This is a genomic window from Bifidobacterium leontopitheci (assembly GCF_009193355.1).
GTDB classification, from domain to species: domain Bacteria; phylum Actinomycetota; class Actinomycetes; order Actinomycetales; family Bifidobacteriaceae; genus Bifidobacterium; species Bifidobacterium leontopitheci.
The window spans coordinates 1-57,671 of sequence record NZ_WBVT01000013.1; the positions used below are offsets into that span (position 1 = coordinate 1).

General features: G+C 64.3%; 40 protein-coding genes and 2 tRNA genes (1 of these 42 running past the window's edge). 11 read left to right on the forward strand and 31 right to left on the reverse strand.

What is annotated here, in order from left to right; genetic code table 11:
• Positions 1-292 precede the first annotated feature (292 nt).
• The 3 genes from F7D09_RS05505 to F7D09_RS05510 all read right to left on the reverse strand — a co-directional run bounded on the left by F7D09_RS05505 (position 293) and on the right by F7D09_RS05510 (position 3,181).
• Entirely contained in the window at positions 293-799 is a 507-nt protein-coding gene (locus F7D09_RS05505) for a hypothetical protein (RefSeq protein ID WP_152234414.1), read from the reverse strand.
• A gap of 197 nt (positions 800-996) precedes the next feature.
• Positions 997-1,173, reverse strand: coding sequence for a hypothetical protein (locus F7D09_RS11120; protein ID WP_193312346.1), 177 nt, complete (start codon positions 1,171-1,173; stop codon positions 997-999).
• Positions 1,174-1,201: 28 nt separating this feature from the next.
• Entirely contained in the window at positions 1,202-3,181 is a 1,980-nt protein-coding gene (locus F7D09_RS05510; protein ID WP_152234415.1) for a hypothetical protein, read from the reverse strand.
• Between the two features lie 1,059 nt (positions 3,182-4,240).
• Here F7D09_RS05510 and F7D09_RS11125 point away from each other — a divergent pair.
• A complete protein-coding gene (locus tag F7D09_RS11125; RefSeq protein WP_193312347.1) occupies positions 4,241-4,396 on the forward strand; it encodes a hypothetical protein in 156 nt (51 codons plus the stop codon).
• A gap of 68 nt (positions 4,397-4,464) precedes the next feature.
• Here the strand turns inward: F7D09_RS11125 and F7D09_RS05515 are convergent, their stop codons facing one another.
• From F7D09_RS05515 to F7D09_RS05550, 9 genes are all read right to left on the reverse strand, one after another.
• Positions 4,465-5,346: a hypothetical protein gene (locus F7D09_RS05515; RefSeq protein WP_152234416.1), complete on the reverse strand. Its 882-nt coding sequence runs from the start codon at positions 5,344-5,346 to the stop codon at positions 4,465-4,467.
• Between the two features lie 723 nt (positions 5,347-6,069).
• A complete protein-coding gene (locus tag F7D09_RS05520) occupies positions 6,070-7,068 on the reverse strand; it encodes a hypothetical protein (RefSeq protein WP_152234417.1) in 999 nt (332 codons plus the stop codon).
• Between the two features lie 441 nt (positions 7,069-7,509).
• Positions 7,510-9,204: an MDR family MFS transporter gene (locus F7D09_RS05525; RefSeq protein WP_152234418.1), complete on the reverse strand. Its 1,695-nt coding sequence runs from the start codon at positions 9,202-9,204 to the stop codon at positions 7,510-7,512.
• Between the two features lie 567 nt (positions 9,205-9,771).
• On the reverse strand, positions 9,772-11,097 hold the full coding sequence (locus tag F7D09_RS05530; protein ID WP_152234419.1) for an Nramp family divalent metal transporter: 1,326 nt from the start codon (positions 11,095-11,097) through the stop codon (positions 9,772-9,774).
• 1,005 nt (positions 11,098-12,102) lie between these two features.
• On the reverse strand, positions 12,103-12,894 hold the full coding sequence (locus tag F7D09_RS05535; protein WP_152234420.1) for an HNH endonuclease family protein: 792 nt from the start codon (positions 12,892-12,894) through the stop codon (positions 12,103-12,105).
• Positions 12,894-13,760: an aldo/keto reductase gene (locus F7D09_RS05540; RefSeq protein WP_376862944.1), complete on the reverse strand. Its 867-nt coding sequence runs from the start codon at positions 13,758-13,760 to the stop codon at positions 12,894-12,896. The genes F7D09_RS05535 and F7D09_RS05540 overlap by 1 nt, the downstream gene beginning before the upstream one ends.
• Positions 13,761-14,190: 430 nt before the next feature.
• Positions 14,191-15,051 carry a hypothetical protein gene (locus tag F7D09_RS05545; RefSeq protein WP_152234422.1) on the reverse strand — a complete coding sequence of 287 codons (861 nt, stop codon included), beginning with the start codon at positions 15,049-15,051 and terminating at the stop codon, positions 14,191-14,193.
• A gap of 23 nt (positions 15,052-15,074) precedes the next feature.
• Positions 15,075-15,248 (reverse strand): hypothetical protein, encoded by a 174-nt coding sequence (locus tag F7D09_RS11130; RefSeq protein ID WP_193312348.1) that lies wholly within the window; start codon positions 15,246-15,248, stop codon positions 15,075-15,077.
• A gap of 130 nt (positions 15,249-15,378) precedes the next feature.
• Complete coding sequence (locus F7D09_RS05550) at positions 15,379-17,031, reverse strand: hypothetical protein (RefSeq protein WP_152234423.1); 1,653 nt, start codon at positions 17,029-17,031, stop codon at positions 15,379-15,381.
• Positions 17,032-17,491: 460 nt separating this feature from the next.
• Here F7D09_RS05550 and F7D09_RS05555 point away from each other — a divergent pair, with 460 nt between their 5' ends.
• On the forward strand, positions 17,492-17,731 hold the full coding sequence (locus F7D09_RS05555; RefSeq protein WP_152234424.1) for a hypothetical protein: 240 nt from the start codon (positions 17,492-17,494) through the stop codon (positions 17,729-17,731).
• 308 nt (positions 17,732-18,039) lie between these two features.
• Positions 18,040-20,616, forward strand: coding sequence for a sugar porter family MFS transporter (locus F7D09_RS05560; RefSeq protein ID WP_152234425.1), 2,577 nt, complete (start codon positions 18,040-18,042; stop codon positions 20,614-20,616).
• A gap of 271 nt (positions 20,617-20,887) precedes the next feature.
• On the opposite strand, the gene pdxT is transcribed toward F7D09_RS05560, so the two are convergent.
• Positions 20,888-21,508 (reverse strand): pyridoxal 5'-phosphate synthase glutaminase subunit PdxT, encoded by a 621-nt coding sequence (gene pdxT / locus F7D09_RS05565; protein WP_152234426.1) that lies wholly within the window; start codon positions 21,506-21,508, stop codon positions 20,888-20,890.
• A 143-nt stretch (positions 21,509-21,651) separates the two neighbouring features.
• Positions 21,652-22,527, reverse strand: coding sequence for a pyridoxal 5'-phosphate synthase lyase subunit PdxS (pdxS, locus tag F7D09_RS05570; RefSeq protein WP_152234427.1), 876 nt, complete (start codon positions 22,525-22,527; stop codon positions 21,652-21,654).
• A 600-nt stretch (positions 22,528-23,127) separates the two neighbouring features.
• Here pdxS and F7D09_RS05575 point away from each other — a divergent pair.
• Positions 23,128-25,065: an AMP-dependent synthetase/ligase gene (locus tag F7D09_RS05575; RefSeq protein ID WP_152234428.1), complete on the forward strand. Its 1,938-nt coding sequence runs from the start codon at positions 23,128-23,130 to the stop codon at positions 25,063-25,065.
• 674 nt (positions 25,066-25,739) lie between these two features.
• On the forward strand, positions 25,740-26,837 hold the full coding sequence (locus F7D09_RS05580; RefSeq protein ID WP_152234429.1) for a CTP synthase: 1,098 nt from the start codon (positions 25,740-25,742) through the stop codon (positions 26,835-26,837).
• Between the two features lie 362 nt (positions 26,838-27,199).
• Here the strand turns inward: F7D09_RS05580 and F7D09_RS05585 are convergent, their stop codons facing one another.
• Positions 27,200-27,928: a hypothetical protein gene (locus F7D09_RS05585; RefSeq protein WP_152234430.1), complete on the reverse strand. Its 729-nt coding sequence runs from the start codon at positions 27,926-27,928 to the stop codon at positions 27,200-27,202.
• Positions 27,929-28,206: 278 nt separating this feature from the next.
• On the opposite strand from F7D09_RS05585, the gene F7D09_RS05590 reads away from it, so the two are divergent.
• Together F7D09_RS05590 and F7D09_RS05595 are read left to right on the forward strand one after the other, a co-directional pair.
• Positions 28,207-29,046, forward strand: coding sequence for a response regulator transcription factor (locus F7D09_RS05590; RefSeq protein ID WP_226835988.1), 840 nt, complete (start codon positions 28,207-28,209; stop codon positions 29,044-29,046).
• A gap of 211 nt (positions 29,047-29,257) precedes the next feature.
• The gene (locus F7D09_RS05595; protein WP_152234432.1) at positions 29,258-30,928 is read left to right on the forward strand and encodes a hypothetical protein; all 1,671 of its coding nucleotides are present in this window, start codon (positions 29,258-29,260) and stop codon (positions 30,926-30,928) included.
• 475 nt (positions 30,929-31,403) lie between these two features.
• Here the strand turns inward: F7D09_RS05595 and F7D09_RS05600 are convergent, their stop codons facing one another.
• The 12 genes from F7D09_RS05600 to F7D09_RS05655 form a co-directional block, all read right to left on the reverse strand.
• Positions 31,404-32,846: an MFS transporter gene (locus F7D09_RS05600; protein ID WP_226835984.1), complete on the reverse strand. Its 1,443-nt coding sequence runs from the start codon at positions 32,844-32,846 to the stop codon at positions 31,404-31,406.
• Between the two features lie 693 nt (positions 32,847-33,539).
• Positions 33,540-34,490, reverse strand: a complete 951-nt coding sequence (locus F7D09_RS05605; RefSeq protein WP_152234434.1) for an aldose 1-epimerase family protein — start codon at positions 34,488-34,490, stop codon at positions 33,540-33,542.
• A gap of 641 nt (positions 34,491-35,131) precedes the next feature.
• Positions 35,132-36,649: an L-arabinose isomerase gene (araA, locus tag F7D09_RS05610; protein WP_152234435.1), complete on the reverse strand. Its 1,518-nt coding sequence runs from the start codon at positions 36,647-36,649 to the stop codon at positions 35,132-35,134.
• A 388-nt stretch (positions 36,650-37,037) separates the two neighbouring features.
• Entirely contained in the window at positions 37,038-37,730 is a 693-nt protein-coding gene (locus F7D09_RS05615) for an L-ribulose-5-phosphate 4-epimerase (protein ID WP_152234436.1), read from the reverse strand.
• Positions 37,731-37,772: 42 nt separating this feature from the next.
• Complete coding sequence (locus F7D09_RS05620) at positions 37,773-39,404, reverse strand: xylulokinase (RefSeq protein WP_152234437.1); 1,632 nt, start codon at positions 39,402-39,404, stop codon at positions 37,773-37,775.
• A 596-nt stretch (positions 39,405-40,000) separates the two neighbouring features.
• On the reverse strand, positions 40,001-41,116 hold the full coding sequence (locus F7D09_RS05625; RefSeq protein WP_152234438.1) for a LacI family DNA-binding transcriptional regulator: 1,116 nt from the start codon (positions 41,114-41,116) through the stop codon (positions 40,001-40,003).
• A 141-nt stretch (positions 41,117-41,257) separates the two neighbouring features.
• Positions 41,258-41,944 carry a ribonuclease HII gene (locus F7D09_RS05630; protein ID WP_152234439.1) on the reverse strand — a complete coding sequence of 229 codons (687 nt, stop codon included), beginning with the start codon at positions 41,942-41,944 and terminating at the stop codon, positions 41,258-41,260.
• Between the two features lie 217 nt (positions 41,945-42,161).
• Positions 42,162-43,034: a signal peptidase I gene (lepB, locus tag F7D09_RS05635; RefSeq protein WP_152234440.1), complete on the reverse strand. Its 873-nt coding sequence runs from the start codon at positions 43,032-43,034 to the stop codon at positions 42,162-42,164.
• 215 nt (positions 43,035-43,249) lie between these two features.
• Positions 43,250-43,633, reverse strand: a complete 384-nt coding sequence (gene rplS / locus F7D09_RS05640; RefSeq protein ID WP_152234441.1) for a 50S ribosomal protein L19 — start codon at positions 43,631-43,633, stop codon at positions 43,250-43,252.
• A gap of 319 nt (positions 43,634-43,952) precedes the next feature.
• Entirely contained in the window at positions 43,953-46,349 is a 2,397-nt protein-coding gene (locus F7D09_RS05645) for a S8 family serine peptidase (RefSeq protein WP_152234442.1), read from the reverse strand.
• Between the two features lie 441 nt (positions 46,350-46,790).
• Complete coding sequence (locus F7D09_RS05650; RefSeq protein WP_152234443.1) at positions 46,791-47,993, reverse strand: class C sortase; 1,203 nt, start codon at positions 47,991-47,993, stop codon at positions 46,791-46,793.
• Between the two features lie 372 nt (positions 47,994-48,365).
• The gene (locus F7D09_RS05655) at positions 48,366-50,087 is read right to left on the reverse strand and encodes an isopeptide-forming domain-containing fimbrial protein (protein WP_152234444.1); all 1,722 of its coding nucleotides are present in this window, start codon (positions 50,085-50,087) and stop codon (positions 48,366-48,368) included.
• 199 nt (positions 50,088-50,286) lie between these two features.
• Here F7D09_RS05655 and F7D09_RS05660 point away from each other — a divergent pair, with 199 nt between their 5' ends.
• A complete protein-coding gene (locus F7D09_RS05660) occupies positions 50,287-50,802 on the forward strand; it encodes a hypothetical protein (protein WP_152234445.1) in 516 nt (171 codons plus the stop codon).
• Positions 50,803-51,785: 983 nt separating this feature from the next.
• On the opposite strand, the gene F7D09_RS05665 is transcribed toward F7D09_RS05660, so the two are convergent.
• From F7D09_RS05665 to pgi, 4 genes are all read right to left on the reverse strand, one after another.
• The gene (locus F7D09_RS05665; protein ID WP_152234446.1) at positions 51,786-52,235 is read right to left on the reverse strand and encodes a DUF1893 domain-containing protein; all 450 of its coding nucleotides are present in this window, start codon (positions 52,233-52,235) and stop codon (positions 51,786-51,788) included.
• Between the two features lie 242 nt (positions 52,236-52,477).
• Positions 52,478-53,065, reverse strand: a complete 588-nt coding sequence (locus F7D09_RS05670; RefSeq protein ID WP_152234447.1) for an ECF transporter S component — start codon at positions 53,063-53,065, stop codon at positions 52,478-52,480.
• 87 nt (positions 53,066-53,152) lie between these two features.
• Positions 53,153-54,055 carry a DUF362 domain-containing protein gene (locus F7D09_RS05675; RefSeq protein ID WP_152234448.1) on the reverse strand — a complete coding sequence of 301 codons (903 nt, stop codon included), beginning with the start codon at positions 54,053-54,055 and terminating at the stop codon, positions 53,153-53,155.
• 692 nt (positions 54,056-54,747) lie between these two features.
• A complete protein-coding gene (gene pgi / locus F7D09_RS05680) occupies positions 54,748-56,448 on the reverse strand; it encodes a glucose-6-phosphate isomerase (RefSeq protein ID WP_152234449.1) in 1,701 nt (566 codons plus the stop codon).
• 347 nt (positions 56,449-56,795) lie between these two features.
• Between pgi and F7D09_RS05685 the strand changes: the two genes are divergently transcribed.
• From F7D09_RS05685 to F7D09_RS05695, 3 genes are all read left to right on the forward strand, one after another.
• A tRNA-Thr gene (locus F7D09_RS05685) sits at positions 56,796-56,868 on the forward strand.
• A 121-nt stretch (positions 56,869-56,989) separates the two neighbouring features.
• Positions 56,990-57,070 (forward strand) — tRNA-Leu (locus F7D09_RS05690).
• A 103-nt stretch (positions 57,071-57,173) separates the two neighbouring features.
• A protein-coding gene (locus tag F7D09_RS05695; RefSeq protein ID WP_152234450.1) for an AEC family transporter crosses the window boundary here: on the forward strand, positions 57,174-57,671 show its start. The gene runs 498 nt beyond the window's last position; 498 of the gene's 996 nt are visible here — the first part of the coding sequence; the start codon lies at positions 57,174-57,176; its stop codon lies beyond the right edge, outside the window.

Here is a 57,671-nt window from a genome sequence, read left to right on the forward strand (position 1 = left end):
ACTGGAACACCAAACGACGCCAGGAACGGCTGGGGGGACTGACCCCGGAGGAATTCCGGGACACGTTCCCCACAGCCCGGTCTGGTACCCTTTAATAAACCACGTCCAACTTTTGGGGCGCAGTTCAGTGGAGGGGGGCTGGCACGGCCGCAGGCCGTGACTGGGGGAGCGCCACCCGCCGCCGAAGGCCGTCCATAATCGCAGAATGCCGCCCGCTTCCCTTGGCCCCCTCGGGGTGGAGGGGGCTGTCAGCCGTAGGCTGACTGGGGGAGCGCCACCCGCTTCAGCGGGCTCAGTGCAGCGGCACCGCCGGGCTCAGCGTGCTACCGCTGTCGGTCGAACTGGACTGGCCATCGGACTCACTGCCCGACTTATCCCCCGACTTATCAGACGTGACCGGCTTGCCCGTCGAGAAGTCCACGGTCGACCCGTCCGTCGTCGGCGCACTCGGCGCCTCGTCACCGACCTTGCTGAACGGATCGTCGGCCTTGCTATCGGACGTGTTGCCGGACTTCGCCGATTCTCCCGTGCCCTTGGTGGACGAGCCGCTCTTGCTGTCGCTCGAGGAGTTGCCGTTCGCCATCTCGCTCGGCACCGGACGGACCGCCGGCGACTGCGACTGCTTGTTGAACGCTCCGGACACACCGGCGATGGTCAGCGCCGCGGCGAGCACGACGGCCACCGCTGCGGCGATCAGTTCTACGCGCTTGCGCTTGTCGGCCAGCAGCGCGGCGAATCCATGCGCCTGTTTCGTGGCGGTCTCCTTGGTCTCCGTCTGGTCGTCTTCTGTGTTTCGCATGATGCGAACTCCATCCATTACGTATTTATAAAGGTATTGATTGCGCTTGGCGGCAGTGTTGCGGCAATACCGCCAAGCATGGGTGTGGGGCGGTTCCTGTGTTTGCACGGGAACCGCCCCTCCCTCAGCACCGGCGCGGGCCACCCGACGGCACCAGCCGCCGAACCACCACGCCAGCCTTCAGCCGCGACGCCGGATCACCTGGTCGCCGGCAGCGTCGCGTCACCCGGCACGACGGACACACCGTCGACCGGGGACGGCCCCTCCGGCATCGACTTCGGCAGCTTCGAATCACCGCCGTCACCCATATCGGTGACGATATCATCGTTGAACAGGCGCACGACCCTCAACTCAGGCCCAACATAACGCTCCATAATGTTCCTCCTTACGAAAACCGGACTCTCACAGCTGCTTCGCGGCATCCGGAACGGCCAGAACGCCGCTCAACGCGCCACGAGACACATCGGTGCCGTCGTTCGTCTTCCAGGACGGCGTGACCTTCACCGTGTCGGACGCGAACGAATCCGGGATGTTGGACACGAAGGCCACGGCCCAGTACTGGCCGTCACCCATGTCGAAACCGGAATCCTTCACCCCGAACAGCCCGTTGTCGCGCCCCTTGACATCGGCCCGGCTGTACGCGGACGCGTTCAGCGTCAGAGTACGGCCATCCTGGGTGCCGTCCTGCCTGAAGAACGACACCTCAAACGACGCGCCGCCAAAATGCAGGTTCGGCAACGAGGACAGCACACGAATGTAGAACTTCCCCTTCATGCTCGCCGAACGCTGCACCAACACATTCTGCGTCTTCTCACCCACAAAATAACCAAACGGATACTTCGGAGAAGACGGGAACTTGCTGATCGAGGTCTTCAGCGTATTGTCCGAATACCAGCCGGCGAACAGGCCTGCGTTGGTAGCCTTCGGGAAGCTGCTGTCTTCGGTCGGGTTCTGCTTGGTGCCGTCGTAGTACGTGTAGGACGCCACATACAGCGGATCACCGTACAGGTAGACGGTGTTGCTGTCACCGGCGATGTAGCTCTGCGCGGAAGCCGCCCAGCGAGCGTACACATACTGAGCCGCGTGAATCGGGCTGTACGCACCGTAGGCAACGTCACCGTTGAAATCGTTCTCCGCCAATTCCTCGGCCCCACTGCGCGTGGCCAGGCTCTCTGCGTCAAACGAGGTGCTCGTGTCCTCCCCAGTCTGAGCAGGCACAGCGTACAGCTTGACATTCGTGTATGGGTTCGCCGTAGGATTGAAATCAATCGGCGATCCTTCTGCGAAATACTTGGAGCTGAAACCAGCGCCATGCTCGTCCTGCACCGGGGTAGCGAAACCGCCGTCAGCGGTGAACGTCTTGCTGCCAAGGACGATGCCGTTCTTGCCGGGAAGCACATTGACGGTCGACTGGCCAACGGTCTTGATGGGGGCATTTCCATTTGCCGCAGGGTTGTTGACCAGTGTGCCGCCGGAAATGTACGCTTGAGCGTTCTCCAAGGTCAGCGGGTACTTTGTTGTATCGATATCTGAGTTGTCTACGCCATAGCTGAGGATGCCGCCGTTCTGAACGTAAGAGGCTCCCCTGACATAGGCCTCGGGCATAGTGCCGCCCTTGACCTTCACATCGGCACCCCATGAGTTCACCGCGTACGAGTTATCCAGCGAATCGGAGTTCTCGGCTTCGACATTACCGTTGTTGATGGTTATGGTCGAGCCGGTAACCTGCTCTGCCTGAGGCACGTTGCACTGCGATTGGCCATTGCCGATGTGCTTGTCGCTGTTGTTCTTGGTGACGATGGCGGCATCGGATCCGTAGATGGTCTTACCCTTGTCAGCACCGGTGCCATTGCTGTCGATGGTCACGTTCGCATAGTTGCCCACGACGATGCCGAAAGCACAGTCTGTTCCCTGATTCGAGTTCAGTGAAGCGCCGCCGGTGAGAGTGAACGAGCTCTTGTGATCCGCATCGTCGCCACCGACGAACACCGGAATCTGGGCTTTGCCCCAATCTTCGCCGTTCGCGTTGTCATTGATGGTGACATTGGACAATGTAAGCGACGCACCCTTGGTGACCACAAAATGGATGTGGCTGATTGTGTGGCCATTTCCGTTAATGGTCAGAGGCCCGTTAGCAATGCTGTAGGAATCATAAGTGAATCCGCCAAAATCGACATCCGCAACAAGATCAATGGCATTGGTCTTTCCAGCAGCATAGTCCGACAGGCATTTCTTCAGGTTGGTGTCGGCGTTGCTACCAATCCACTGGGTGTTGTTCACTTGGCATACAGGCAAATCGGCCGCGTTCGCCACGGAGGTGACGCCGGCGCCGATCGTGCCCATCATGGCCAGGCCGAGGAGCGCGGCCAGACCCTTCTTCATGTTCTTAGTCCCCTGCATGTTTCTTCTTTCCTTGAAACGCACGATGCCCGCCGGACGGAGACGTCGCTTGTGGCGCGACCCGCACGGTGGGCATCGATGCTCTTTTTCGGATACGCAGTACACCGTACTCTCAATTGACTAGTTATGGTCCGTAAAGGTAAACGACAGGTGACTACTGTGATAAATCGTTTTATTCAACAGTCGAGGAAGCGCTGTATTACGGCAAATAATCATCAAACGGGCGCAATCTGCTGTACCACTATACGAACGTCTTTGTTTTCGAATGTGAACACCACTGGTTTGTGGCATGACCACGCTGCACGTGCCGCAGCCTCCCCTTCGTCACGCGGGACAGGCGGCCCAGGTGACGGGAGGTCGAGGGTGCGCAACGGAAGGATGAGTGCAGAGCAACAGACAGACAGATAGCTGTGTAACGGAAATCCTGAATACAAAGCGTAAATGTGGGGTGCCGGCCGAAACCGACACCCCACATGCTCGTACGGGAAGAAACCCACCGGGCCTCCACATGCCGACATGGAACCCAACGGGGCAAAAGCTTTCAAGCGGCCGCCAAAAAAGACCCCGAAGTTGGAACCGATTCCACACCAGCACCATCAAGAGTACAGCATCACGGCGATTCATAGCACAAACTGTCAACCCACCGAAATCCCGCGGCATGCAAACCCGAGGCGAACAGACGACGAGGACGCGCAGCATACCTTACAAAATACAATGTGGGGTGTCGGTCGAGACCGACACCCCACACCCATTTCATATAGGACGAAGTGACACGCCCTTAACACCGACATGGAACCCAACGAGGCAAAAGCTTTCAAGCGGCCGCCCAAAAAGACCCCGAAGTGAACCGATTCCACACCAGCACCATCAAGGGTACAGCATCATGAAGATTTCCGCCCACGGCGCACAAGCCGCCGCTCCTGTAGCATGGCTTGCACCGCACACGCGACGAAGTCGAGTCCTCTGAACCGGGACCGTCATCCGAGCAAGCGGTCGGCCGGGTCAACCGGCCCGGACGCCATTTCAATAAAAGGAGCCATAATGGCATCCAAAGTGGACCCCGGTCAACCCGGGCATAATCCCACGATCATCGCGATGATCGTGTTCGCACCATACGCCGACCGGCTGTGGGTGAGCACGCTCCTCGCCGCAACCGTGATCTACGGCATCGCCGTCGACTGGAAGACCCGGAAGTAACCGGGACGGCCACGCCCGCGCGCGACGGCACACAGGCGTGGCCGCTCACCTGCGCAGTCGCCGGCCTGTCAGTAGTAACCGGTCCAGCGTGAGCCGTCGGACTCGGTGATGATGCCGGAGCCGCTGTTCGGCTTGTCGGAATCGTTATCCGCGGAACCGTTGCCGCCGTTACCCTGCGAACCGTTACCGGAACCGCTGCCCGGCTTGTTCGCCCCGGAACCGCCGGATCCGCTGTTGCCGTGCGAAGTACCGTGCGAGGTCGAGCCGCTGTGGCTGCCGGTGCCGGCGTTGCCCGACGTTGAGCCGGACACGCTGGAGCTGTTCGAGGCCGTGCCGGATGCCGAACCCGAATCTGCATCGCCGAACAGCTCGCCGGCGTCGACGCTGTTGTCGCCCGTGGAGGAACCGTCACTGTCGCCGGTCGAACCGGACGAGTTGCCGTTCGAAGAGTCGGACGTGTTGGACTTGTTGGAATCGCTTGTGCCGGACTTGTCAGTGGAATCGCCGGATTGGCTGGAATCCGAACTGTTCCCGGAATCACCGGACGTGTTCTGCTGCGACGTGCCGGAGCCGTTGTCACCCGAGCCGTCGCCCGCCGAACCGCGGCCTGCAGAGCCGAACGCGACCACCAGCGCGATGATCAGCGCAAGAATCGCGACCGCGGCGGCCGCGACGATGATGATGGCGCGGTGGCCGTCGCGGGTTTCGCCGGACTCGTCCGCATGGGCGGCGGGGGCGGCGGCACGGGTGGTTCCGACTCCCGAGGTCGCGTTCTGCGCATCTTCATGCCTGGCCAGAGGATTGTCGCGGCCCGTCGCGTTGCCACGGTCATCGGCCGCAGACAAGTCAGTACTGAAATCGGTAGTGAACAGATCGGCATCGATATGGTCATTGCCGTTATCGTTGGCGCCGAACGCTCCGTCGCGCTCACCGTCGTGCAGTCCTTGCATGGCGTTCCTTCCGCTCTTCATCACAACTAACCCAGTATATAAGGAGCCGCGGAGGAGCTGGGGAGGAGCTGGCGGCAGGGTCGCGAGGTGGGACGCGAGCGCAACAACGCAGATTTCGACGCCGCGTCCCATTGGGATTTGGGACGGGAGGTCTTGCAACCGGTCACACAGTCCCGTATCCCACAAAACCATGGGACACAAGCACGCGTAACCGCTCACACGCACTCCCGTCCCAGATACAAATGGGACGCGAGCCCAACAACGCAGATTTCAGGCTCACATCCCACGTGCGATCCGCAAGCACAACGATTCCGGCATCCGAGTTCCCATGTCCGGATGCCCCGAGTACGGTCGGTTGTCACTATCCAACCGAACGTACTCGCAAAGGCGGGTTTGAGTACGGTCGGTTCAGAAAACCTAGCCGAACGTACCCACAAACCCAACTCCAAGCGCAACTCATTCAATATCCCCAACCGGCCATGCTCCGGATACCCGCATACCGCACGGTCAGCACACCAGTCATTACGACAGAAATCCCCACCCCATCCTGCGACCGCCATGTCACAGCGGGCGAACGCACGCTGTGACGGCGGCGGCAATCGCCAACGTTGCGCCGCCGCCGAATCCGCCGCACCACCCGAACCACCGGCGACGCGGCTCACGCCATCCGAACCGCCGGCAAATCCGTCACGCCGCTCGAGTCACGACCGGCGACGCGGCAGGTCACTCCAGCTCTTCACCGACCATCGCGGTAAAACTCGCGCGAACCGCGGCATCGCTGATCGTGCAGGCGAGCCGATACACCGGAACCGCAGCGAACAGCGCATCAAGCAGGCCGAGCATGTCGGCGACGGCGAGCGGCGACGACGGCTGATACGTCTGCCGCAGGATGAACGGCAACGCCTCGGCGGGGTCGAGCCGCACGCACGTGTTCGCGATGCCGGCGTCATCGTAGAACACAACGGTGCCCGGCCGCGCGACGTCGGATTGCTCACGCACGGCGGCCGACGCCGCGGTCGGACCGGACGACGCCGTACCGTCCGCAGTCGCATTACCCGCAACCGCACCGTCCACAGCTGTGCCTTCCACAGCCGCGTCGGGCGCAGACGAGGCCGCCCTGGCCGCGACTTCCGCGGACTCGTCCTCCACAGTCGTGCCGCCCGCCGCGCGGGTGACCACGCAGATGCCGGCGATCGGCGCACTCGTGTTGCGCTGCCAGCCCTCCTTGCCGCACCACGGCGTACCGTAAGCGATCACACGTCCGGCCAGCCCCTCGGCCAGCGGCTCGCCGTCGCGGTCGACGCGAAACAGCGGCTTGTCGCCGTTGATGATGTCGACGCGCTCCCCCAGAACGCGACGCCACTGTCGGATGTGCGTGGTTTTGCCGGTGCCGCTCGGCGCGGTGAACACGTACGCACGGCCGCCGTACTCGATGGTCGCACCGTGGAACAGCAGCCGGTTGAGCGCGGGGGCGGCGTCGGCGATCTGTCGGTAGACCGCGAGCGTTTCGAGATAGTCGTCACGCCACGTGCGCGTGTCTTCCGAGTCGCGTTCGCGGTCGATGTCCGGCTGCGTGGTCTCGACGACGATGTCGGCGGTCAGACGGTCGCTCTCGAAGCCGGACGACGGCAGCAGATAGTCGGCGCACTGCCGGGCGACGCGGTCGTACATCGAGCGGACGGCGACGGTCAGGTCGGCCACGCGCATGCGGAAGTCAGTCATTCTGCCATCATAATCCCGGCCACCGGCGAGCGCGGCTGGTCGCGGCGGCTACGCGACGGAACGTACCCGAAACCGCACACTCGAGTACGGTCGGTCAGAAATACTGAACCGAACGTACCCGAAACCGCCTGTTCGGGTACGGTGCGTTAGGATTTCATGACGGACCGTACTCGGCTCGCCGCACGAGTACGGTCGGTTGCGAGGACGGATTGCCGTCGCGGGGACGCTCCCCCAGTCTTCGCTACGCTCAGACAGCCCCCTCCACCGAGGGGGCCGAGGACACCACCCGAGCTCATGTTCGGCCGATCCACGAGTACGGTCGGTCAGAGAATATCGACGGAACGTACTCGAAACCGCACACTCGAGTACGGTCGGTTAGAAATCCTGAACCGAACGTACCCGGACAACCATGTACGAGTACGGTCGGTTGGGAACAATGACCTAGCGCGGGCGGCGTGCGGGATGCCCGGCGTGGACGCGCTCACGTTCGGCGCGCATGCGGGCGATGGCGCGTTGCGCCACGTCGTGCGACGAGCCGGCGCCCTCCCCCTTGACGCCGAACAGCACGATGAGCACCTGAATGAACACGATGAACGCGCTCACACGCAGCGTCCACTGCGTGCCGAAGATCGACGCGGCGATCCGGTCGCCGCCATGCAGCTGCGTCAGCGTTTCCATAAGAATCACCAGCACCGGGGCACCAATCGCGCCGGCGATCTGCCGCACGGTGTTCGTCACCGCCGAACCTGCCGACACTTCGCTCGGCTCGAGACAGTTGAGCGACCACGTGGTGATCGGCATGATGATGAATCCCATGCCGATCTGCCGCACGAACTGCCAGATCGACACCCACCAGATCCACGTATGCAGGTCGATCAGACTCATCATGACCGTGCCGAACAGCAGCACCAGCGTGCCGGTGAGCGCCACAGGCCGCGCGCCCAGCCGGTCCAGCAGCTTGCCGCCGAAAAACTGCGAGATGCACATGCCGAACGCGCCCGGCATCATCACCAGGCCGCTAATCGTCGCCGAAAAACCGCGGTCGTTCTGGATGTACAACGGCATGATCACCATGATCGAGCTGAACGCGAAGAAGCTGAGCGCCGCGCAGATCGTGCCGATGGTGAAGCTGCGGTTGCGCAGCACGCCAAGGTTGAGCAGCGGCGGTTCGGCCGGCTTGCCGCTGCCGGACGTCGCGCCGGATGTCGCTGTGCCGCCGGCAGCCTCCGCGTACGCACGCGCACGACGCACCTGACGCACCACAAACCAGACGATGCCGCACACGCCGACCAATACCGCGCCCCACACCATCGGATGCGAGAACGGATACGACTCGATGTTCGTGAAACCGAACATCAGTCCGCCGAAACCGATCACCGACAGCACGACCGAGAAAAAGTCCGCCTTCGCCAGACGGTCGATCTCACCGAAGTTGTGCAGGCCGAACACGGCGAGCGCAAGGCAGAACACGCCGATCATCGTGAGCGTGAAGAAAATCGAACGCCAGCCGAACGCGTCGGTCTGCATGCCGCCGAACGTGGGGCCGAGCGCGGGGGCGACGCTCATCGCCATGCCGACCGTGCCCATCGCCATGCCGCGGCGCGACAGCGGATAAATCGAGAACACGGTGATCTGCAGCACCGGCCACATCACGCCGGTGCCGATCGCCTCGAGCAGACGGCCGGCGAGCACCACGAGGAACGTGGGGCCCATCCACGCGAGCAGCGAGCCGACAGTGAACACGGACATCGAGACGATGACGATCTGCCGCGTGGTGAAGCGGCGCGTCAGAAACGCCGTGAGCGGTACCATCACGCCCATGACCAGCTGAAAGATCGACGTGAGCCACTGGCCGGTGGTCACAGAGATGCCGAATTCCGAGACGATGGTCGGCAGCGCGGCGCTCAGCTGCAGCTGGGTGAAGTTGCCGACGAACGTGATGAACGTGAGGATGGCGAGCGAGGCGAGCGCCGTGCGCGTGAGTTTGCCGTTCACGTAGCTTTCGCTGCCGGTAAGGGCCTGGGCGAGGGCTTTGGTGCGGACGGCGGCGCGCGGGCGGCGGGCGGCGGATGCAGACGTGTCGTTATCGTTCACGTCGCCGGTGTTCGTCGTGATGGGGCTCCCCTTCTTCGTCATGCCTGTTCCTTTGACATCGTTCGCTGATCGCGGCACAGACGCGGCCGATACCGCGGGAAGCCGTTTTTGACCCCAACAGTCTACGCCGGGGCATGGGCAAGTTTGGGTGAGGGTGAGGTGGTGCGGGGGTGAGGGTGGGGCGCGCATTGACCGACCGTACTCGAAAGAAGGTCCCTGAGTACGGTCGGTTGAGAATTGACAACGAACCGTACTCCAAGGGACCCTACGAGTACGGTACGTTCGGATTTATCAACCGAACGTACTCCAATGCGCCCTACGAGCACGGTTGGTTGAGAATCACAGACCGGGAACGCTCCCCCAGTCGGCTCCGCCGACAGCCCCCTCCACCGAGGGGGCCAAGAGCAGCGACAGTCCGAGGCGGCAGCAGGACGAGTACGGTCGGTTGAGAATTATCAACGAACCGTACTCCAAGGCGCCCTACGAGTACGGTTCGTTGAGAATCACAGACCGGGAACGCTCCCCCAGTCGGCTCCGCCGACAGCCCCCTCCACCGAAGGGGCCAAGAGCAGCGACAGTCCAGGTGCGGCGGTCGACCGGCCGACCGCACTACTTGCCGAGAATCGTGAGCGCGATGAGCAGCACGTTGAGCGCGACGATCAGTGCGGCGACGGCGATGAAGATCACATGCTTGACCGTGCCATCTGCATACCGGCCCATGAGCGTGCGGTCGTGCGTGTAACGCAGCAGCGGGATAATCGCAAACGGGATGCCGATCGACAGGATCACCTGGCCGATGACCAGCGCCATGGTCGGGTTCGGCGCGAACCACAGCACGATGAGCGCCGGCACCAGCGTCACGATACGGCACGCCCACATCGGCGCCTTGATGCGCAGCAGACCGTGCATGATCTCCGAGCCGGCGTACGTGCCGACCGACGTCGAACTCAGCGACGAGGCGAGCAGGCCGATCGAGAAAATCGTGCCGACCACCGGTCCAAGCACCGAGACGATCGCACGTTGCGCGCCTTCGATCGTGTCGGTGCCGGTCATGCCGTACAGCGAGTTCGCGGCGATGATCAGCAGGCACACGTTGACCGAACCGGCCAGCAGCAGAGCCCACGCCACGTCGATCTTGGAGCCGTGCAGCAGCTGCGGCACCGTCGGCTTCTTCTCGCCGGGGCCGTAATGGTCATTGACAAGCGTGGAATGCAGGTAGATCGCGTGCGGCATGACGGTCGCGCCCAGCATGGACGTGGCCATGAGCACCGAGTCGGAGCCACCGAAACGCGGCACGAGACCGCCGAGCACGGCGAGCGGGTTCGGCGGCGCAATGAACAGGCCGAAAATGAAACCGAACGTGATGACCAGCAGCAACGCGATGACGATCTTCTCGAACAGCCGGTGCGTGCGTCCACCCTGGAACCACAGCAGTACGGTGGAGATCGCGCCGATCACCAAGCCGCCGACGAACAGCGGCAAGCCGAACAGCAGGTTGAGCGCGATGGCGCCGCCGATCACCTCAGCCAGATCCGTGGCGATGGCGATGACCTCCGCCTGCATGAAGAACATGAACCGTCCGGCATCGCTCATGCGCTCGCCGAGCAACTCCGGCAGACTCTTGCCGGTCACGATGCCGAGTTTCGCGGACTGGTACTGGATCAGCACGCTCATCGCGTTCGCCAGCACCAGCACCCACACGAGCAGGTAGCCGTAGCGCGCGCCCGACGTGATGTTCGCGGCCACGTTGCCGGGGTCGACGTAAGCGACCGCGGCGACGAACGCGGGGCCGAGGATGCCGGCGAGGGCGTGACCATGGTGTTCGTGGTGGTGCGGCTGCTGTTGGGCTGCGGCGACGTGCGCGGCCGGGTTGGCTGCGGCTGCTCCTGTCTGACTTGCGGCTGGCTCGTTGTGTGTCTGCTGATCGTTACTCATGATGCTGTGTTGCGGCCCCTTTCGTTCCGTGGAATGGTATAGTCCCGGCATGTTACGGATGCTCGACGGTCAAGCAGACGGATGATGTACGGCGAGGGAAATGTGCCGCAGACCGTGGGTGCGGCAGGGTGTGCGGTTCGATGGCCGACCTCCGTGTGTTGCCACAACTCGACAAAATCGGCGTCTCGAGCGAGTTGTGGCAATCCGGCGTGACACAAGTCGTCAAAAGCGCCCGTTTGGACGAGTTGCGGCAACAAACCAGGCCGAATCCGGCTGGTCCGGGCGATTCCGATTGCCACAAGTCGTCCGAAACGCTGATTTTGTCGAGTTGTGGCAATCGGGCAGGCACAACGACGCAGTCCGGCATCGTCTGGATGCCCAATGACCAGCCTCCCCTGTGTCCCGAACGCACGAAATCGCCGTTTTTGTCGTTTCGGGACGTCCCGAAACGACAAAAACGGCGTTTCTGCTGTTATGGGACGTCCCGAACGTGCAGAACGGGCGGATTTGCACTTACGGGACATGTGCCGTACAGAAGCACGACAACGGTATTTCCGTGAAATCGTTGGAAAATGACGCTTTTGAGCATAGCGCCGATATTGACGGAAGGCAGGATCGGCAGTGCGGAGGCATGCGTATGGTCCCGAATGCGCAACAACGTCGATTCTGTCGTTACGGGACGTCCCGAACGCGCAAAACGGGCGGATTTGCACTTGCGGGATACGGTTGCCGTCCTCACGCGCCGGTACATCACCGGGGGATTGTTTTTTCGCAGCCGGAGCCGGGTCCTATGCTGTAGCGGGTGGCGCTCCCCCAGTCACGGCTTACAGCCGCGACAGCCCCCTCCGCCGAGGGGGCCGAGACGCCGGGCCGACCGGCAATGTCTCAGTCTCGCTACGCTCGACAGCTCCCGCCAGCGGGAGCGGACAAGCGATATCCTCTCCGCATCTCAGCTCCCGCCAGCGGGAGCGGCGGGAGCGGCGGGAGCGGCGGGAGCGGTCCGGTTTAGCTTTGCGGGAGCTGCTGCGCCGGGCAGGATCGCAGCACGGAAAGCATGGCGCGTCGCTCGGCCGTGGTGACGGTCAGCTGGTACTTGGTCTTGACGCCGACCTGCCGGGCAACATAGTCGCACCGGTACGCCGAGTTCGTCGGCAGCCAGTACGCGGCCGAAGCCGAACCCTTCTCCTGGTTGGCCGGACCGTCGACGGCGAGCAGGTTCATCATGTCATTGCCGAACCGGTAACGTTTCGCCGTGGTCCAGTCGCGCGCGCCGGACTGCCATGCGTTCTCCAGCGCGACCACATGATCGATCTGCACGGCGGCGCTCGTGCTGCGGCCGCGCGTGAACCGGATCGTCTTGCCGGTGTACGGGTCGTCGAGAACGCCGGCGTCGACCTGGCAACGTTTGCGCGAGTCGAACGTGACGTCGGTCAGGTCTCGGGCGAGCACGTCCTCGCGCACGTCGCAGCCGTTGCCGTCCGTATCGGTCTCACGGTAGCCGAACGCGTCACGGTCGTAGCCGGCCTTGCTGGGATGGTCGTCGACGGTCAGTTTGTTCAACGCGTCGGCGGCAGGGCCGCTGGCCGCGTACTCGCCGGTGATTTCGCCGACTGTCGGACTGACTTTCGGCAGAAACAGGCCGATGGTGACGCCCACCACCGCGGCGGCGAGCAGCAGAATCAGGAACCGTTCCAGCGGCGAGTCGCCACGGAACCGCCGCTTGCGGAAGTGCGTGCGGCGGCCGTAGCCGTAACCCCGGCCGCGGCCGCCGCGTCCACGATAGCGTCGTTTCGGCATCAGGCGTACGAGAAGGTGAGCGGATCGTGTCCGGCGCGCTTCGGACCGTCGAGCGCGTCGATGGCCGCGTGCTCGTCGAGCGTGAGCGCGAAGCCGAACACGTCGAGGTTCTGACGCTGGCGTTCCTCGTGCACGGACTTGGGGATGATGATGGTGCCGTTCTCGATGTGCCAACGCAGGATCACCTGCGCCGGGGAGACGTTGTGCGCCTTGGCGATTTCGGCGATCGTGCCGTTGCCGGCGTTGAGGTCGGCGCCGCGGGCCATCGGCGAGTACGCTTCGACGGCGATGCCGTGCTCCTTGCAGAAGGCGACCACGTCGCGCTGCTGCCACGTGGGGTGCAGCTCGATCTGGTTGACGGCCGGCCATTCGCCGGTCTCCTTGTGCAGGCGCTCAAGATGCTCGGGCAGGAAGTTGCACACGCCGAGCGTGCGCACGCGACCCTCCTCGCGCAGCTTGGCGAACGCCTTCCACGTTTCGCCGGCGCGCCAGTCGAACGGCGTGGGCCAGTGGATCATGTACATGTCGACGTATTCGACGCGCAGCAGGCTCAGCTGACGGTCGAACGCGGCGAGCGCGCTGTCGTAGCCCTGCTCGGAGTCGCGCAGCTTGGTGGTCACCCACAGCTTCTCGCGCTTGCGGCCGCGGTTGTAGCCGGTCGCGGCGAGCGCGTTGCCCACGCCGCCTTCGTTGTTGTAGCCCGCCGCGCCGTCGATGTGACGGTAGCCGAGGTGCAGTGCGGTCTCGACGACGGGTGCGACGTCCTCATCCTTGATGCGCAGCAGCCCCAAGCCGATCTGCGGGATCTCGTCGTCATCATTGAGCTTGATATGCGGTACGCTTGCAGCGGCTGCAGCAACAGCCAGATCGCTGGTTCCCAGCACTATGACTCCTTGTCTTTTCAACGGCTCGACACGGTCGCTCCCTGTCCCCGCCGCGCGGGGTGCAGTGGAACCACGAAGCCAATCCTATCCTTACGAAACTATACGTCATACCGGGCACAGCCGCACGGGATGCGGGTGGCGGTGGACAGCGGCGGGTGACGGGCGACGATGGAAGCCGTGCAGCGGCTCCACCTCATAACCGACCGTACTCGTAGCGGCGTGGTTGAGTACGGTCCGTTGATATTCCATGACGGACCGTACTCGTAGCGGTACGTACGAGTACGGTCGGTCATGCATCTAACTGTTCGAGGTACAACATGCATATATAAAGGAGCGCCGGCGTGCGGGTGGCACGTCGGCGCTGGGGGGCGCTTGGAAATGCGCTGCGGACCGCGGGTTGCGGACTGCGGACTCAGCCGAGGGTGTGGATCGGACCGAAGTTCATGGAGTCGGAATCGGGATGGGTCGGGTCGTAGGCCGGCTCGGAGGAGCCGCCGTTGCCGCCGTTGTCCGAGCTACCGCCGTTGCCGGATCCGCTGCCGGGCTTGGTTGCGGAGCCGCCGTTCGAGCTGCTGCCGCCATTGCCGGGCTTGGTGGACGACGAGCCGTTGCCATGGGAGCCGCTGGACGAGCCGTGGTTCGGCTTGTTGGACGGCTTGGAGCTCGGCTTGCTGGACGAGCCGTTCGACGAGCTGCCGGCGTTCAGACCGGAGTTGCTGCCGGACTGGGACGTGCCGGACTGCGTGGTGCTCGACTGAGTCGAAGAGCCGGACGTTGCGGTGGTGCCGGACGTTGCGGTCGCCGTTGCGGAGCTGCCGGACTGCGCGTCATCAGTACCGTTCAACGCTGCTTCCACGTCCAGCACGCCTTCGCCGTCCTGCGAAGGGTCGAGCGACTTGTTGCTGGATTCGCTGCCGGACTTGCTGTCAGACTCGCTGTCCGAGGAGCTGAAGGATCCGGTGGAATCCTCACCTGCCGACTGCGAGCTCGAAGCCGTCACACGGCTCGGGCCCTGCTTTGCGACGCCGCCGAACGTCATCACGCCGACCGCGACAAGCAGCGCCACGACCAGAGCCGCCGCGAACGCTGCGATCACGATGTGCCGCGCGTCCAGACGGGCCAGCAGGCCGTTGCCCGCCGCCGCACGCGGCTTCGCGGCATGGCTGCCGCCAGCCGGTTGGGCCGCGGACTGCAGCGTCATGTCGTCATCATGCTGCTCATTGACGGTCTTGAGATTCTGCTCGTCGTTCATGTTCCACCCCATGTTGGTCATCTTGCGGTCGATCCTTCACGCACTCAGTTCAGACCGAGGGAGAACGTGTTGGCGCTTTCGCCGTCCAGCTCGCCCTCGCCGTTGTTGTTGCCACTGCCGTTGGTGCCACCGGTCATATTGGAAGCGCAAATCACGTCCACGATGCCAAGAGAGCGAACGCTCATCATCGGCTGTTCATACTGCTTCTTCATCATCATTAGTCTTCTTTGCTTACTGCCGTGTCGATGTTGTCTTCAACACAATTCGTTTTGCTTTACGGGTTTCGGTGGTTCCTGTCCGGGCATCGGCCATCCGCCTCTGCCCGGACAGGAACCAACCATTCACCAATCAGTCGGCATCGTCAGCCGTCACGGTGAACGTGACCTGCTCGCCGGTCACGACCGTTCCATCGAGCGTCGTCCACTTCGGGGTGACGGCCAGCTTGGAGCCGACCTTCACGTTCTTGACGATCGCGGTGGTCACGTAACGCGCATCACCCTGGCTGATGTCCGCCTCGTAACCGTCAGTACCCTTGTAGGGGCTCTTCTCGACGGTCTTCTTGGCGCCGTTCGCCGTGATGTAGTCGAACGCGGTGGTCGTCTTGGCGGTGCCAAGCAGCTTGCCGTCCAGCGTGACGGTGAACAACGCGTTGGAGAAGTTGTAGCTGTCCACGCCGGCGATGAGACGCACGTTCACGTAATCGCTCTTGCCGTTGGTGGCGGCAGAGGTCTGATAGTTCTTCACCGCCATCGTGTCCTTGCTCACGAAGTGCGCGTACAGGGTGCCGGAGTACTTCGCGGTGTCCACGACGATCGTGTCGTTGTACGTGCCGTTGAAGCCGTCCTTGGTGGGATCCCACTTGTGGTGCTTCGGGTTGTTCACGGAGTCGGCGGCGTTCTCGTACGGCTTGGCCTGGATGGCGTCCTCCTCGCCGAACTTGGTCTGGCTGGTGTACCAGCCGGCGAACAGGTCATCGCCCTGGGTAGGGACGTCGGTCGGGTTGTACGCGTCGGTCCACGGCTGGCCGTAGAGGACGACGGTGCCGGCGGTGCCGGAGTTGACCGCGTCGAAGATGGTGTCGGCGCCGATCTTGCTGCCGCTGGAGATGACCTCACGGCCGTAGATGGCCTGACCGAGGACGTCCGGGTAGGACGCGCTGATGGTGCCCTTGGTGTAAGTGGAGGTGCTCAGCGGGGCGGCTTTCGGGTCAGAACCAGAGGTCTCCTTGGCAACGAGCTCCTGCAGCTGGGCGAGGGTGTCGTCCTTCTTCGTGGCGGCGCTGTGCCAGAGCTGGTAGTCGTTCTCAGTGGTGTCGTTGGCGACGCCGGCCGAACCGGAGACGTGGGCGTCGGGGTTCACCGTCGCACTGAAGCCGGCCTTGTCGGCCTTGGTCTGGTCGATCCAGTACTGGCGGTTCGCGATGGTCGCCTCGCCCTTCTCCGTCGGCAGGATGTTGATGCGGGCAGTGGATTCGGATTCGATGATCTTCTTGGTGTCGTGCTGCGAATGAGTGTCATTGATATGACCGGCAACAAGATTCACCTTCGCGCCACCACGAAGCTCAAGCGCCCAGCTGTCGGTCGCTGCCTTGTAGGCGTCCTCATCGGTTTCGACCGCAGGGTCAAGCTGGGCATACGGATTGTTGATGTTCAGCGTACCGGTCGTGCTAGAGCCGTTGTGCTTGGAATCCACGCCATTGCCAATCTTGGTGTTGCTGATTTTGACGTTTCCAGTACCGATGATGTTCACCGTAGCGGACGACGAGACGGCACCGTTCAGATACGTCTTTCCAAGCGCGGCGCTGTCCTTCTGGTTGGAGTAGGTGCCGTTGCTGATGTTGATGGTGGCGTTATTGACTCCCGGCTCAGAGTAGACGGCAGCATCACGGCCCCAGACGGTGGGGTAATCAACATTTCGATTAATTTTCAGAACGCCAAGGATTGCATTGAGGCCTTTGACCAAAATGCCAACAACGGGGATGCTCTCCAAATTAATCTGCAAATCAATTCCAGACTGGACAGAACGCTTATATTCACCAGAACTATTGAGATTAACCGTGGACCCATTGGAAGTAACTGCAATTGCCCGCTGCTGTTTCTGAGCACCATTCGTGCCAGAAGCAACGTGAGCAGTATCTTCAAGATTCAGTGTTCCTCCCGACACTTTGATGGCTTCCGATATGCCGTCATAGTTTTTGAGGGTAAATGAACCCAAATTGATGCCCACCAATTTAAGCAGACTGATACCCGCAAGATTCACATCATCAACGACGATGGTGCCACCCAAAGTGAGCGTGATATTCGACGGCACGTCAAACGTCACATTACGAAGAATGGCGGAAGAACCGATGCCCCTAATCGTCACGGAATGCTTCAACGCGTAATGCGCAGGCTCCTTGTATCCCTGATTCGTGTCAGAGCCAATCCCCAAATCCGCGAGATCATCATCCGTGTTGAACTTAATGGTGCTGGACACCTCAATGTTGCTGTCGCCGCCTTCGATGCACCCATCGAACGACTTCTGGTCGCTCGCGATGCACGTGCTGTCTGCGGCGTTGGCGGGGGCGACGGCCACGGTGGAGACCACCATCGCGATGACCGCGATGACGGCCGCCGCAGCGCCCCTCAATCCCTTGTTACGCATAAGTCTTGTCCTTCTCTTGTACTTTTCAGAACATCCCACTACGTACCCCATTACTTAGCGACAACCGGATATGCATGACCGCACCGAAGGAACCGGCCACGCAGGCGGCCGTGCGATGGGTAAGGATTACGGGTGTTCCGTTACGTAAGTGGAATGTAGCGGAACCACCAAACCAAAACACAAGCACCCACACAGCGTCTAATAAAATGTTTCAACCACTGAAAAAACATCATTCCTTCACTTTTTGTTAACGCTTACAATTTGCGACACGCCGGAAACGCCGAAACAGCGGAACATATCTACCTGTCGCACACCCACGCCGCTACGCTGGTGCATATCCCATCGCCGTGTTTGAGAGGAAGAGATATGGCGGGACTGTTCCACGTTGCCCGAAAGCAGCACAACCCACTCGGGTCGGCCGTGCAGACGGCCGGCTCCGGACGCTACACGTTTGGCCTCGCACTGAGCGCCGGACTCGCCGGGCTGCTCTACGGCTACGACACGGTCTCCGTCTCCGGCGCCATCGAATTCCTCGACAACCGTTACGCACTCGGCACCATGATGGAAGGCCTCGTGATCTCCTCCATCATCATCGGCGCGGTCATCGGCGCTGCAAGCGCAGGCTTCATCTCCGACCGGTTCGGCCGCAAACGCATCCTCGTCGTCGGAGGCGTCATCTACTTCTTCGCCGCGATCTGGAGCGCCTGCACGTTCACCCCATACGACCTGATCACCGCGCGCATCATCGGCGGCTACGGCATCGGCCTGACCGCGGCGCTCGCCGTCACCTACATCACCGAGTCCGCACCAACGGCGATCCGCGGCACGCTCGCGTTCTCCTATCAGATGCTCACCGTGTGCGGCATCATCCTGACGAACGTCACCAACTACGTGATCGCCTCATACGGCACGTACGGCTGGGATCTTTCGACCGGCTGGCGCTGGATGCTCGGCCTGGGCGGCGTGCCGGCGGTGATCTTCGTGGCGGCCATGTGGCACGCGCCCGAAAGTCCGCGCTACCTGATCCAGCGTGGCCGCACCGAAGAAGGGTTCACGGTGCTCGAACAGATCGTGGGCACGCAGAAGGCGCGCGTGCGCACCGACGACATCCAGGCGTCGGTCAAACTTGAGCAGACGATGTCGAACGAGTTCACGTCGCTGTTCCGCCCCGGCTTGCGCAAGGCGCTGCTCATCGGCATCTTCCTGGCCGTGTTCAACCAGGCGATCGGCATGAACGCGATCTCATATTACGGACCGGTCATGTTCTCGCGCATGGGATTCGGCGGCGACACCGAGTTCCTTGCGGCCGCGTGCGTGGGCGGCGTGGAGCTGGCGTTCACGGTCGTCGGCCTGTACCTGATCGATGCCGTCGGCCGCAAACGGCTGATGACGGTCGGCTCCCTGCTCATGGTGCTGTTCGCGGTCGGCATCGCCGGCTCGTACTTCGCCGGGCGGCCGCTGCTCACGCTGGTGTGCGTGATGCTGTTCACCGCCGCGTTCGCAGTGTCGATGGGGCCGATTCCATGGATCGTGATCCCCGAACTGTTCCCGACGTTCCTGCGCGGGCGTGCGACAGGCCTGTGCGTGATGTGCCTGCTATTCGTCAACGGCCTGATCGCCCAGTTCACGCCGCTGATGATCGACCATCTCGGCGGAGGCGTCACGTTCGCCATCTTCGCCGGCATCGACCTGCTGTGCTTCATCGGCGTAATCATTCTGGTGCCGGAGACGATGGGACGCACGCTGGAGGAGATCGACCGCATGTGGCAGCCGCACACCGAACTCGCGGCAGCCCACTACGCGCTCAGCTCCGCGGACGCGAACATCCGCCACGCACGGGCCACGCTCGCCCGCATCGAAAACGAGCGCATGCAGGCCATGGGCATCCTCGACGCCGCACAGCACGCGCGTCTCGACGCCCAACAGCGCATCTTCGCCGCCGAAGCGCAGCAGCGCGAACGCAAGGAGCGGCTGGAACAGGAGGCTGTGGAGAAGCGGCGGAAGGCGACGGCTCAGAAGAACGTCGCCCGAAAGGACACAGCCCGGAAGGACGCTGAAGCTCGGCAGCAGCGTCAGACGGCAGCGCAGGGCGGACAGAGGCAGTCTCGCGTGAACGCGACGGTGCCGCCCGTGCCGCTGCCGGGCTCGGCCGCGAACGCGGCAGTCGCTAGAGCTGCTGCAGGCGCTGGAGCTGCTGCAGCGGCTGCAACCGGGGCAGCGACAGCCGAGACAGCGGCAACGGCAAGGCCGGCCGCGGCAGCAGCGTCGGCCGCGGCAGCAACATCGTCGGAAACGACATCAGCGTACGCAACCGCAACGAACGCGGCAGAACATGCAGCTGCCGGAACCGTTCACGCGGCGGCCGGCGAAGTCAACGACGCGTCAACAGCAGAGGGTGAGGCAGCGTCGTACGTGCGCGCTTTCACCACAGGAGACGGACGCCACGGCTCGCAGTCGTCCGGATATCACGGCATGCACGATGACGGTATCGCAGCGCGCATCAACGGTCTGCTTGACGCGCTCGACCGCGGCGAACTCGGCGACGACTTCGACTCGGATGACGGGCCGACGATTCCGACACGATACGCACTGAAGGACGACGAGGACGGCCGCGACACGGCCGCGGGTGCGGCGCACGCAGACGGACGCGTCCATGCGGACAGTCGCATGGACGGTCAAGCTGACGGACGCTGGGACATTCCTGACCTGCCAGACGACATCCACGACCTCGATGGCAGCACGTTCCAGCCGCAGCAGACCGCGTTGCCGCCGATGCCCTACACGCAGCACGACAACGTGCCGCGCCCCCACGCCGAAACGGCATGGGATGCGGGATACTGCGAAAGCCACTACGACAGCCAGACCTCGTCTGCCGAATACGCGCGCGAAACCCGGGCAATCAACCACGCGCTCGACTCACTGGACGCACTGATCCGCGATTGATACGCGAGTGATGCGCGGGGTACTGCGGCGGGTGACCACCCTCAGACTTCGCTGCCGCTCAGACAGCTCCCGCCAGCGGGAGCCCTCGTAAGCAGACGACCGCCTATTCGCCCCCGCCGGCGGGGGCTCCCGCGAAGCGGGTGGGGCGGCCACCCGTGATTCACAGGATCACCGGCGTGGCGGGCGACCACCCTCAGTCTTCGCTCCCGCTCAGACAGCTCCCGCCGACGGGGAGCGAGAATATGGTCCGCGAGCTGCAAGCAGCCGCACCCTACAGTCCGAGGAACAGCTCGTGAATCCGGGTGTCGTCGGTGAGCTCGGGGTGGAACGCCGTGGCGATGATGTTGCCCTGCCGCAAGCCGACGATCCGGCCGTCGACCTCGGTCTCGACAGTGGCCTTGTCGCCAACCGACACGACGAACGGCCCACGGATGAACACCAGCGGAAAATCCTTGATGTCGCCGAAGTCGGCGGTCGCGGCGAACGAGCCGAGCTGACGGCCGTACGCGTTGCGGCGGACCACGGCGTCAAGCGCGCCGAAGTACACGTGCTCGTCGTTGTCGAGCTTCTTCGCGAGCAGGATCATGCCGGCGCAGGTGCCGAACACCGGCTTGCCCGCGGCGATGTGCGCGGCGATCGGCTCAAACAGTCCGGTGGAGTGCAGCAGCTTGCCCTGTGTGGTGGACTCGCCGCCCGGCAGGATCACGCGGTCGATGGAATCGTCGAAATCCTCGGCCGCGCGCAACAGCTTCCACGGGGCGCCAAGCCGGTCAAGCATGGCGGCATGCTCGGCGAACGCGCCCTGCACGGCGAGAATGCCGGTCACGCCGTGCGTCGCGGATTCGGCGTCGGCCGACTCCTCTTTGGAAATGTATTCAACAGCTACTACCATAACTACTCCTTGGCTCCCGCTGGCGGGAGCTGTCGAACGCACATGAGACGGGGTGGCGGCACGGATCGCGCTCACCACCCCAGCCAGCCTTCAGCTGGCAGCCCCCGCCAGCGGGGGCATCCCATTAACCGAAACGGCCGAGATCACTCGCCGCGGGCGGCCATGATGGTCTGGATCTCGTCCTCGTTGATGCCGACCATGGCCTCGCCCAGGTTCTCCGACAGCTTGGCCAGCAGGTCGGCGTCCTGCCAGTTCGCTGTCGCCTTGACGATCGCCGCCGCACGCTTGGCCGGGTCGCCGGACTTGAAGATGCCGGAGCCGACGAACACGCCCTCCGCGCCGAGCTCCATCATCAGTGCCGCATCAGCCGGAGTCGCGACGCCGCCGGCAGCGAAATTGACGACCGGCAGACGGCCGTTATCATGCACATACTTGGCGAGATCGTACGGAACAGCCAGCTGCTTGGCCGCCTCGTACACCTCGTCGTCGCGCAGGCCGACAAGCTCGCGGATCTGCTTGTTCATCGTACGCATGTGACGCACGGCCTGGATCACGTCGCCGGTGCCCGGCTCGCCCTTGGTGCGGATCATCGCCGCGCCCTCGGCGATGCGGCGCAGCGCCTCGCCCAGATTCTTCGCGCCGCAGACGAACGGCACGTCGAACTGGCGCTTGTCGATGTGGTAGACGTCATCGGCCGGAGAGAGCACTTCGGACTCGTCGATGTAGTCGATGTCGATGGCCTGCAGGATGCGCGCCTCGGCGATATGGCCGATGCGCACCTTCGCCATGACCGGAATGGAGACCGCCGCCTGGATGCCCTTGATCATCGCCGGGTCGGACATGCGGCTCACGCCGCCGGCCGCGCGGATGTCGGCGGGGATGCGTTCCAGCGCCATGACCGCGCACGCGCCGGCGTCCTCGGCGATGCGCGCCTGCTCCGGCGTGGTGACGTCCATGATGACGCCGCCCTTGAGCATCTGGGCGAGATTCCTGTTGAGTTCGGCTCTGTTCTGTGCCATATTGGTATGTTCCTTTGTTGAATGTCGTCTATGCATGGTGCTGACTGATGCATGGTGCTGACTGTCGTCATCCACAAGCCAACGCGGCTCCCACCATTCCGCGACACGGTCGCACACAAGGCACCATGCTAGAAGCGGACGCGCACGGACACGCGAAACGCCCGCATTCCGGCGATAACGAAAACCTATAACCGGCTATATCCCATTGCCGCATCCCGTTGGGCTGCGCCCTGTTGTGCCGCGTCACCGGAAACGCGTCACCCTGCTCGGGCGAGCACAGTGACGCTGGTGCGAAAACTCAGCAATGCCAAGGGGTCGCGAGCTTACGTCACTCAGCAAGGGCGAGCACAGTGACGTTGAACGGGCCACTGCAGGGGCGACCGCCTACAGTCCCTCCCCGCCCCGCATTTGTCGTCGCCGCACAAAAGCGAGCGCCGGCATTCGTACGTGTCCACAGCGTCGCGCACGGTTACGCGGCCGTAACCTGAACGGTGGAAACGGCGGCACCAGCCATGCCGCCATGCCACGAACCGCCGCACGCCCCGTATCCGGAGCAACGCCAAGCACGCCACGCGGCACACCACACGACTAAGGAACGCCATGTCAATCGAACACACCGACGAAATCGCCCAGCAGGCAACGCAGCCCGCCGACGCAGCCGGCACCATCGCAACCGCCGAGACCGGCACTCCCGCCACCGCACCCACCGTCGAACCGCCGATCGCCGAGTACACGACCCCCGGCAACATCGACGTCGCCGACGACGAAACCCTCTACTCACTGCTCACCGAACGCATCGAACGCACCGGCAACGCGACGACCATCGCCGCACGCAAGACCGGTCCCGGCGCGTGGGCGAACATCACGACCGGCGAATTCCACCGCATGGTGCTCGCCGCCGCGAAAGGCTTCATCGCGTTCGGCATCGGCAAGGGCGACGCGGTGACGCTGTTCTCCGCGACCCGGTACGAGTGGGGCGTGCTGGACTTCGCGCTCGCCGCCATCGGCGCCGTGAACGTGCCGATATACGATACGGATTCCGCATCGCAAGCCGAGCGGATCATCAACGACTCGACCGTCAAGCTCGCCATCGCCGACAACCGCGAACGCTTCGACCGGCTCGACTCGATCAAGGACCACTGCCCCAGCCTGACACGCATCCTCATGATGGACGGCAACGCGCTCGGCGCGCTCGAAGGCATGGGCGTGGTCGTCTCCGACGAGGAGCTGGACGCGCGCATCGCCGCCACCCACGCCGACGACCTCGCCACCATCGTCTACACGTCCGGATCCACGGGCGCGCCCAAGGGCGTGGAGCTCACGCACCGCAACTTCCTGTCCATCGTGCGCGCCGGCTACGAATGCCTACCCGAAATGATCTGCGACAACCATCCGCGGCTGCTGCTGTTCCTGCCACTCGCCCACTGCTTCGCCCGGTACATCCAGTATTGCTCTATCGGCTCCGACGACGGCGTGGTCGGCTACCTGCCGGACACGAAGTCGCTGCTGCCGGACCTGCGCAGCTTCCGGCCGACGTATCTGCTCGGCGTGCCGCGCGTGTTCGAGAAAGTGTACAACGCGGCGTCGCGCAAGGCCGGCACCGGCTGGCGCGGACGCATGTTCGCAGCGGCTGCCGAGGCGGCGCGCGAATGGTCGCGCGTGGAACAGGCCGGCGGACGTCACGGTGCGAAGGCGACGGCCGAACGCGCCACGTTCGAGTCGCTCGTGTACCGGACCGTGCGCGGCGCGCTGGGACCGAACATCCGGTACGTGGCGTGCGGCGGCGCGCCGCTGTCGCCTGACCTGGCGCACTTCTTCGCCGGCATCGGCCTGCCGATGATCCAGGGGTACGGCATGACGGAGACGGCGGCGCCGTTCACGGTGACGCGCGTCGGCGACAACAAGATCGGCACGGTCGGCCAGCCGGCGCCCGGATCGTCCGTGCGGATCGCGGCCGACGGCGAAGTGCAGGTGCGCGGCGCGAACGTGTTCCGCGGATACCACGGCCTGCCGGAGAAGACGGCCGAAACGTTCACCGCGGACGGATGGCTGCGCACCGGCGACCTGGGGTCGTTGGACGAGGACGGCCGACTGACCATTACGGGCCGTAAGAAGGACATCATCATCACAGCGGGCGGCAAGAACGTGTCGCCGATCCCGCTGGAGGAGGAGATCGTCAAGTGCCCGATCGTGGAGCATGCGGTGGTCGTGGGCGACGGGCGGCCGTTCATCGGCGCACTGGTGACGCTCGATCCCGAAGGCTTGGCGGCGTGGCTGCCGACCGTCGGGGCGGATGCGGGGATGTCGGCTGCCGCGGCGGCCGCACTGCCAGCCGTGCATGAGGAGATCCAACGGTACGTGGACCGCGCGAACGCGACGGTCTCGAGGGCCGAGTCGGTGCGCAAGTTCGTGGTGCTGGACGCGCAGTTCACGCAGAAGAACGGATGCCTGACGCCATCGCTGAAGGTGGTGCGGCCGGCGGTGAACCGCGTGTTCAGCGGGGTGATCGACCGGGACATCTACGCGGGCAAGCGGTAGGGGCGGCCGCGGGGGCGGGCCAGGGCCGGCTGCGGTCGGGTCAGCTGCGGCAGGTTGGCTGCGGCCAGATCGACGGCGGCAGACTAGGGCCGGGCCGGGGCCGGGCTGGCCGGGGCCGGGCTGGCCGGGGCCGTGCCGATTGGGCCGTTTCGTCCGGACGCCCCTATTCCCGGTTTTCTCCCATATGTGACTCCCGGAATGGGAGAATCCCGGGAGTCACAGAACCCGACTCCTGGTTTTCTCCCATTCCGGCACTTCCAAATGGGAAGATTCCGGGAGTAACAAACCGGACTCCCGGATTTCTCCCACCCGAGGCGCCCGAAATGGGAGAATCCCGGGAGTCACCAAACCAAACTCCCGACTTCCTCCCACTCCGGCACTTCCAAATGATTACGGGAGTCACCGATTCAAACTCCTGATTTTCTCCCATTCCAGCACCCCCAAATGGGAGAAAATCGGGAGTCCCAGAACCCGACTCCCGGGATTCTCCCATCGGGGACCATCCAAATGGGAGAATTCCAAGAGTCACGGAATTCGACAATCACCCTGTTTCTCATCAAAGCACCGTAGCTATAAACTACGACACGCCGGTGAATCGATTCAATAGCGAAGCTCCGACCACATGACCCGAAAACCTGTCGGTCGACATCAGAAATCCGCTACTCTGCAATGGCATGAACACCACATCCGCACGAATCGACACCCTGATCTCCCGGGCGCAGCACGACCAACGCTGCGCACACCCGGAGACCCACAACGACTACAAAGCCATGGTCCGCAGGTGCAAGGCAGGCAAGCTCGTCAATCCGTACCCCGGTCTGTTCTCCGACGCCATGTATTGGAGATCACTGGACGCCACCGAACAAATCCTGCATATCGTGCGCTCACTGGCAAAGCTGCATCCTACATGGGTGTTTGCCGGTCCGACCGCGGCGGCAATCCACGGGCTCGAACACCAGTGGTCCATACAGGACCGCATCTATATCGCCGATGCGCATCAAGGCAACGATCTGGACCCCGGCAAACCGGTCAACCGCATCTACATGGCCGAAATCCCCGTAACCGTCGTGAACGGCATCCGCGCCGTCACGATGGAACGAACGGTGCTGGACTGTGCACGGCTGCTGACGTTCCCCCACGCGCTGGCCGTGTCCGATTCAGCGTTCCGTCGCATTGCCCTAGGCGAGCGAGGCTGGAGAAGCGACGCCTCGGCACGCATACGCGCATTCGCCGGGCGTATCCGGGGTATGACACAGGGATTGCGGAACGCCGATGCCGTGCAAGCCGTGGAGCAGGTGCTGCGTTACACCGATCCGGCCAGCGAGAACGGCGGGGAATCGTTCATGCGCGGGGCGATCCTCGAGGAGCGGTACATGCCGCCTCAGCTGCAGCGGCAATTCGCGAGCGCCGCCCGACCGAACAACGGATATCGGGCCGACTATACGTGGACGACCGCGGATGGAAGAATCATCGTCGGGGAGTTCGACGGGATGGGCAAATATGTCGATCCGGCGATGGCAGGCCGCGCGTCGATTCAGGAGATCGTGAACCGGCAGAACGCGCGTGAGCAGGACCTGCTGGCGGCCGGCGCACATCTCGTCTTTCGACTGACCTTCGATGACGCCTTGCACCGGACGCAACTCGTCACCAAGCTCGACACGGCTGGCGTACCGCGCAACGGCGAGGCGCTCGATGCGGTCGGCGACCTGCGCAAGCTGCGGCTCCGGCACAGCGAACGGCGTTGGGGACACGGATACACACAGGCGGCATGAGACGGATCGGAGCGGAACGAGACAGCCCGGCAGTCAGGTGCGATGCGAATTAGTCCCGGATTTCTCCCATCCCGCACCGCCGGAATGGGAGAATCTCAGGAGTCCGCGGCTCAAACTCCCGGGTTCCTCCCATCTGGCACCGCTCAGATGGGAGAATATCAGGAGTCACCGATTCAGACTCCCGGAATCATCCCATCCCAGCACCTCCAAATGGGAAGATTTCGGGAGTACCAGATACAAACTCCCGGGTTTCTCCCATCCGAAACCACCCAGATGGGAGAAACCCGGGAGTCTGATGGATGCCCGAACACCGGGCCGCGGTCACCCGCCATCCTTACCGCGCCCAACGACCGACAGTCCGGCTACTCGGCGATGCTGCCGTCGAGCGCGTAGAGCATCTCGTCGGCCTCAGTCGGCACGGAAGTGAATGCGACGCCCGGGGCCCACAGGGTCGGACGATGCTTGAGAACCACCACGCCGCCCTCCTGCCGGATATCACGGGCGAAGCGCTTGTCCGGATTGCTCAGCCCGCCGTGCTTCCACCACCATTGGCGGATCTGCCCTTGCCCGCCGAAATGGGTGGTCACCGACGCACCCTCGCTGCCGGCCGCCGTCACCCACTCGTCCTTGACGTTGGGGTCATACCACAGGATGCGCACGCTGTCGAGGCTGCCGTTCCTCGTCGTGTAGGTACGCAGCACCGACTGCCGGTTGTTGCGCACGTCGCTGACGAACCGTTCGAGCGGCCCACTCTCGCTCTTGTCGACGAAGTAGTACGGGAAGTCCTCGTCGTCGATGCTCGCCCAACCACTTTCGGCGACGCCGTTGTTGACGTAGCCGCGTTTCTCCAGCTCTTCGATGGTGATGTTCGGGTCGAGCTTGATCAGTTCGTCCTGGATCTTGTCGGCGGTGACCGCCGTGGCGGTCTGCCACAGGTAGGCGCCGGTGACGAACACGGCGAAGACGAGCGCGGCGGCCAGCAGCCACCACCATGAGGGGCGACCGTCCGGGTGGAGGGCGGAGAGAACCTTCTTGAATCCGGTCCTTTGCGATGCGACGCTCGCCGTCATGCCCTGCTGTTCCTTGTTCATGATGGCCTCCTTCGGTCATGATCGCCGTTGCGGAGGCGATGAATCCGATCGGGGGAATTCCTCGATGATTCCACGGTACGTGCACGTCACCGGCCGCCGCCAGCGGATGTCATGCAGGGTATTACATCCGCTGACCGCCGCATGTCGCACGCCGTACACTCAATGATATGAGCAACCATGATTCGGATTCGCAGCGGCACGGGCAGGATGCCGCAGCGCGCTTGTCGCCACGACCGCAGACGACGCACCCGTCGGCGCCACGACCGGCTGCGCGCGCTATGGACGCTGTCTCGATTGCCCTGGTGGACAATGACCGCATGGCGCTGATGGCATTATCGTCGCTGCTGGTTCGCATGGGGTTCAGGATCGTATGGACCGCGCAATTGGGCGCTACCGCAATCCAGCGGTGCATCCGCCCGCAGGACCGGCCGGATGTGCTGCTGGTGGACATGGCGTTGAGCGATATGACCGGCGTCGACGTGTGCCAAGCCGTGCGTGCATGGGCGCCGAGCCTGCCGCTGATCGGCATCACCGCGTACGACCCGCAGGTCTACCGTGACCTTGCCGTGTCGTCCGGGGCCCGGACCGTCATCAGCAAGGATGATCTGAACCGGCTTGCGCAGGAGATACGCCTTGCCGCGGCCGATCGCGTGAACGTCGGCCGCACGGCAGTCGATCAGGATGACCGTGTCGCCGGCTGCACGTCAAGACATACGTCAGGCGGGCAGACGTCAGCCGGCGACACGGCAGTCTGCACGGCGGACAGTCGCACCGTGAACAGTCGCGCGGCCGACGACAATGCAGCTGACACAACCCACACCCACGACGCAGCCGCTGCCCACGACGCAGCCGCTGCCCACGACGCAACCCAACCGTCCGCCGCACCCGGCTCCCCCGCCGCCGCAACGCCTGCGCCTGAACGCTCGTTCCGGCTCTCCGCCCAGCAGACGACGATCATGCGACTGTACGCGGACGGCCGGTCGACCGAAGACGTGGCCGCCGAACTCGGCATCTCCAAGGGGACCATCTTCGCGCAGGTCGCACGGGTGCGCGAGAAGCTGCACGCGCGCGACCGCAACGAGGCGGTGGCGCTGTGCCGACGATATCTGAGGATGTGACATGATGAACGGAACACAGGCAACACAAGATGGCATCGTCGCACAAGCCTGCGCCGCAACGTCAGCAGGCGGCGCAACGCAGGCCGACAGCCAGCCGTCACAGCCGCATGCGCAGTGTCACCGGAGTGGCATAACCGCATCGCCGGCGCGTGGGACGCGGCACGCGCAGGATGGTGCGCGCGTCGGTTCCGACACGGCAACGCATGCGACAATGAACACGGCAACGCACGCCGCTTCCCGCGCAACAGCTCACGCGCCCGACCTGCTCGCCGACCCACGCACCAGGCTGCTGATCGCCTGCTCGTCGCTGCCGGTCGTCATCGAAACCATGATGATGCACGCGAACGGCAGCGGCGGCACCACGGCGGTCACGCTCGCGTTGCTGTGCGTGTGCGGCTGTCTGCTGATGTCGCTTGCGCCGCGCGTGGGCGGACTCGCAATCGTGGCGGTATGGGTGTGGCGTTGCGTCGCGCCGGAGACGACGGCCGTGTCGCCGTTGTTCTGCCTGCTCATGGCGATTCTGGTGATGTCGTACCGGTCGGGTGGGCTGGCCGTGGCGGCCGCAGTCGTCGCCGAAGCGGCCACGGCGGCGCGCATCTGGCTGTATCCGTGGGATTCGAGCATCATGGCGACCGTGTGCGCGACTGCCGCGTTTTTGATGGTCGCACTGTGGATTGGTTCGATGATGAGCTGGCGTGAGCGGCTGGAGGCGGAGGAACGCGAGCGTGCGGCGTTGCTGCGGCAGCTGGAGCATCAGCAGTTGGCGACGGAGCTGCATCATTCGGTGGCGAACGACCTGACGACTATTTTGCTGCTCGCCCGGCAGCTGGAGGATGGGTTGGGCGATGGCGAACGGCACGGCGGCGACGTCGTGGCGGAAAGCCGGCAGTCGAGCGGCAGGCCGGCTGGCGTACGGGCGCGCGGCTTTGCAGAGGACGCAGGCGCGGTGGATGACGGACCTTCAGCCGATGCCTGCGTCGGCAAGGCTGAAGGAGCGGCTGACGAAGCCGCCGAGAAGATTGCCGACGACATCAGGCGGTTGGATGTTGTTCGGCTGATAGAGCAGGTTGCGACGGAATCGTTGGGCAAGGTCCGCACGCTCATCGCGGGGTTGGATCAGGCGGACGCTGGCGGTGCGGGCAGTAGCGGCACCGCCGGCGCGCTCGGGAACAGCGGTGCGGGCTGGGGCGGCACATCCGTTACGAGCGGTGGTATCGATGCGGCCGGTAGCGGCACCGCCGGCGCGCTCGGGAACGGCGATGCGTACGGCGGTAACGGCGCGGGCAGCGGCAGCAGTACGGCTAGCGCAGTCGGGACCGGCGGTATGAGCGGCGGCCGCGTGGACGAACGTGACGCGGCGACAGCCATCTATCCGGGCAGCGGGCCGCGCACATCGCTCATCATGCTGAACGCGGACGAACTACGATTCGACATGCAACGCTACCGGTCGCGGATCGAGGCGCTCGGCTTGACCGGCACGATGATGGTGAGGGGACCGTCCAACGTCGAATGCACGCCGGCAAGCCGCGCGGCTTTGCTGGAGATCATGCAGGAGATCGCCGGGAACATGACGAAATACGCGTCCGGCACGTTCTGCATGGTCGTCACGCTGGAGCCCGGACTGGCGACCGTGTCCGCATCGAACGGCGTGGCGGATGGTGCCGGCTTAGCGGATGGTGCCGAAGAGACGGATGACGTCGCCGTCACGGACGCCGGCGAGGCGGCGAAGGACAGCGGACTGCCGCAGACTGCCGGATCGCCGTTCAGCGGGGGCAGCGGACTTGCGCGCTGCCGGCGTGAGGCGGAGAGGCTTGGCGGCGAATTCTCCATCATCGCCGACGACGGCGCGTGGTCGTGCCTGCTGAAGCTGCCGCTGGCATGATGGTCTTGCCGCTCAAGTCGGCCGACGGACCGTACCCGCAACACCATACTCGAGTACGGTCGGTCAGGACTCCACAACGAAACGTACCCAAACCAGCCCCTCCGAGTACGGTCCGTTGAATAATCACAACGGAACGTACTGGTAACGCACCCTCGGGTACGGTCCGTCAGGAATTCACAACGGACCGTACCCGCAACACCATACTCGAGTACGGTCAGTCATACTTCCCGCAACAAAACGTACCCAAACCAGCCCCTCCGAGTACGGTCCGTTGAATAATCACAACGGAACGTACTGGTAACGCACCCTCGAGTACGGTCCGTCAGGAATTCACAACCGAACGTACCCGCAGAGCCCACACGAGTACGGTCCGTTGATATGACAAAACCGGCCGTACCCGCAGAATCTCTACGGGTACGACCGGTTCAATCACACGTTGTGACGCGGCCGGGCGGTCACGTCACAACGGTCAGGCTCACGCCTCGACGGCGGCAGAGGCCTTGTCGGCGGCGGCGTCGGCGATAGCGCGACGCTTGGCGAGCTCGGCACGGATGAACGGCTCGTTCTTCTCGAAGTGACGGTAGCCGAGCATGATCACGATGCAGATCGCGTAGACGATGACCGGCAGCCAGATGAAGCAGAACTGGATGGCGTTCAGCGCCTCCGGGGTCTGCTGCTGGTTGGCGACGTAGCCGGCGGCGGCCATGATCTTGGACGGGATCAGGTTGCCCAGGCCGGATCCGAACTGGATGCAGAACGAGGCGCCGACGGCGGAGAGCAGGCCGGCGGCACGGATGCCGTTCTTCCACTCGCCGTAGTCAACGGTGTCGGCCAGCATGGCGAACGGCATGGCGAGCGCCATGGCGGCGCCGAGGATGGAGATCGCCCAGAACACGACGAACAGGGCGAAGCTGTGGGACGCGGTGAGCAGCAGCAGCTGGCCGATGATGGACATGACCATGCCGAGAATCATCGTGTCGGTCTTGCCGGCCTTGCCGAAGCGCTTGGAGATGACCGGGATGAGGAACGTGGTGATCAGGCCGAGGATCTGCATGCCGTTGAGGATCGTGGCGAGGTTCTCGTTGTTCAGGTTGTACTTCGCGTAATACACGGCCACGGACATGCGGTCTTCCTGGGCGATCCAGAAGATGACGAACGCGACGATGAGAATGATCCACGGCCAGTTGCCCTTGATGGCGTGCAGGCTCTCCTTGAACGGCAGCGGGTTCTGGGTCTTCGGATCGTAGTTGTGTTCCTTGATGTTCTTGAACGCCCACAGGAGCAGCGCGATGGCGATCAGGCCGTACAGGGCGAAGGTGACCATGAAGCCGACCTTCTGGTTGGTGGCGCCGGTGAGCGCCTTGCCCGCCCAGTTGACCAGCGGAATCGTGCAGACGGCGGTGATGAACGTGCCGAACAGGCCGCCGGAGAGGCGGAACGTGTTGGCCTTCACGCGCTCGGCCGGGTCGGGCGTGAGGTTGGAGAGGATTGCGGTGATCGGCGTCTGGATGCCGGTGTAGACGATGCCGGCGGCCAGGATGTAGGTGACGGCGGCGTACACGGCCTTGCCCATCGGCGGCAGGTCGGGCGCGGTGAACGCAAGGAAGACGGTGATGGCGAACGGGACGGCCATCCACAGGAAGAACGGGCGGGACTGGCCCCACTTGGTCTTGGTGTGGTCGACGATGGAACCCCACACGGGGGCGGAGATGCAGTCGCCGATACGGGCGATGAGGAGGATCCAGCCGGCCGCGGCGGCGGTGATGCCGAACACGTCGGTGTAGAAGAACATGATGTAGGTGCCGAGCGACGAGTACAGCAGGTTGCCTGCCATATCGGTGCTCAGATAGGCCAGTTTCTCACGGACCGGAAGCACGCCGTTGAACTCGGGCTCCCCTGCCTTGGCTTGCGTTGCCATGTGATTCCTCATTTCTTTCCGTTGTCCTTTGCGTGAAATCTTTTCGTCCTGCACGAAAGTTGATTTCACGTCGAGCAGATGGTCGCAGCGAACTGAACAAAATCCTTCCAAAACCATTTGCCGAATCGTTATGATAGCGCTCACATTTTTTCATGTCAACTTTTACATAGACCATTGGTATTCCAACGTTTTTACGGCGTGTCACAGTTGTGTGAGCGCTTCACTTTTCCCCATCACAAATACGCACACGCAAACAAACATCCTTCATGTTCGTTTACCATTGCCGGACTCACGTCACCACAGCAGGGGCGCACAGAAGACAGCCGAAACACCAGCGTTCCCACCACCGTCCGGCCACATGGTCGGCGAAAAGTTAACATTATCCAACGAAAATTACGCAGTCGTCCGAGACATGCGGAAGACGCACGGCCAGCACGCAGCCGACGCACGCCCGCCGTGCCGAAACATAGCAAAAGGCCGGAAAACAGCGAGTGCGGCACGTCGCGTAGGCAACGTGCCGCACTTCACCGGCAGAGCGCGACCGCGGTATCCAGCTGGTCGCCGTCGCGGCTTCGGCTGGCAGCCGCGACGCAGGCTCAACGAAACCGCGACAGACCGTCGACTCAGCTCATACAGCCGCGAGACCGCAGACGGAACCGCACCTGGCGGTCCCATCTGGCGGCCGCGCGCGACTCAGGCGAGCGTCGCGTCGATGTACAGCTTGGTGACGCTGTGTTCGCCCGGCTTGATGACGATGAGGTCCTTGCCAGTGTTGAACGCGTTCGCGTAGGCGGTCTGCGGCTCGATGGCCGTGCCTGCCGGGTGCATGAACGCAGGGAATCCGGTGCCGGTGCACATCTGGAACGAGGTGATGGTCTCGTCGCCGCCGACGTGGACGGTCAGGCCGTCAGGACGCTCGAACGTGGCGTAGGTGCGGCCGTCCGCATTGTGGTGCACGTCGGTCCAGGCGTCGTCGAACGGCTGGTTGACGAGCAGCGCGCCGGAGCGGAAGTCGTACTTGGTGCCGTCGACCGGCTCGGTGCCGGTGGGGATGAGGTTGTCGTCGACGGTCACGTGCGTGTCGGCGGGGATGGTGACGCGGCACTTCGCGTTGTGGCCGTCGATCTCGTCGCCGTACCCCTTCTCGCCGTTGGACAGCCACGGGTGGATGGCGAGCGCCCACGGCAGGCTGGTGTCGCCGTTGTTGTACGCGTCGAGCGTGACGGTCAGGCCGTCGGCGGTCAGCTCGTGCGTGGCGGTGACGATCAGGTCGAACGGGTAGCCGAGCAGGAACGGCATGCGCCACGACTGGGTGACGGACGTTTCGCTGAGCGACTCGAGCTTCCAGTAGCTGCGGTAGCCGTAGCCGTGGATCGCGGTGTTGCGGTCGTGCTCGTCGATGGGCAGCGTGTAGGTCTTGCCGTCGAACGTGTACTCGCCGCCGGCGATGCGGTTGGGGAACGGGATGAGCAGCTGGCCGTGGCATGTGGTGATCGGATCGTTCGGGCCGAGGGGGACGATGACGTCCTTGCCGCGGTACGTGAGCGTGCGCAGGTCGGCGCCGAGTTCGGTGACGACGGCCGCGTAGTCGCCGAACTTGATCGAGTACTGTTGGCCGGTGCGCGGAGGGAAATGCTGGGACATGGTGGTGACGGTTCTTTCGTTGGGGGTGGAGTTTGGGTGGGTGGCGACGTGGGGTGCGGCGCGCGACGGAGAACTGGCTGCCGTGCGTCGGTGGATGGTCATTGCCGGATGATGAGTGACGGATAGCGCGGATATGCGACGGACCGTACCCGGACAGCGGTCTACGGGTACGGTCCGTCAGGATTTCGCAACCGAACGTACCCGAACGATTCCGCCGGATACGGTCCGTCAGGAAATATCGACGGACCGTACTCCCAGTTGACGCGAGAGTACGGTCCGTTGAAAAACCATGACCGACCGTACGCAAACAACACCATTCGGGTACGGTCCGTTGCTGCACCGTCGACGAAACGTACTCGTACGACAGTTTCGAGTACGGTCGGTCGATAATATTTGACGGAACGTACTCTAATGACGATTCCGAGTACGTTCCGTCATTTTTTCTGACGAAACGTACCCGAACGTCACGTTAGAGTACGGTCGGTCAAGAAAACCTGACGAAACGTACTCGGACGCCGACTGAGAGTACGTTTCGTTGATAAAACCTGACGGAACGTACTCTAATGACGATTCCGAGTACGTTCCGTCATTTTTTTCTAACGGAACGTACTCGGACGCCCGCGCGCGGGTACGATTCGCGCTCAGTGACGGTTGTTCAGACGGTGGTACATCTCGCTGATCTCCAGTTCCTTCTCGAACTGGCGGGCGTCGGTGTTCTCGTCGATGACGGCGAGCTCGACGCCGGCGATGCGGGCGAAGTCCTCCCAAGCCTCACGACCGACGGAGGTGGTCATGCAGGTGTGGTGGGAGCCGCCGGCGGTGATCCAGCACTTGACGGCGGTCTTCAGGGACGGACGCGGCTTCCAGACGGCGCGGGCGCACGGCAGCTCCTTGAGGGAGCCCTGCGGCTCAACGACGTCGACGACATCCATGAGCAGACGGAAGCGCTCGCGCTCGTCAGCCATGGAGACGACGACCGCACCCTGCTTGGGGGCGCCGGAGAAGACGAGGCGGACCGGATCGGCCTTGCCGCCGATGCCGAGCGGGTGGATCTCGAGCTTCGGCTTGGCGATGGTGCCGATGGACGGGGAGACCTCGAGCATGTGGGAGCCCATGTCGAGCTCGTCGCCTTCGGTGAAGTTGTAAGAGTAGTCCTCCATGAGGGAGGCACCGCCGGGCAGACCGTAGCCCATGACTTCGCCGATGCGCACGAGGACGGAGGTCTTCCAGTCGCCTTCGGCGGAGAAGCCGTAGCCGTACTCGGAGGGCAGACGCTGGGCGCCGACGCCGGGCAGCTGCGGCAGGGTGCCGAGATCCTCGAAGTTGTCGACGGCGGCGGTGCAGCCGTTCGCCTGCATCATGTTGACCATCGCGGCCTCTTCCTTGGCGGCGATGTACAGGGAGTCGTACTTGGAGTCGAGCAACGCCGGGTCGACGTCGTACTTGGCCTTGTAGTCCTCGATGATGGCCTTGACCTGATTGTCCTTGACGGCGTCGTAGGCGGCGCACAGCTCGTTGACGGACCAGGTGTTGATGGAGGCGCCGAACACGCGCTCGGCTTCGGTCTTGTCGCCTTCGGTGACGGCCACGTTGCGCATGTTGTCGCCCCAGCGCATGACCTTCATGTTGTTGGAGGCGTCCCAGCCGGCGGCGGCGCGCGCCCAGGTGCCGACCTGCTCGGCGACTTCAGGGTCGGTGTAGTGGCCGACGACGATCTTGCGCGGGATGCCGAGGCGGGAGACGATGTAGCCGAACTCACGGTCGCCGTGGGCGGCCTGGTTCAGGTTCATGAAGTCCATGTCGATGGTCTCCCACGGGATCTCCTTGTGGTGCTGGGTGGCCAGCTGCAGGAGCGGCTTGGTGAGCACTTCGAGGCCGCGGATCCACATCTTGGCCGGGGAGAAGGTGTGGCACCAGGCGATGACGCCGATGACGTTCGGGTTGGCGGAGGCTTCGACCATGAACTGCTTGACGCCGTCGGAGGACTTGAGGGTCGGCTTGAGGACGATCTTGGCGGGGATCTTGCCGGTGTTGTTCAGGTAGTCGACCATTTCGGCGGAGTGGAGGGCGACCTGACGGAGGGCTTCCTCGCCGTAGAGGTCCTGCGATCCGACGCCGAACCAGATTTCCTTGCCCTCGAAGGGGTTCTGCTTTGCCATTGTTGGCTCCTTTGTCTGTTGTGTCTGTGGATTGTTGAGTTGTGAAACGATTGTGTGGCGGCTCGCCCGTGAGGGAAGCCGCCGAGGGGGTGCTGTCTGATGCGCTGTCGCGGGCGGCGCTCCCCCAGTCGGCTTTCGCCGACAGCCCCCTTCACCGAGGGGGCCGAGGGGGAACTGCTCCCGCTACCAGCACTGAGATAACGAGTGCGGCTTCAAGGCGCGGAGAGCGAAGGCGTACGACGGTACGTCGAGCTCTCCGCAACGCAGAAGACGCTCCGTTATCTCAGTGCGGAGCACTGATGTAGCGGGTGCAGCTGCAAGGCGCACCGAGGGAAGGCGTGCTCAGGCACGTCGACCGAGGAGCAACGCAGCAGATGCGCCCGATACATCAGTGCTGGCCGTAGACGTTTTGGTAGCGGTCGTTCAGCTTATCGATGTCCGCCTGCGGGATCTCGATGATGTCGCCGAGCTGGCGGGCGGCCCACATGGTGTGGGCGACTTCCTCGGTCATGGCGGCGGCCTTGACGGCGGCTTCAGCATCCTTGCCGATGGTGAAGGGGCCGTGGTTCTGCATGAGGACGGCGGGGGACTTCGGGTACTTCTTGAGGGTTTCGACGACGCCCTTGCCGATGGCTTCGGAGCCGATGAGGCGGAACGGGCCGACCGGAACCGGGCCACCGAACTCGTCGCCCATCATGGTCAGGCCGCAGGGGATGTTCTGGCCGGTGGCGGCCCAGGCGGTGGCGTACGTCGAATGCGTGTGGACGACGCCGTAGACGTTCGGCATGTTGCGGTAGATGTAGGCGTGGGAGGCGGTGTCGGAGGACGGGGCTTCGGTGCCGTCGACGACGTTGCCGTCAAGGTCGCACACGACCATGGAGCCGGGGGTGAGGTACTCGTAGCGCACGCCGGACGGCTTGATGACCATGAGGTCGGCGGTGTGGAGGCGCTGGGAGACGTTGCCGGCGGTCCAGACGACGAGGTTCCACTTGATGAGCTGCTCGTGCAGGCGGGCGACGACTTCGCGGACCTGCTTGACTTCGGCGCGGACTTCCGGGCCGTAATCAGCCAATGTTGCCATGGCGGATATTCCTTTCGATGTTGTGTGAGAAGGGTTGAGGGGTTACTTGCTTTCGAGGTCGATGGCGCGGATGGCGGTCTTCTCGATGTCGAGGCCGCGCTGGAAGCGGGCGAAGAAGTCCTCGAAGCCTTCGACGTCCTTGGGGTCGGGGTCTTCGGTGGTGGACTCGGCGTCCTTGAAGACGCGCTGGTCGAGGTAGTCGGCGAGCGGCCACGGGGTGTGCCACAGGTAGTCGGCGAGGACGGCCATGCCCCAGGCTCCGCCTTCGGCGGCGGTGGCCATGACCTTGATCGGGGTGTCGAAGGCGGCGGCGAGGATCTTCTGCGCGACCTTCGGGGTGGTGAAGATGCCGCCGTGGCCGACGAGCGAGTCGATCTTGACCTCTTCGTCCTTGGTCATGACGTCCATGCCGATCTTGACGGGGCTGAACGCGGAGAACAGCTGGGCGCGCATGAAGTTGGCGAGGTTCATGTTGGACTCCGGGCCGCGGGCGAAGACCGGGCGGCCTTCCTCGAGGCCGGCGAGGAACTCACCGGTGCGGAACGGGTAATTGAGCAGACCGCCGCAGTTGGCGTCGGCGTCGTCGCTGATGGCGGCGCGGAACAGGGTGCCGAAGAGGGCGCCGGTGCTCACGGGCTGGCCGATGGCCTTGGCGAATTCGCCGAAGAGGCCGACCCAGCCGTTGAGGTCGGAGGTGAAGTTGTTGGCGTGGCTCATGCCGGCGAGGTCGCCGGCCGGGGTGGTGACCAGGTCGACTTCGGGGTGCAGGCGGGCGAGCTTGTGCTCGAGGACGACCATGGCGAAGATGGAGGTTCCGGCGGAGACGTTGCCGGTGCGCACGCGCACGGAGTTGGTGGCGACCATGCCGGTGCCGGCGTCGCCTTCAGGCGGGGCGAGCACGATGCCGGGCTTGAGGTAGCCGTCGACGTCGAGCAGCTTGGCGCCTTCCTCGGTCAGTTCGCCGGCCGGGGTGCCTGCGACGAGCGGGGTGGGCAGCAGGTCTTCGATCTTCCAGGGCTGGGCCTGGATTTCGGGCAGGTCGTCGAACTTGCGGATGAATTCGGCCTCGTAGGTCTTGGTGGTCGGGTCGATCGGGAACATGCCGGAGGCGTCGCCGATGCCGTCGACCTTCTTGCCGGTGAGCTTCCAGTGGACGTAGCCGGCGAGCGTGGTGATGAAGTTGACCTTGCTCACGTGCTCTTCCTTGTTGAGCACGGCCTGGTACAGGTGGGCGACGGACCAGCGCTCGGGGATGTTGTACTGGAACAGGTCGGAGAGCTTGAGGTGCGCCTCGTGCGTGTTGGTGTTCTGCCAGGTGCGGAACGGGACGAGCAGGTTGTCGTCCTTGTCGAAGGCGAGGTAGCCGTGCATCATCGCGGAGAAGCCGATGTGGCCGATGCGGGTGAGCCGCTCGCCGTAGGCGTTGTACACGTCGTTGGACATCTTCGCGTAGGCGACCTGCAGACCGTGCCACACTTCGTCGAGCGGGTAGCTCCACAGTCCGTCGACCAGATGGCTGGCCCACTGGTAGTCGCCGGATGCGATGGTGCGGTATTCATCGTCGATCAGCACCGCCTTGATGCGGGTGGAGCCGAACTCGACACCGAGGGACGTGCGTCCGCCGCGAATCTTCTCCGCAAACTCCTGAGGGGAAACCTCTTCACTGTTGGCCATGATGACCTTTACTCCTTAGCCTTGTATAGTGCCTTGCCACTACTGCCTAGCTCTTGCCTGTGCACGCTCACTATCGGCGGGTAAACCATGATTCCCACGGCTTTCACAGTCTTACAGGGCCTTTTAGCCCCGCAACCTCCTCGTCTATTTGTGAGCGTTCACAGTCATCTCCATAAGCATACATCATGGCTGGACGAAACGCACCGGCGCGTCACGAAAAATCTCCGAGAGAAAACGGGACATCCCCCGCTCAAGGCACCCACGAGGCACCCAACCCCGAGATGTGGGTGTTTCATTTCGCCGATATCGGCATCACGACATCGCAAAACGGCTTGATTCCGCCGATTCTGAAATCAGTCACGGATGAAATCGCAAAACGAAACACCCACATCTCGAAAAACACCGTTTCACGACGTCATTTCGCAGCGTTTTTTCGCATCATCGCAACGTCACGACGCCGCATTGCCGCACCACGCCGCATCCGACAGACGGACCTCCCTGTCCGACCCACCGAACGGCCGCGGTCGCACCCGGCCACCCCCCAAAACGAAAGTGGCCCCGTTCCATACGGAGCAGGGCCACTCAACCAACGATCGTCACCGCCCGGATGCGGGTCCCAGCGACTTACGGCGGATGACCTTCGCGGGCACCAGCCCCACGCCGTGCGCGGTGACCGGCAGCGATACCTCGTCGCTCTCCCCCAGCAGATGCAGCACCTGCCGCATCACCGCCGTGCCGAGCGCCTCGAAATCAGGCTGGACCGTGGTCAGCGGCGGGATGACGCTGTCCATGCCGGGCATGTCGTCATAGCCGACGAGGCTGATGTCGCGCGGGATGTTCACGCCGTGCTCGTAGCAGGCGCGGGCCACGCCGAGCGCCTGATTGTCATTCGCGGCGACGACGGCGGTGGGCAGTTCGCCGCCCTGGCTGCCGATCGCGTCGAGGATGTGGTTCATGCGGCCGTAAGCCTCGGACGCGTCCCACGTGGAGCAGCGGACCGTGACGGAGCTGATCGACTTGGCTCGGGTGAGCGACACCCAGGCGTCGAGACGGGTGCGGGCGTCGCGCCATTCCTGCGGACCGGCGAAATACAGCGTGCGGCGGTGCCCGTACTCGGCGAGCAGGTTCACGATGTCGGACATGGCGCCCCACTGGTCGATGCCGACGATGCGGGTGCGGCCGCGGTCGCCGGGGTGGATGAGCCGCAGCCCCTCGTTGACGCTCAGCTCGCCGTGCGTGGACGTGGCGATCACGCGCGGCTGCGAGATGCGCGTATAGCAGGAGTCCTCGAACATGACGTCGGTCGGCGTGAGCATGATGAACGCGTCGACGTTCTGCTCGTTGAATGTGCCGCACAGGTTCTCGAACTCGGACTGCGAGCACAGCGCCTCATGCACCATCATGACCGACAGGAACAGGCCGTGGTGACGGGCCACCGATTCAATGGACGAAATCGTGGAGAGCGGGCCGTAGAACTTCATGCCGCCGGCAATCAGGCCGATGGTGCGCGAACGGCGGGAGGCAAGAGCACGCGCCGAATTGCTGGGGCGGTAGCCCAGCGTTGCGATGGCCTGCTGCACCTTCTCGCGGGTCGCGTCGGAGACGTCCGGGGAATTGTTGATCACCCTGGATACCGTCTGGTGGCTGACTCCGGCCAGCTTGGCGACGTCGAACATTGACGGACGCTTATGGACACTCTGCTTGGCTGTCATGCTGCCAAAACCTCCCACTGCATAACAACAAGACAATGTCTTAGTGTACCGGAAATCGGCGGACGACACACGTGAGCGTTCACATTGTTGAAATCTGCGGGGATGGCGACATCCACCCATACGCGTCCCGCGCCCGTCACCTCACACGAGATGCCACGTGCGCCGGTGCAGCGGGGTCACGCCATGCTCGGCGATGGCCCGGCGATGTGCCGCCGAGCCGTACCCCTTGTTGCGTTCCCACTCATAGGGCGCGTACGCGGGGTCGGCGGTGGCCAGCTCGACCATGAGCCGGTCACGGGTGACCTTGGCGATCACCGCCGCGCAGGAGACCGTCGCGCAGTGGCGGTCGCCCTTGACCCGGCAGATGACGTGCGCCGGGACCGGAACGTCCGGCGCGTCGAACGTGTCGAGCGCCTTGGTGATGTAATCGTTCGGACCGTCCAATATGGCGCCGACACGGCAGCCGGCTCCCCGGTCGACGCCGAGCCGGCGTTCCGCTTCGGCCAGCGCACGCAGCGCGGCGATGCCGAGCGCATGGCTGATGCCCCACTCGTCGATCTCGTCGTTGCTCGCCTGACCGACCGCGTAGGCGGCGCACCAGCGTTGAAGATCATCGACGATGGCCTCGCGACGATGCTCGGTGAGCAGCTTGGAGTCAGCCACGCCATCCGGCACGGCCAGCGCGTCGAGGTCGCGAGCGCGGACTGCGGCGGCGCCGACCATGACCGGACCGGCGAGCGCCCCGCGGCCCACCTCGTCGAAGCCGACGATGACGTCGTAGCCCTGCGCCGCCAGCGCACGCTCCTCATCCAGCGTGGGATGCTCCATGCTCGCTCCTCTCCCTGTCTCTCTCACTCATCAGTCACGATTTATCACAGCGGGTACCTGCACGTTGTGACGCAAGGGCGAAACCCAATGATTTCAACGGTTATTCAGCGGCGTCACAGCGTGCAGGTACCCGCTGTGACGGAATGGGACGGGACGAACGCTGGGCGAACGCGGAGGACAGGACGAACGCGCCGGTTGGCGGGACGCGAGCCGCGCGTCACTCGCCGAAGGCGGTGGCCGAACGGTCGGGCACGTTGCGGAACACGTCGTGATGCGAGTCGAGCAGGCCGATCCGGTTGAGCGGCCAGAACCGCACGAGTCCCACGCCGACCACCTTGCTGATCGGCACGAGACCGTGGTCGCCGTCGTCGGGATGGTACCGTGAGTCGGCGGAGCGCGGCCGGTTGTCGCCCATGACGAAGATGTGGCCGGCCGTCACCTTCACCTTGAACGGGATGAGGCTGGGGTCGACGCCGGGGCGGATGTACGGCGTCTCGTCGATCGCCACGCCGTTGACTTTCACCGGCTCGCCGGCGCCCGCGCATTCGACCGTGTCGCCGGGCAGTCCGATGAGCCGCTTGATGAGATAGTCGTCGCCGCTGCTGCTGGACTCGGCCGACAGCCAGTTTGCCGGATCATGGAACACGACGATGTCGCCGCGCTGGAGGTCGAAGTATTTCGGCGTGAGTTTCGAGGTGATGACCTTGTCGCCGATTTCGATGGTGTCGCGCATCGAGCCGGACGGGATCACGTAGAAGCCGACCAGAAAGATGCGGATCAGCGCGATGACGAGGATCGGGATGCCGCACCAGATCAGCAGGTCCTTCCAGGTGAACGAATCGTCGTCACGTCCAGGCTTGCCGTTGCGGTCCGCCTTGCCGGAGCGTCGGCCGCGCGGACCGGTGGCCGGCAGGCTCACGGCGACGGCGCTGCCGTTGCCGGCGATGTCACCGGTGACGCCGCCGTCCGTCTCGTTGCCGGGGTTCACCCCGCGGTCGGCGACGGCGAAGATGTGCGCGTCGCCGCTGGATTCCGCATAGTCGCCGTCCAGACCGTCGCCGGCCGTCTTTTCGGACTCGTCAAGCCGCATTGTTCCTCCTCATGCACGCAATCTCCCCCATCATACCCGCCGCGGCTCGGCAAACCGACCATCGCCCCGGCAATCGGCCATCGTCGAACCCACGTCACCCTGCTCGGGCGAGCACAGTGACGCAACATGGCCCGCCGCATACGAAAACAGCCCGGCGACCGAAACGGTCCCGGGCTGCACGCGATGCATCACTGCCGGCTGGCCGGCAATGCGACTCAGGCCTCGGCCTGCTGCGCCTTGGCGGAGTTGTCGCGACGCTCGACGATACGAGCGGCCTTGCCGCGCAGCTTGCGCAGGTAGTACAGCTTCGCGCGACGCACGCGGCCCTTGCGCACCAGCTTGATGGAGTCGATGGACGGGGAGTGCAGCGGGAAGCGGCGCTCCACACCGGTGCCGAAGCTGATCTTGCGGACCACGAAGGTCTCGCGCAGACCGCCACCCTGACGGGCGATGACCACGCCGGTGAAGGTCTGGATACGGGAGTTGTTGCCTTCCTTGATCTTCACGTTCACGTCGACGGTGTCGCCGGGACGGAACGCCGGGATCTCCTCGGCGGGCTTCATGTGCTTGGCGTCAAAAGCGTCAATAGCGTTAACCATTGTTGTTCCTTCGGTGCTGCCGCATATCAGTCACTCATCATGGCGTCGTGCAACGGCACGGCGACCTGCCTGTCCCCTCGGGTCTGCCCTTGGGGAGCCTGCCGATCCGCCGGGAGCCGGGTTCGTGCGAACCGCCCGTCTGGACCCTGGGAAAGACCGGCTTATGCGGCGGCCTGTCTTTCGGCACAGCAAGTTTCAAGTTTAGTGGTTTTGATGGACATCGCCACCCGCCGTACGCACCCGGCGACACCGCAGAAAACAGCGGGCGCCGCACCTCGCGAGAAGTGCGGCGCCCGGAAATCGGCGACCGGCAGTCAGCTCAGGCGCGGCGACGCCAGAGGAGCGCGCCGACGCCGGCAACCGTCAGCAGCAGCATGACCTGCGCCACGGCATCCACGGACGCACCGGTCTTGGACAGCTGCGCCGCGGCCGCCGCACCGCCGTCGGTCTTGACGACCGGCTTGACCGGCGTGCCCGGCTGAGTCGGCGTACCCGGCGTACCCGGCGTGCCCGGCTGCTCGCCGGCCTCGCCGACCTTGACGAGCGCGTCGGACGCGGCCTTCAGCTCGGCGGCGGCCGCGTCGACCTCGCCCTGCGTGGCGGCGTCACCCTTGGCGAGCACCGCTTCGGCCTGCTTGACGGCGGTCTCGAAACGAGCCCACGAGGCGGCCGTGTAGTCGGCCTCCTTCTTGGCGGCGGCCTCGTCGACCGCGGCCTTGAGCGCGTCGCGGCTGTCCTTGGTCGCCGGCAGTTCGGCCGGGTCGGCGGCGGCGGCAAACGCGACGGTCTCGTTGACGTCGTCGTCCGCGCCCTCGTAGTCGTTCAGGCCGTTCGCCACGATGGTGGCGGTCTGAGCGCCCTCGGCGGTGAAGTCGACGTCCACGGTGGCGGTCAGTTCGTTGTCGTGCGTCTTCTTCTCGGCCTTCGCCGCGTCGGTCTTGCCGTCGACGGTGAGCGTGAGCGCGCTCACCGAGCCGGTGGCCTTCACGCGGATGGTGGCCTTGCCCTTGACGGTCGCGTCCTTGAGCGGCGTCCACGTCTTGCCGTCCTTGGAGAACTCGGCGGTGACCTCGGGCTTCGGCTGGTCCTGGGTGACGGCGGCGAGCGCGTTCACCAGACCGGCGCCACGGTATTCCTTGTTGTCGTCGGCGGCCGACGGCACGGCCAGCTGGCTGTAGTTGACGGCGGCCTGCTTCTTCATGAGCTCAAGCACCTGCGCGGGCTTGAAGTCCGGGTGGATGCCTTTGATGAGCGCGGCGACGCCGGCCGCGTGCGGCGACGCCATGGACGTGCCGCTGTAGTAGGCGTAGCTGCCGCCGTCGAGGTCGGGGTCGACGGTGGAGGCGATGTTCACGCCGGGTGCGGCCACGTCGATCTTCTTGGCGCCGTAGTTGGAGAAGCTGGCGCGTGCGTAGCTGCCGAGCTTGCCCCACGTGGTCTCGCCGACGGCGGAGACGGTGACGACGCCGGGCAGGTCGGCGGGGATGTCGACGCCCTGCTTGACGTCACGGTTGGCGATGATGGACTTGCCGTCGCCGTTGTCGTACGGCTTGCCGGTGCTGGCGTCGGCCACGTCGTCCGGGCTGCCGGAGTCGGGGGACGGATCGTCCATGTTCTGGTCGGAGTTGCCGGCGGCGGCCACGTTGGTCACGCCTTTCGACGTGGCGTAGGCGACGGCGCGGCGCACGGCCTCGTAGCCGGCGGTCTGCGTCGGGTCGGACGGCACCCAGTACTCCCACGGATCGGAGTAGTAGCTGTTGTTGGTCACGTCGATGCCGTGTTCGGCCGACCAGACGAAGCCGCAGGTGACGTATTCGGGGTACAGGAAGCCGTTGTCGTTCATGGCCTTGATGGCGGCGATCTTCACCGAGGGTGCCACGCCGTCCACGCCGATGCCGTTGGACGCGGCGGCGATGGTGCCGGCCACGTGCGTGCCGTGCGAGCTGGCGGTCGGACGCCACGGGTAGACCTTCTGGCCGTCCACTTCGACCTGCTGCTGGGATGGGACGCCGTTGACCGAGCAGTCGACGGACTTGTCGAAGTCGATCTGGCTGCTGCCGTCCTTGTTCTTGAAGTCGGCGTGACGGTAGTCGACGCCGGAGTCGATGATGCCGACGGTCACCGGGGCGAGCGGCACGTCCTTGTCGGTGACGTCCTTCGCCTTGTCGGCGCCGAGGGCGAGCACGCCCCATGCCTTGTCGGCCGTGGTGTACGGGTCGCCGGCGAGCGCCTGCTCCTTGGCGAACTGGCCGACGGTCTTCGGCTTGCGCAGCGCGTAGGTGCTCGCGCCGCTCCTGGTCTTCTTGGAGCCCTTGTCGACGACGTCTTCGGAGCCGGTCACGTAGGCCTGGCGGGTGGCGCCCACGGAGTCGACCTTGATGCCGGCCTTGGTGGCGGCTTCGGCGTAGTCCTTGGCGAAGCTCTTCGACTTCGCCTGCACGAAGAACGTGCCAAACTGCGGGTACTGGGACAGCGCCACGCCGCCCAGCTTCTCGGCTTCGGCGACGGCAGCCTTGACCTGCGCCTCGGTGGCGCCTTCAGGCAGGTTCACCGCGTAGTTGCGCGGGTTGTCGGACGGTTCGACCGGCGAGTAGACCGGCGTCGCGTCGGCCGCGTACGCCGCGGAGCCGACCGCGCCGATGGCGATGCACGACGCGGCCATGGCGACCGCGGCGAAGCCCGCCGTAAGTTTTCTGGTGAATGCAGAATGCTGCATGAACTTCCTCCTCTTGTTCCCCGTTGACATCATGGCTTGCGCGGCGTGATGCGGCAAGGCATGGTGCTCCGGATGCGCTCAGGGTACAGCCGGACCGTGTTACGGCGATGTGAGCGTCCACGTATCGAACGTGCGGGGGTGCGGAGATACGACCGTCAAGGGCTGCGACGTACCCAGCGTCACTCTGCTCGGGCGTGCACGGTGACGCGTTGCCGAAACCCCTTGCAAACACTGGGCTTTCGCACACGTGTCACCGTGCACGCCCGGGCAGAGTGACGCGACGATGCCGGTTACACACGCAATGAGACAGTCTCTGGGGCGACAAGGCGAGGTGACAGGACGGGAGCGGCGGCAGGCGCATGGTTGCCGGCGTGCGATGTTCGCCGTCGCTCTCGCCGTACCGTCACGTTCGTTACTCACCCACGTTCGCCGCGCAGTTACTCACTGTGCGGCGTGGCGCGGCTCGATGTCGGGGTATCGCCGACGCAGCCACACGCCGGCGCCGAGCAGCAGCGCCGCGAGCACGCCGCCGACGACTACGATCCCCTGCCCGAGCGCAAGCCGCCGGTCCTGTTGGGATTGCGCGGCGGGCGCGGCACGGTCCGGCACACGCACGCCGGAGACGAGCAGCCGATGCGTGTTCAGCCGGTAGGGCGTGCAGGTCATCAGCGTGACGCGGTCCTCGCCGCGCACGATCTTCAGCAGCGACGTGTCGTCCGGCTCGATGACCGAGATGCGGTCGACGCGGTAGGTCAGGGTCTTGCCCATGACGTCGATGTAAAAATAGTCGCCTTCATGCATTTCGTCGAGCCTCGTGAACATGAGCGCCTCGACAAGTCCGCGATGCCCGGTGAGCACGGCGTGTGTGGACTTGCCGCCCACCGGCAGCGACGTGCCGTACAGGTGGCCGGCACCGCGGGCGAGCACCTGCGCGGACGTGCCGTGGTAGATCGGCAGGTCGATCGACTGCTTGGGCACGCGCACACGGCCCATCACACCGCCGCCCGCGTCCAGCAACGACTGGTAGCGGTCATCTTTCGTGGAGACGGCGTCCTTGTAATCGACCAGGCCACCGCTCGCGGAGGCCGAGAACGGGTCGACCGGCTCGCCGAGCACCGGCTGGCCGTCGGCCGCGAGCGCCGCGTTGTACCGTCGCGCGGCGGCGAGCGCGTCACGGCGGCGGTCAGGAACCCAGCTGCGCACCTCGCGTTCGGTCTCGGCGGCGGTGCGCGAGGCGACGGCCGACGAACGCCACTGCAGGACGGCCGGTATGGCGGACGCGACAATGGCGACGACGATGCACAGTGCGGCGATGATGCGGATGATGAGGGCGCGGCGACGGTCGCGACGCTGACCGGCGGCGATGTCGGTCAGGTCGAGGAGGGATGCGAAAGGGACGGACGCGGGAGTGTGGGCGTGGACGCGGACGTTGCCGGCAGCAGAGACGGATGGGATGGGAATCGGCTCGCCGGGCAGGACGTCGGATAGGGCGTCGGACGACATGGAAGATGGGTCCGGGTCGTGGACGGAAGCAGACGCAGGAGCTGGAGCGGACGCGGAGCCGGCGCTGGATGCAGGATCGTCAGGCTCACGGCCGGAGTTCTTCGGGGAGGACGGACCGGGGACACCCATCGGATGCTGCAAGGCTGTCTCCTTCCCGTTGCGCCTTCAATCTTTGCCAGTATCTTACCTACATAAGGGCAGACTCCCGGTTTTCTCCCATCCAGTACATCCCGAACGGGAGAAAGACGGGAGTCCAACAGTTCTACTCCCGAATTCCTCCCATATCGACACCGCCCAATGGGAGAAAGACGGGAGTACATCATCACAACTCCCGGACTCCTCCCATCCGGAACATCCCGAATGGGAGAAAACCGGGAGTCCATCATCACAAACTCCCGGACTTCTCCCATCCACCACATCCCGAATGGGAGAAAACCGGGAGTAGGCGGCTGGCTGCCGCGTCCGTCCGTATGTCAGCAGACGGACGCAGCGGCCGGACGGACCGTCAATCCGTCAGGCGCGCACCCGACGGCGGGCGCGACGAGAGCCGCCCACCTTGAACAGCGCGACGCCGACGATGCCGAACACGACGGTCGCCGCCGCGAACAGCATGGTGCCGGTGCCGCCGGTAAGCGGCAGCTCGGCGATGTTCTTGACGTTGAGCACCTGCGCGAACACGGCCGGATCGGCAGTGCCGCCGTTGGTGATCTCACCCTTCTTGTTGCGCAGCGTCACCAGGTTGTACGAGTCAAGGTACTTGTCGCGCACGATGGACGGCGAACCGTTCGCGTCGAACGAGACGTAGAAGCCGGCGCGGTACTGCTGCGCGTAGCCTTCGGCCGCCTTGGACTCCATGACCGTGTACCGGCCGCCCGAGGCGAGACCCCAGATGAACAGGGCGCCGCCCGCGTTGGACGGCATGTCGGTGAAGACGTTCACATTGTCGACGGTGGCGTTCTGGTCGGCGGCGCGCACCCACGTGCCGTTGGCGCTGCCCTTCTCGAACTTGATGAGCTGGCCGCCGTTGTCCCAGTCGCGCACGGTGAACGTGGCGCCCTTGATGCCGGCCGCACGCGAGTCGACCTTCTTGATGGAGAACCAGCCGAAGCTGACCTTGGTGGTGGCCGGCTGGGACGGGGCGCTGTCGGCGTAGGTGGCGGTGGCGCTGTTGGTGACCTGCTGGTTCGGCGCGGCCTTGGTGGCGGTGGCCTGGTACAGCAGGACGAGGGTTTTGCCGTCGTTGCCGGTCACGTCGTTGACGGTGACCTTGGTGAGGGTGCCGTCGGCGGTCGCGGTCGGACCGGTCAGCGTGTAGTCGGTACCTGCGGTGAGCAGCGTGTCGCCGTCGTTGTAGCGGTCGTCGGTGTCGTTGTCGTAGAAGACCTTGATGCTGCCGGCGTTGACGTCAAGACCGGCGGAGGCGTTGTCGGTGAACGTGAACGCGGCGGTCTGGCCTGCCGTGGTGGTCGGGATCACGCTGGAGACGACATACGTGAGCGTGTCGCCGATGTTGGCGGTGCTCGCGGTGCCGGTTGCCTTGCGGTAGGTGGTGCCGCGGTAGACGCGCTTGGCGACGGTGGGCGCGGCGGCCGGGGGCTCGGGCTTGACGTCGACGACTCCGAGCTGCTGTTCGGTGGCCGGCGAGTTGGCGGTGTTGACGAGCGTCGTGTAGACGTTGCCGGCCGCGTCGGTCAGCGCTGTGCCGACCAGCAGGTTCGTGCCGTGCGAGTCGGTGACGAAGTACCAGCCCTGATCTGGCACGGTGGTCGCCTCGCCGACGGTGAGCGTGGTGCCGGTGACTGCCGGCTCGTCGGAGCCGAGCTTGGTGGGCACGGACAGGTTGTCGACGAACGCGCGCAGCTTGGCGGCGTCGGTCGTGGTGTTGAGGTTCGCGAGCGCGTACAGGTTGCTCTTGCTGCCGGTGGTGTCGATGCCGGCGGCCTTGATGGCGGCGCTGATCTTCGCGTCCCACTGGCTGCCGTCGACCGGGTTGAGGCCGACGGAGGTGAGCTTGTTGTCGGCGACGACCGGGTCGGTGTAGGCGGCGATCCGGTAGGCGGTGTATGTGCTGCGGGACGTGTCCGCGCCTTCGGGCTTGTTGAGCGTGATGGTGGATGGCGTGGCGTCGGCGGGCATGTCGACGGCGTCGGCGTTGGCCGTGGTGGCGCCGAACGCCATGCCCGTGGCGAGCGTGGCGACGGCGGCGATGCCGGCCAGGATCTTCTTCAGCTTCATGGATGCTCCTTCTTGGTCTTGGACGGCGAGGCGCCGTCCAAGGTTGCGCGACGGGACTGGCTGCGTTGCCGCGGCGGGAGGAATCTGGGCTCCCTGCGGCGACACCGCCGGTTCTTGTCACTGGGTAGCGCGGTATGTTTGCGTTACCATACGGGATATCAGTATAGTCTCGGAAGATGGATAATGTAAGCGCTTAATCATGTGGCGTTTCGATGGGTGGCCCATCGGGCAGGGCGACGGCTGTTGCCGCTCATCGGCGGCAACAGCGAGTGCCTTGGCTGGCGTTTTTGGTCAACGCGGCGCCACATTCGCGGGAGATGGCCAACGCATCGGTCCGCAGCGTCCGTTTCCAACCAACATCGGCCACCATGTTCTCGGACAACGACCGGCCCAGCGGCCCACAGCGGGCGTTCCCGACCGGGATCGGGATCTGCAGGATGTGCTCGCCCCGCGGCTCATCGGCCCACAGCGGACGTTCCCGACCAGCACGGTCGTTATTCTCGCGGAAAACACCCGCAAACAGCGATATCAGCGGCCATTCCCAACCAGCACCAACATCATGCTCACGGGAAACGACCGGCCCAGCGGCCCACAGCGGGCTTTCCCGACCAACATCGGCAGACTGGCAGTAACAAACACCCTCAAACAGCCATATCAGCGGCCGTTTCCAACCAGCACCATGTTCTCGGGAAACGACCCGCCCATGGGTGTGTAAATGGGTGTGTAAAGGTGCGCGTGGGGTACTGCCGCCAAGGGCTGTGACGCACCCAGCGTCACTCTGCTCACCCGGGCACGGTGACGCGTTGCCGAAACCCCTTGCAAAAACTGGGCTTTCGCACACGTGTCACCGTGCACGCCCGAGCAGAGTGACGCGAAGATGCCGGTTACGCACGCAACGAGACAGTCCCCTCGGAGGGGTTGGTTCGAATACGTTCCGTTGTGAAATCCTGACCGACCGTGCTCGGATGAGCCGTTACGAGTACGGTCCGTTGAGAATTCCTAACGAACCGTACTCGAAGGGGGCAGTTTGAGTACGTTCCGTTGTGAGAATATGACCGACCGTGCTCGAAAGGGTGTTCGCCCGCAACCACGTGCAGGCCAGCACGTCTATCGGCCCGCGGCACCCACCGGCATCGCCATGCGGCAGCCGCTTCACAGGCGCGCACGCACCAATCAGACGCCTCGCATGTAATATCTTTGCTCCCCCACATCCCCGTGGCGAAAAGATCAGAATCCAGCCGACAATCAGGCGAGCCGAACGCGACACGCCGAGAACGACTGCACGGTCGAACGATACGTGTTGCGTGATTGGCGGTTTATCGCGGTTTCCACCAACCGCATCGTTCGATCATGCCACCATTCCGGGCGTGTCGGCAACGCTGGGAAACGGCAATAATCCCGCGACATTCCCTATTCTTAGGTACCTTTAGGTCCTCGACGACCGCGACAGCGAACATCGTCGCCCCCATTTTCAGGCCAACAAACGCCACTGCCCAGCGGCACACCACCTAAGAATACGGAATACCGCCCATGCCAAGCCAACGCCCAGACCACGCTCAACATCAGGTTCAACATCACTCGTCGCGCGGCTCCATGTAGCCGTCCCATCACCAAGGAACCAACCCCGGCGCCCACACGCACGCTCATCAGGGCATGGCCGAGCGGCGCCGGAGGAGGCCGGGGTCGCACCACATACGCTCACGCACGTGCGGCCATCAGCCGGGCGACGGCCGCACGAATCGCCGGCTCGGCGGCGGCCGGATCGTCGATATCCGCCACCGACCGCTCAATCGGACACATGCCGGTACGCGCCCTGTTCTCGATGACCGGAACCAGCGAACCATACGACGCCCCGATGCCGTTCGCCTGCAACGCCGACAATCCGGCCTCGCTCATCACCGCAGACCAGACGGACCTCACGCCGAGCCTCACGTACAGCAACGCCGCCCCTTTGCCGACCACGCGATCGGCTGCGGCGAACCCGTCCAGCCGGCGTCCTTCGGCAAGCCAGACCAGCAGCGGCCGTACGCCCCGCCCGGTCCCGGTCAGCGTCTCGCCGCCGCGGCAGGCCACGCAGCCGAGCGCGTCGTCGGCAAGCAGCTTCGCCCTCGCGCAGGTCAGATCGTCGTCACATCTCGCATTCGCCATCGACTTACCTCACAATCCCTCGTCACGTCACGCCTCACCTCGTCGGCACCTCACCTCGGCGACGCATCCCGGCACCCAAACATCAAGGTGTGCGTCACCCTGCTCGCCCGAGCGGAGTGACGCACACTCGAAAACCCTTGCAAATACTGGAGTTTCACACCTGTGTCACTGTGCAAGGGCGAGCAGAGTGACACACTGCCGCAATCAGAACGACCAGAACCGGCACCCAGCGTCGGGCGCGTTCAGCGGCGACGGTCGACGGCGAACATGATCGCCGGAACCGCAACCCACTGCAGCACAAGGCCGGGCAGTCCGGCGACGACGGCGGTCCACACGCTCGCGACCGTCATCGTCGTGTTGCCGAGCAGCGAGACGGCAACGACGATGGCGACCACGTCAACGAGACGCCCCGCGACCTGCGCGCCGACCAGCCGAATCAGCCAGCCGAGCACGGACGGCACCGCGGCAGGCATCCGCACACCGCGCAGGAGGCCGGCGAACAGGCCGTACGCCGCCAGCTCGATCACCATGAACGGCACCAGCGCGGCCATCGGCATGCCGGTGAGCGCGAAGCTGACGACCGGCGCGAGCGCACCCGTGGCGACGCCGGCGAACGGACCTGCGAGCAGACCGACGAGCAGCACCGGCAAGTGCATGGGCAGCAGCGTCTGGCCGAGCATCGGTCCGGCGCCGACAGCCGCGCCGACGACGTGGAAGATCTGCGGCAGCACGACCGCGGCGACGACGGCGAGCGCCGCGGCGACGGTCTGGTACGTCACGGACGGCAGCGTGCGTGCGACGGATTCGGATGAAGTGTTGGATGATTGCATGGTTGTTCTTCTTTCTTGCGAGAGTGCGGCGCGGCGAGCGTGGGTCACGACGCGCGCGATGCGACGTGCGCGCGGCAGGCGGCAGGTTCAGCGCTTGTCGAGGTCGATGAGCTGGTATTCGCGGCTGCCGAGACCCATTTCGACGGCGTGCTCGATGATGTGGATGCCGTGACGGGATTCGATGCGCTCGATGAGCGAGTCGTTGTGGTCCTTGGAGACGTAGACCATGTCGACGCACGCCTGGTCGACAGCCACGGGGTCGAGCGAGGCGGCGATGCCGATGTCGGCCATTTCGGGGGCGGCCGGGTGCCAGTCGCAGTCGCAGTCGACCGAGAGGTTGTTCATGACGTTGATGAACAGCATGTTGCCGTGCAGCGCGTTGAACACGGCGGTCGCGGCTTCGGCCATCGCCTCGAGGAACGCGTCCTGCTCGCCGGCGAACGGGTTGTCGAGGATCTTGTCGCCGCCCGAGTGGAGGCGGCGCTTGCCGTCGGCGGACGCCATGCCGATGGAGATGTTCTTCAGCGCGCCGCCGAAGCCGCCCATCACGTGGCCTTTGAAGTGGGAGAGCACGGCGTAGTAGTCGTAGTTGGGGAAGTGGGAGCCGACGATGTCGCCGGTGATGCGGCGGCCGCCTTCGACGGGGATGGTGATCTCGCCGTCTTCGTCCTGGATGTCGCATGGGGCGATGTCGGTGAATCCGTGCTCGCGGATGGTCTGCCAGTGGCGTTCGCTGGTATTGCGGGTGCCCGGGTATGCGGTGTTGCATTCGACGATCGTGCCGTCGAGACGCTGGACGAGATCCTTGATGAGCGACGGCTGCAGATAGTGCGTGTTGCCGCCTTCGCCGGAGCTGAGCTTGACTGCGACCTTGCCTTGCGGACGAGCTCCGAGCGCCTCGTAGACGCGCATGAGTCCTTCCGGGGAGATGTCTCGGGTGAAATAGACCTTCGCCGCCATCGGATAGTCGGTCTGATGCGTAACCACCATGTACTGCCTCCTCGCTGTTTGCCGGCTTGTGGCCGGTCCGTCGTCGGAACGCGGGATGTTAACCTTATCATGCCTAACGATACTCGCACGGCGATACGTATGGCAAGCAGTTTTGCGGCCGGATCGCGCATGGCAGTGGGAGGTTCGCGCACACAGGTAACGGACCGTACTCGTAGCGGCGATTCGGGTACGGTTTGTCATTTTTTCACAACGGAACGTACTTGTAGCGACCGTCCCGAGTACGGTCGGTCAACAATTCACGACCAAACGTACTCTAAACGGCGGTTCGAGTACGGTCCGTCATCTATTCACAACGGAACGTACCCGTAGGACCATCCCCGAGTACGGTCCGTCAGCAATTCGCAACCGACCGTACCCGTAGGACCGCCCCCGAGTACGTTTCGTCAGCAATTCACAACCGACCGTACCCGTAGCGGTTGTTAGAGTACGGTTTGTCATATTTCCACAACGGAACGTACCCGTAGGACCGTCCCGAGTACGGTCCGTCATATGGAAAAGCCGTCCGACACCCGAGGTGGGTGCCGGACGGCGTAATCAGCTGCGGTCAGCTGCGACTAGGCAACCGACGCAGCGGCGATCAGAACTCGCGGCAGTGAATGGTCGCACGACCATTCACCAGACGACACAGCCGCGGCCGCGGGAACCGCGAGTTCGGATGGAGCGCAGCGGAATCAGAACTCGCGGTTCGCGCGGTAGAACTCGATGAGGCTCTGGGTGGAGGCGTCCTGCTGGGCGAGGGCCTCGTCATCCTTGGAGATGGCCGGGGTGATCTGCTTCGCCAGCTGCTTGCCGAGCTCGACGCCCCACTGATCGTAGGAGTCGAGGCCCCACACGGTGCCCTCAACGAAGGTGATGTGCTCGTACAGGGCGATGAGCTCGCCGAGCGCGAACGGGGTCAGGGCCACGCCGAAGATCGAGGTGGTCGGACGGTTGCCGGTGAACACGCGGGCGGGGACGATCTCCTCCGGGGTGCCCTCGGCGCGAACCTCGTCGGCGGTCTTGCCGAACGCGAGCGCCTTGGTCTGCGCGAAGTAGTTGCCGAGGAACAGCTCGTGCACGTCCTGATCGCCGTCCTTGGTCGGGTTCGGCGTGTTGACGAACGCGATGAAGTCGGCCGGGATGAGCTGGGTGCCCTGGTGGATCAGCTGGTAGAAGGCGTGCTGGCCGTTGGTGCCGGGCTCGCCCCAGAAGATCTCGCCGGTCTCGGTGGTCACCGGGGTGCCGTCCCAGCGCACGGACTTGCCGTTGGACTCCATGGTCAGCTGCTGCAGGTAGGCCGGGAAGCGGTGCAGGTACTGATCGTACGGCAGCACGGCGTGCGAGGCGGCCTTGAAGAAGTTGCGGTACCAGACGTTGAGCATGCCGAGCAGCACGACGACGTTCTTCTCGAACGCGGTGTTGGCGAAGTACTCGTCGATCTCGTGGAAGCCGTGCAGGAACTCCTCGAAGCGGGCCGGGCCGAAGACGACGGCGAGCGAGGTGCCGACGGCGGAGTCGACGGAGTAGCGGCCGCCGACCCAGTTCCAGAAGCCGAACGCGTTGGTCGGGTCGATGCCGAACTCCTCGACCTTCTCCAGGTTGGTGGAGACGGCGACGAAGTGCTTCTTGATGGCTTCGGCGCGGGCGGCCTCGTCGCCGGCGGCGATGGCGCCGTTGGCTTCGAGCTCCTCGAGCAGCCAGGTGCGGGCCTCACGGGCGTTGGTCAGGGTCTCCAGCGTGGTGAAGGTCTTGGAGACGATGATGAACAGCGTGGTCTCCGGGTCGAGGCCCTTGGTCTTCTCGGCCAGGTCGTTGGGGTCGATGTTGGAGATGTAGCGGGCGGAGATGCCGGCGTCCGCGTACGGCTTGAGCGCCTCGTACACCATGACGGGGCCCAGGTCGGAACCGCCGATGCCGATGTTGACGACGGTCTCGATCTTACGGCCGGTGATGCCGGTCCACTTGCCGGAGCGCACGTCGTCGGCGAAGGCGTAGATGCGCTTGAGGGTGTCGCGCACGTCCTTGACGACATCCTGGCCGTCGACGATGTACTTGCCCTCGTCCTCTTCCGGACGGCGCAGCGCGGTGTGCAGCACGGCGCGGTCCTCGGTGTTGTTGATGTGCTCGCCGTGGTACATGGCCTTGATGCGGTCGCCCAGCTTGACCTCATCGGCGAGGAAGGCGAACAGCTTGAGGGTCTCCGGCTTGATGAGGTTCTTGGACAGATCGAAGTGCAGGTCGCCGGCGTCGAAGCTCAGCTCCTTGACGCGGTCGGGCTCTTCCGCGAACCACTTCTTGAGGCTGATGCCTTCGGACTGCAGCTCGTCGTAGTGCTTCTGCAGCGCGACCCACGCGGGGGTCTTCGTGGCGTCAATAGGAGGATTGATGGCCATTATCGGTCCTTTCATCATCACTGTCATCCCGTGACGACCCCCGCACGCCCGTGGTGTTCCGCGAAGACGCGGGAACCGTCACCTTGTGAATCGGCAACCGGCCTTCCCCTTGGGGCAGGCCCCGCCGGTTACATCAGTACTCAAGATACTCACAAAAGCGGACAGAATCAAACAAAAAATACTCAAGGTTAACGGAAAACGAACATCTCGCGAGCGCCGTAGCGCACCACGATCCAACGCGCCACGCCGACTTGCGTAAGCGAAAACGATACTGTATAGTCTTCTTCTTGTGCGCAGGTTTCACTTGCTGGACGGTACCGAAGTCCGGCAGGAAAGCCGAAAACACCGCCACTTTAGCTCAGTCGGTAGAGCGGCTCACTCGTAATGAGCAGGTCGACAGTTCGATTCTGTCAAGTGGCTCACCTCAATCCCTAGGCCTCACCGCCTAGGGTTTTGTGTATCCGGCCGCTTTTCGCGTCACGTCCCGGCGGGCGCCCACGTTCCAGCGGACCACGCAGACGTCGCACGGCAGGCCGGACTCGCGCGAGTGGCGGAATTGGTAGACGCGCAGGATTTAGGTTCCTGTGTCTTGTACGTGTGGGTTCGAGTCCCATCTCGCGCACGCTTCGTTGCCCGGACTACCGGACGGCCGCATCCGACGGACCGCCCCAAGCCGCCGGCGAACGTCTCACCCAAGCGGAAGTCAAGCGGAAGAAGGACCGCATATGATCGCGCTGCTCAAACCCGTCGCCTTTCTGCTCATCATCTTCGCCGCCTACCTGGTCAAACGCGCCGGACTGTTCCGCCCACGCGACTACCGCGTGATGCAGGTCGTCGTCTTCGACTTCACGCTGCCGGCCGCCGTGGTCGTCTCGTTCGCGACGAGTCCGCACCATCTCAGCATGCTGCTGATCTCGCTGTTCTCACTCGTGTTCGGCGCGGTGCCGGTACTGCTCCTCTACCTGACGACGCGGCGCCGGCCGGTCGCCGACCGCGCGTTCCTCATGCTCAACTGCTCCGGCTTCAACGTGGGCAACTTCTGTTTCCCCGTGATCCAGGCGTTCATGGGACCGTCCGCGCTGGTCACCGCCTCCATGTTCGACATCGGCAATTCGGTGATCGTCACCGCCGGCTCGAACGTGATGACCACGTCGCTGCTGCACATCGACATGAACCACACGCTCGCCGAACAGCATGCCGGCTCCGCGCCGACGCTGCCGTAC

What these genes read in the sequence shown, in the direction of transcription:
- F7D09_RS05505 (WP_152234414.1), bottom strand. Translation starts at nt 799, where the DNA reads ATGCGAAACACAGAAGACGACCAGACGGAGACCAAGGAGACCGCCACG.
- F7D09_RS11120 (WP_193312346.1), bottom strand. Translation starts at nt 1,173, where the DNA reads ATGGAGCGTTATGTTGGGCCTGAGTTGAGGGTCGTGCGCCTGTTCAAC.
- F7D09_RS05510 (WP_152234415.1), bottom strand. Translation starts at nt 3,181, where the DNA reads ATGAAGAAGGGTCTGGCCGCGCTCCTCGGCCTGGCCATGATGGGCACG.
- F7D09_RS11125 (WP_193312347.1), top strand. Translation starts at nt 4,241, where the DNA reads ATGGCATCCAAAGTGGACCCCGGTCAACCCGGGCATAATCCCACGATC.
- F7D09_RS05515 (WP_152234416.1), bottom strand. Translation starts at nt 5,346, where the DNA reads ATGCAAGGACTGCACGACGGTGAGCGCGACGGAGCGTTCGGCGCCAAC.
- F7D09_RS05520 (WP_152234417.1), bottom strand. Translation starts at nt 7,068, where the DNA reads ATGACTGACTTCCGCATGCGCGTGGCCGACCTGACCGTCGCCGTCCGC.
- F7D09_RS05525 (WP_152234418.1), bottom strand. Translation starts at nt 9,204, where the DNA reads ATGACGAAGAAGGGGAGCCCCATCACGACGAACACCGGCGACGTGAAC.
- F7D09_RS05530 (WP_152234419.1), bottom strand. Translation starts at nt 11,097, where the DNA reads ATGAGTAACGATCAGCAGACACACAACGAGCCAGCCGCAAGTCAGACA.
- F7D09_RS05535 (WP_152234420.1), bottom strand. Translation starts at nt 12,894, where the DNA reads ATGCCGAAACGACGCTATCGTGGACGCGGCGGCCGCGGCCGGGGTTAC.
- F7D09_RS05545 (WP_152234422.1), bottom strand. Translation starts at nt 15,051, where the DNA reads ATGACCAACATGGGGTGGAACATGAACGACGAGCAGAATCTCAAGACC.
- F7D09_RS11130 (WP_193312348.1), bottom strand. Translation starts at nt 15,248, where the DNA reads ATGATGATGAAGAAGCAGTATGAACAGCCGATGATGAGCGTTCGCTCT.
- F7D09_RS05555 (WP_152234424.1), top strand. Translation starts at nt 17,492, where the DNA reads ATGGTGCTGGACACCTCAATGTTGCTGTCGCCGCCTTCGATGCACCCA.
- F7D09_RS05560 (WP_152234425.1), top strand. Translation starts at nt 18,040, where the DNA reads ATGGCGGGACTGTTCCACGTTGCCCGAAAGCAGCACAACCCACTCGGG.
- pdxT (WP_152234426.1), bottom strand. Translation starts at nt 21,508, where the DNA reads ATGGTAGTAGCTGTTGAATACATTTCCAAAGAGGAGTCGGCCGACGCC.
- pdxS (WP_152234427.1), bottom strand. Translation starts at nt 22,527, where the DNA reads ATGGCACAGAACAGAGCCGAACTCAACAGGAATCTCGCCCAGATGCTC.
- F7D09_RS05575 (WP_152234428.1), top strand. Translation starts at nt 23,128, where the DNA reads ATGTCAATCGAACACACCGACGAAATCGCCCAGCAGGCAACGCAGCCC.
- F7D09_RS05580 (WP_152234429.1), top strand. Translation starts at nt 25,740, where the DNA reads ATGAACACCACATCCGCACGAATCGACACCCTGATCTCCCGGGCGCAG.
- F7D09_RS05585 (WP_152234430.1), bottom strand. Translation starts at nt 27,928, where the DNA reads ATGAACAAGGAACAGCAGGGCATGACGGCGAGCGTCGCATCGCAAAGG.
- F7D09_RS05590 (WP_226835988.1), top strand. Translation starts at nt 28,207, where the DNA reads ATGGACGCTGTCTCGATTGCCCTGGTGGACAATGACCGCATGGCGCTG.
- F7D09_RS05595 (WP_152234432.1), top strand. Translation starts at nt 29,258, where the DNA reads ATGAACACGGCAACGCACGCCGCTTCCCGCGCAACAGCTCACGCGCCC.
- F7D09_RS05600 (WP_226835984.1), bottom strand. Translation starts at nt 32,846, where the DNA reads ATGGCAACGCAAGCCAAGGCAGGGGAGCCCGAGTTCAACGGCGTGCTT.
- F7D09_RS05605 (WP_152234434.1), bottom strand. Translation starts at nt 34,490, where the DNA reads ATGTCCCAGCATTTCCCTCCGCGCACCGGCCAACAGTACTCGATCAAG.
- araA (WP_152234435.1), bottom strand. Translation starts at nt 36,649, where the DNA reads ATGGCAAAGCAGAACCCCTTCGAGGGCAAGGAAATCTGGTTCGGCGTC.
- F7D09_RS05615 (WP_152234436.1), bottom strand. Translation starts at nt 37,730, where the DNA reads ATGGCAACATTGGCTGATTACGGCCCGGAAGTCCGCGCCGAAGTCAAG.
- F7D09_RS05620 (WP_152234437.1), bottom strand. Translation starts at nt 39,404, where the DNA reads ATGGCCAACAGTGAAGAGGTTTCCCCTCAGGAGTTTGCGGAGAAGATT.
- F7D09_RS05625 (WP_152234438.1), bottom strand. Translation starts at nt 41,116, where the DNA reads ATGACAGCCAAGCAGAGTGTCCATAAGCGTCCGTCAATGTTCGACGTC.
- F7D09_RS05630 (WP_152234439.1), bottom strand. Translation starts at nt 41,944, where the DNA reads ATGGAGCATCCCACGCTGGATGAGGAGCGTGCGCTGGCGGCGCAGGGC.
- lepB (WP_152234440.1), bottom strand. Translation starts at nt 43,034, where the DNA reads ATGCGGCTTGACGAGTCCGAAAAGACGGCCGGCGACGGTCTGGACGGC.
- rplS (WP_152234441.1), bottom strand. Translation starts at nt 43,633, where the DNA reads ATGGTTAACGCTATTGACGCTTTTGACGCCAAGCACATGAAGCCCGCC.
- F7D09_RS05645 (WP_152234442.1), bottom strand. Translation starts at nt 46,349, where the DNA reads ATGCAGCATTCTGCATTCACCAGAAAACTTACGGCGGGCTTCGCCGCG.
- F7D09_RS05655 (WP_152234444.1), bottom strand. Translation starts at nt 50,087, where the DNA reads ATGAAGCTGAAGAAGATCCTGGCCGGCATCGCCGCCGTCGCCACGCTC.
- F7D09_RS05660 (WP_152234445.1), top strand. Translation starts at nt 50,287, where the DNA reads ATGTGGCGTTTCGATGGGTGGCCCATCGGGCAGGGCGACGGCTGTTGC.
- F7D09_RS05665 (WP_152234446.1), bottom strand. Translation starts at nt 52,235, where the DNA reads ATGGCGAATGCGAGATGTGACGACGATCTGACCTGCGCGAGGGCGAAG.
- F7D09_RS05670 (WP_152234447.1), bottom strand. Translation starts at nt 53,065, where the DNA reads ATGCAATCATCCAACACTTCATCCGAATCCGTCGCACGCACGCTGCCG.
- F7D09_RS05675 (WP_152234448.1), bottom strand. Translation starts at nt 54,055, where the DNA reads ATGGTGGTTACGCATCAGACCGACTATCCGATGGCGGCGAAGGTCTAT.
- pgi (WP_152234449.1), bottom strand. Translation starts at nt 56,448, where the DNA reads ATGGCCATCAATCCTCCTATTGACGCCACGAAGACCCCCGCGTGGGTC.